Raw genomic sequence first — 57,671 nt, forward strand, 5'->3', positions numbered from 1 at the left:
CCCACCGCGACCGTCGCCGGCAAGAAGGGCGCCGGCTACGTCGCCGTGGTGTACGGGTCGGCGAGCGGCCTGCGCACCGCGACCCGGCAGGTCCTCCACCAGAACACCGCCGGTGTCCCCGGCAGCGTGGAGACGGACGACGAGTTCGGCAGCGCGCTCACCACCGCCGACCTCGACCAGGACGGCTACGCCGATCTCGTCGTCGGCGTCGGCCGCGAGGACACCGCCGACGGCGGCGAGGACTCCGGGCTGGTGGAGGTGGTGTGGGGCGGCCCCCAGGGGCTGTCCGGCGGTGCCGCGCTCGCCTCGGGGGGAAACGCGTACGACGGCCTCGGAGCCGCCGGCCACCTGACCACCGGGGACGTCGACGGCGACGGCGCCCCGGACGTCGTGACCGTCGAGAACCTGCACGACCTGCGGATCCTCAAGGGCCCCTTCGGCCGGGACGGTGCCGGTACGGGCGGCGAACAGACCGTCAGGGACGTGTACGACAGCCGGGTCCTCGACCTCGCCGCCGGTGACGTCAACGGCGACGGTCTCACCGACGTCGTCGCCACCGAGAACGACGGCGACGAGTACGACGCCCGCCGGGTCGTGTACTGGCTGGGCGACCGCACCGCGCTCAACCCCTTCACCCTCGTCTACGACATCGACGGCGCGGGCCTCCAGGGCGGTGAGAACCTCGACGTCGGGGACGTGAACGCCGACGGGTACGACGACATCGTGGTCGGCCGGGCCGTGGACGGCTACGACAGCGACCTCGACAACCCGTACGTCAAGGGCGGCCGGGTCACCTGGATCCCCGGCACCCCCGAGGGCCCCGACGGGGTGAAGGCCGTCTTCCTCAACCAGGACCGCCCCGGTGTGCCGGGCACGGCCGAGGACGACGACGCCTTCGGCACCGACGTCCACATCGGCGACGTCGACGGCGACGGCTACCAGGACGTCGTCACCGGAGTCCCCGGCGAGGACCTCGGCAGCGTGTCCGCGGCCGGCGCCGTCGTCGTCCTGCGCGGCACCGCGCACGGGCTCACCGGCACCGGCGGCCTGACGGTCACCCAGAACACCGCGAACGTGCCCGGCACCGCCGAGAAGAACGACAAATTCGGCGGCGCCACCCACCTCGGCGACACCAACGGCGACGGGCTCGCCGACCTCGTCGTCGGCGCGCCGGGGGAGAACTCCGGCGCCGGGTCGGTGTGGTACTTCCGCTCCACCCCGACGGCCGTAGCGGGGAGCGCCGGGACCTTCGGCGCGGGCACCCTCGGCACGGTGGCGACCGGGGCGGGGCTGGGCACCGCCTTCACCGGCTGACCCGTACGGGCGCCGGCGGCCGTCGCCCGCCGCTCACCCGGCGGACCCGTCGTGGCCACGGGATGTTCCCGTGCCGCGGCGGGTTTCCCGTTGTCCCCCTGCTTGTCATGCGCGCGAACCTCGGTGTTCAGCGGGCGGACCGTCCGGACCGCGAGCTTCCCAGTGTCCGAGTGTCGTACGACGCAGGGGAGTTCGCCCGATGTCCGGAGCAGTCCAGCCCGACCGCCGCCGCGTCCTGACCGCCGGTGCCGCCGTACTCGGCGCCGCCGCATCCGCCCAGCTGTGGCTGCCGGCCACCGCGCACACGGCCGAAGTGAAGCTGCCCGACGGAGTGTTCAGCCTGGGGGTGGCCTCCGGCGACCCGCTGCCCGACGGGGTCGTCCTGTGGACCCGGCTCGCCCCGGACCCGCTGAACGGCGGCGGCATGCCCGGCCGCACCGTGGCCGTGGAGTGGCAGGTCGCCCGGGACGCCCGCTTCAAGAAGGTCGTCCGCCGGGGCGTCGCCCCGGCCCGGCCCGCGTACGGGCACAGCGTCCACGTGGACGTACGCGGGCTGCGCCCGGACACCACGTACTGGTTCCGCTTCCGCGCCGGCGGCCAGCTCTCGCGCGTCGGCCGCACCCGCACCGCGCCCGCCCCGTACAGCTCCGGCGGCCGTCTGAAGGTCGCGCTCGCCTCCTGCCAGAACTGGCAGCACGGCTACTTCACCCCGTACGCCGACATGCTGGACCAGGACCCGGACGTCGTGGTGTTCGTCGGCGACTACATCTACGAGTCCACGCCCTCGGCGACCGGCGTACGCCGCCACGAGGGCACCGGTGAGCCGTACAGTCTCACCCAGTACCGCAACCGGTACGCCCAGTACCACTCCGACCCGGACCTCGCGGAGATGCACGCGAACGCGCCCTTCGTGGTCACCTTCGACGACCACGAGGTCGACAACGACTTCGCCGGCGAGATCCCGCAGGACCCCGACAAGCAGGCGCACGACCCGTTCGTCGCCCGGCTGACGGCCGCCTACCAGGCGTACTACGAGCACATGCCGGTCCGTGCCACCGCCGTCCCGAACGGCCCGCACATCCGGATGTACCGCCGGCTGGAGTTCGGCCGGCTGGCCCGGCTCAACGTGCTGGACACCCGCCAGTACCGCAGCGACCAGGCCACCAGCCAGGAAGGCGCCCAGGACCCGTCGCTGACCATGCTCGGGGCCGCGCAGAAGCGCTGGCTGGTCGACGGGCTGCGCGACTCGCCGGCCCGCTGGAACCTGATCGCCTCGCAGATCATGATGGCCGAGACCGACATCCGGGTCGGTGAGGGCAAGCTCTGGTACTACGACGCCTGGGACGGCTACCAGACCGAACGCAACGCGCTGCTCCAGGAGTTCCGGCGGGTCAGCAACCCCGTCGTCCTCACCGGTGACCGCCATCTGACGATGATCAGCGACCTCAAGGCGGACTTCGCCGATCCGGGGTCGGAGGCCGTGGGCGCCGAGTTCGTCGGTACGTCCATCTCCAGCAACGGTGACCAGGACCACGCCGCGTTCCGCGCGCAGTGGGACCCGCTGCGTGCGGACAACCCGCACTGGAAGCTGCTCGACGCCCACCGCGGGTACCACCTGTTCGACATCCGTCGCGACGGCATCGACGCGCGGGTGCGGGTGGTGGACACGGTGCTGCGGCCGCGGGCCACGTCCAGCACGCTGGCCGCGCTGCGGGTGGAGGCGGGGAGGCCGGGCGTGCGTCTGGTCTGAGCGGGGCGGGGGTGGGGCGCGGCCCGGCGTTTTCACGGGGTGCCCCGTGCCGGTGTGGGCCGGGGGTGGGGCGCGCGGCCCGGCGTTCGCGGGGTGCCGTCGCGCTCACCCGTGCCGCTGGGGGCACCTCCCAGGCCCTTAAGGCACTGGGGGAGGCACGACTGCCCGCGGCTGGGCGGGGGCGGGTGCTCAGGTGGGGCCCAGGTTGTTCTCACGGGATCCTCAGTGAGCCGTCCTACCGTGCCTCGGCATGGACACCGACTGTACGAGAGAAGAACTCCGCGTCCCCGCCCTCCCCGCCGGTACCCGGCTGCTGCACATCGGGCCGCACAAAACCGGCACCACCGCCGTCCAGGGCGCGCTGTTCGCCGCGAAGGAGGAGATGGCGCGGCACGGCGTCGACTTCCCGGCGCACAGCAGGCACCCGATCGAGGCCGTCCTCGCCGCCTGCGCCCGGCCCGCGATGATGGGGGACCCCGTCCCCACCGAGAGGCACTGGCGGCGGCTGCTGGACCAGGTGGTGGCCACCGGGGAGCGCACCTCCGTGATCAGCAGCGAGTTCTTCGCCGACGCCGAGGACGACGCGACGATCGCCCGGATCGTCGAGCAGCTCGGCGGAGACCGGGTGCACGTCCTGGTCACCCTGCGGCCCCTGACGCGGATCATGCCCTCGCAGTGGCAGCAGTACGTGCAGAACGGGCTGCGGCTGGGCTACGAGCCGTGGCTGGAGCACATGCTCCGCCGGGCCCCGTACGACAGGCCCACCCCCAGCTTCTGGCGCCGGCACCGGCACGACCGGCTGGTCGAGCGGTGGGCCGCGGCGACCGGTCCCGGCCGGGTGACCGTCGTCGTGGTCGACGACCGCGACCGGGACGCGCTGATGCGCACCTTCGAGGCGCTCCTCGGACTGCCCGGGGGACTGCTGCGGCCGGTCCCGGAGACCGCGAACCGTTCCCTCACCCTCGCCGAGACCGAAATGCTGCGGCACCTCAATAAGGAATTCCGCGGCAATGAGCTTCCGGAAGAGCTGTATTCGAGGCTGGTACGGCACGGCGCGATCGCACATATGAAGAACGCGTGCGGTCCCACCCCGCGTGACGTGAAGATCCGTACTCCGCAATGGGCCCTGGAGGCCGCCGCCGGGATCGGCGCCGAGACGGCCGCGCGGATCGGCTCCCTGGGCGTGCGGATCCTCGGCGACCCGGAGGCGCTGTCCCGCGTACCGGCGTCCGGGGAGCGGGCGGGCGAGCCGCGGCTCGCCCCCGAGGTGGCCGCGCAGGCCCTGTTCGGGATGCTCACCGCGGTCGCCGCGACGAACGGCACCGGCAAAGGGCGTACTGTTCACCGGACATCGTCGAAGGAACTGGTGAAGGTCCTCGGCCACCGCTGCCTGAAACGGCTGCGCCTGCGCTGAGCCGACCGGGTGGTGTCCCGCCTGTCACGCACAGCAATGACATAACTCCTGTGGAGTTACTCACAAGAATTCACCGCGGGCCCCTGGAACCCCCTGCGGGGCGCCAGGAGTCCTAGGTGAATGACAGGTGGCGCGCACATATGCGGCAGAGGTCGCTCACCTTGCACTGCGGTAACCCCAAGTGGGACCATTTCGAAGTTCCCTGTCGCCCCAAGGTAGGTCACCTGTGTCCCAGCACATAGCCAAGCCCCGTACCACCGCAGTGATCCTGGCCGGCGGTACCGGTCAGCGGGTGGGTCTCTCGATCCCCAAGCAGCTGCTGAAGATCGCCGGCAAGGCAGTCATCGAGCACACCCTGACCACCTTCGAGAAGGCCGACTCCATCGACGACATCATCGTGCTGATGGCGCCGGGGTACGTGCCCGACATCGAGAAGATCGTCGCCAAGGCCGGGTTCACGAAGGTCACCAAGGTCATCGAGGGCGGCTCGACCCGGAACGAGACCACGGAGCGGGCCATCGCCGCGCTCGGCGAGGGCCTGGCCGAGGGCGAGGACCGCAACGTCCTCTTCCACGACGCCGTGCGCCCCCTGCTGTCGCAGCGCGTCATCGACGACTGCGTGAGCGCGCTGGAGCGCTACCAGGCCGTCGACGTGGCCATCCCGTCCGCCGACACCATCATCGTCACGCGCACGCACGGCGAGGACGGCGAGTTCATCACGGAGATCCCGGACCGCTCCCGGCTGCGCCGCGGCCAGACCCCGCAGGCCTTCAAGCTGTCCACCATCCGCCGCGCCTACGAGGTCGCCGCGAACGACCCCAACTTCCAGGCCACGGACGACTGCTCGGTCGTGCTCAAGTACCTGCCGGACGTGCCGATCCACGTCGTGGCGGGCGACGAGTACAACATGAAGGTCACCCAGCCCGTCGACGTCTTCATCGCCGACAAGCTCTTCCAGCTCGCCTCCACCGCCGCGCCCGAGCAGGTCTCCGAGGAGGCCTACCGGAAGCTGCTCACCGGCAGGACCATGGTGGTCTTCGGCGGTTCGTACGGCATCGGCAAGGACATCGCCGAGCTCGCCGAGTCCTACGGCGCCACCGTCTACGCGCTGGGCCGCTCCACCACCGGCACCCACGTGGAGAACCCGGAGGAGGTCGACGACGCGCTGTCCAAGGCGTACGGCGAGACCGGCCGCATCGACTACGTCGTCAACACCGCGGGCGTGCTGCGCATCGGCAAGCTCGCCGAGACCGACAACGCCACCATCGAGGAGGCGCTGAAGGTCAACTACCTGGCCCCGGTGCAGATCGCCCGCTCCGCCTACAAGTACCTCGCCGAGACCAAGGGACAGCTGCTGCTGTACACCTCCAGCAGCTACACCCGCGGGCGCGCCGAGTACAGCCTGTACTCCTCGACCAAGGCCGCCATGGTGAACCTCACCCAGGCCCTGTCCGACGAGTGGGCCGGTGACGGCGTCCGGGTGAACTGCATCAACCCGGAGCGCACCGCCACGCCGATGCGCACCAAGGCTTTCGGACAGGAGCCGGCGGGCAGCCTGCTCTCCTCCGAGGCGGTCGCCCGGACCTCGCTCGACGTGCTGTTGTCCGAGCTCACCGGCCATGTCATCGACGTACGGCAGCAGGACCCGACGGCGGGCGCGGCGCGGGCCACCGGGTTCGAGCAGGCGCTGGCCGCGGTGCTGGACCGTCAGGACGGCGTGTAATAATTGCCGCCAAATAGCCTTCCGTAATTCAGGCCTCCGCGGCCTCCTGTTCACGTAGTCGGTCGACGGGAGTTCGCGGGGGCCTGAATCCGTACCTCCCGAATTGCGCACAGGCACAAAAACCGGCACTCCCCCCTCCAAGAGCAGGTTATCCGTGATATCCACCGCTATTCGCGTCGCCCGGGTGGGCAGCGCGGCCGAGCTGGCCGCGGCGGTCCTCATGTTGCTGGGCTTCCCCTGCCTCATGCTGGCCGCGCTCGTCCCGAGCATCCCCGCCTTCGCGGCAGCGGCCGCAGTGACGTACCTGGCGGACCACTATCTGCACCGCAAGGGCAGCTACCTGGTCAGCCGTCTCAGCAAGGTGCGGGCCGGCCTGTCGATCCGCTTCCTGATCCGACAGCTCCTGCTGATCCTGCTGCTGGCCCGCCTGTCCCTCGCGGACAACCTGATCTACTACGGGGCGATCGCCTGCTTCATCGCCTTCTACGGTCTTCAGGCCCCGCACGGCGCGCTCACCACGCTGATCCGCAACCGCCGCCGGATGCCGGTCGCCACCCGCAACGTCGACCTGGCCTCCCGCATCCGCATCCCGGACGCGCCGCCGCAGGTGCTGCTGAACCGCGCCGCGGAGAAGATGCTCCACCTCGACCTCGCGGCGGTCGTCGGCATACTGCTCGGCGCCTCCCTGGAGTCGGCCGCCGTCGGCTACACCGGTATCGGTGTCACGGTCGCCGCGGGCGTCCTGTACGTCCTCGCCCTGCTGCCCTACGTACGCGGCCGGAAGACCCCGCCGAGCCCGGAGAAGGTGCTGGACGCGGTCGACGACTGGCTGCGCGAGTACCGCCCGGAGACCGTGCTGTACTTCTCCGGCTCCAAGGACTCCGCCTACCAGGTCAACATGTGGCTGGAGACCATGGAGCAGCTGGACACCCGTCCGCTGGTCATCCTGCGCGAGCGGGTCATCCTGCAGAACCTGGCGCCCACCACGGTCCCCGTCGTCTGCGTGCCCGGAGGGGTGCACCTGATGAACATGGACCTGTCCACGGTGCGGGTCGCGCTGTACGCGGCGAACGTCGGCAAGAACATCCACATGCTGCGCGTGCCCACCATGAAGCACGTCTTCATCGGCCACGGCGACAGCGACAAGCTCGCCAGCGTCAACCCGTACAGCAAGGTCTACGACGAGGTGTGGACGGCCGGCCGCGCGGGCCGCGACCGCTACGCCATCGCCGACGTCGGTGTCCGCGACGACGACATCGTCGAGGTCGGCCGCCCGCAGCTGGCCCCGATCCAGACCTGGCAGGGCGTCCCCGACGACCGCATGCCGACGGTCCTGTACGCCCCCACCTGGGAGGGCTGGGACGACAACCCCGGCAACACCTCGATCCTGCTGGCCGGCGAGAACATCGTGAAGAAGCTGGTCAAGGCCGACCCGCCGGTGCGGGTCCTCTACAAGCCGCACCCCTTCACCGGCACCCGCAGCGCGAAGGCGAAGGCCGCCCACCAGCGGATCACCGCGCTGATCGAGAAGGCCGCCGCCGCGCGCGCCGCCGATCCGCGCTTCACCGTCGACACGGCCGCCCAGAGCGAGGCCAGGGCCGAGCTGGCCCGCATCGAGGCCCGGCTGGCGGAGCTGACCGGCGGCACCGACAAGGGCGACGAGGCCGAGGCCTCCCGCGACGGGGTGGCCGACGTGGCCCGGCACGAGGAGACCGCCCGGCTGCGCGCCGAGTGGAACACCGCGTACTGGCGCTCCGTCCCCGACTGGGAGCACCGCGTCATCACGGGCGCCGAGCCGCGCCTGTACGACTGCTTCAACGTCTCCGACGCGATGGTCTCCGACATCTCCAGCGTGGTCTCCGACTTCATCGCCAGCGGCAAGCCGTACGCCGTCACGGACTCCGCCGAACTGGGCGTGGAGGAGTTCAAGCGGCAGAACACGGCGGTGCGCGCCGCGGTGATCCTGTCCAACGGCGCGAAGGAACTCGACGGGCTGCTCGACGCGGTCCGCGACCCGTCCGCCGACCCGCTGGCCGGGGACCGGGGGGAGCTCAAGCGCTACCTGCTCGGCCCGGACGAGCCGAAGTCCATCGACCAGTTCAACACCGCGGTCCGGCAGCTCGCGCTGAAGGCCGAGGCGCGCAACCTCGGCCAGGAGTCCCGGATCACCACCGGCGGCCCCGACGTGGAGCTGGCGGACGCGGTGCCCGTGCCGCGGGTGTCGGCGGCCGGTGAGGCGGACGGCGTCGACGCCGTCTGACCCGCCCGGCGGGCTCGACAGGGCCCGGTCTTCGAGGAGTTGATCCTCGGGGACCGGGCCCTTTCATATACCCGACGGGGCGACGGCGACCCTGTGACGTGGACCACTAAAACAGGCGTCCGAGGCAACCCCCTGCCTCGAACACCCGTCTAACAAGTAGCGAATGAGGCGATACGGGGGGCCATCCACATGAACAGGGGGAAACGTGACCGTGGCGCAGCCTGATGTCACCGTGATCATCGGGGCGTACGAAGCGATGCCGTATCTGGTCGAGTGCCTCGCCTCCGTGGAGGCACAGACCATCGGCCCGGAGCGCATCGAGGTCATCGCGGTCGACGACGGCTCGACCGACGGCACGGGGGAGTACCTGGAGGAGTTCGCGGCCCGTACGCCCCTGCAGGTCACCGTGGTGAGGCAGAAGAACTCGGGCGGCCCCAGCGGCCCGCGCAACGTGGGCCTGGGCAGGGCCACCGGACGCTACGTCTTCTTCCTGGACGCCGACGACCGGCTGGGCCCCGAGGCTCTGGAACGGATGGTCTCCATGGCCGACCGGGCCGGCACCGATGTCGTCCTGGGCCGGATCGAGGGCGTCAACCGGGGCGCGCCGAAGTCCATGTGGGGGAAGACACTGGAGCGGACCGACGTCTACTCCTCCCACATCAAGTTCACGCTCAGCGCGCAGAAGCTGTTCCGCCGCGCGCTGCTCGACCGGCACGGCATGCGGTTCGACGAGTCCCTGTTCACCGGCGAGGACGCGCTGTTCACCATGGAGGCCTATCTGCGGGCCGACGGCGTCTCCGTGATCGCCGACTACACCTGCTACTACCTGGTGGGCCGCGACGACGGCAAGCACGTCACCAGGAGCGGCGGCTACACCCTGCGGTTCGACTCCGCCCGCGCCCTGATGAACCTGATCGCCGGCCTCGTCCCCGAGGGCTCCCGCCGCGACCTGCTCATGGTGCGGCCCTTCACCGTCACCCTGCTGCCCCAGTTCGGCCCCCGGTTCCTCAAGGACAGCGACGACGTCCGGCGGCGCAAACTGGAGCTGGCGCGGCCGCTGATGGACGTCCACTGGACCGAGGGCGTCGCCCGGCTGCTGAAGACCGAGGAGCGGCTGCGGCTGCACCTGGTGGCCGGGCAGCGGCTGGAACTCCTCCTGGACGTCCTCCGGTTCGTCCAGGAGAAGAAGCAGCCGCAGGCCCTGCTGGAGCGCCGGGGCCGCCGCGTCTACTTTGCCTACCCGCACTTCCGCGACCGCGCGGCCGGCATCCCCGACTCCGTGTACCTGGCCACCCCGCGCGAGGCCCGCGCGGTCCCCGGCCACCGCACGGGCGGCACGGGCTCCGCACTGCGCCGGGTCGCCCGCAGAGCCCGCCGCCTGCTGACCCCGGCGACGGCCTGAACCTTTTTCGCCCCCGCCGCCCCTTCCCGTCCCGACCCGGGGCTCCGCCCCAGACCCCGCTCCTCAAACTCCCCCGGAGGGGCTGGAAGTCAGCCTCTCCGGCGTTTGAGGAGCGGGGGTCCGGGGGCAGCGCCCCCCCCGGGATGGGACGGGTAAGGGCGGCGGGGGCGGAAAACCCCTACGGGATGAGCGTGCCGCGACGCTGGCCGGGAACCTCCGCGGTGAGGCGGCGAGCCGCACGCACCCTGTGCTCCCGCGCCGCCGCGCACAGAGCCTCCGCCGCCGCCGCGAACCGCTGCTGGGACGTCGGCACGGCCGGCCCCAGCAACCGCCGCTTCAACTCCGCACGGGCGCCCACGAATCCGTCCTTGCCCGGATCACGGACCGCCTCCAGCAGCGCCGGCACCCCCGCCGCGTCCGGCGTCAGCACCGTCGCCGCCGCCACCGTCGGGAACGCCGCCCGGAACGCCTCCTCGGGCAGCCCGCTGGTGTTCGCCACCGCGTACGGCTTCTCGCTCGCCAGGAAGTCGCTGATCACGCTCGACACATCGCTGATCAGCAGGTCGGCGACGTCGAAGCAGGAGTACAGCTCGGGACGGGCGTCCGTGACGACCTGGTGCTCCCACTCCGGCAGCGACGCCCAGTACGCCTCCTCCCAGGCCGCCTTCGCCCGCGCCACCGCCTCCGCCCGGCCCGGCTCCGGGGCCGACTGCACCAGCATCCGCTCGACCTGGTCGGCACCCGCCCGGAACGCGGCCGTGGTGAGCCGGTCCAGCTCGGCGGTGCGGCGCGCCAGTTCTCCCGACGGCGCCGGACGCGCCCCGGACCGCTCCCGGTTCGCCGCCCGGATCAGCTCCCGCATCCGCCGGTCGGCGGCGCCCGCCCGCGGATCCACCGAGCCGGTCAGCGGGTGCGGCTTGTACAGCAGCCGCACCCCCGGGTCGGCGAGCAGCGCCCGCACCAGGTTCTCACCGGCCGCGACCACCGACGTGTTGCCCGGGTTGCCGTCCCAGCCCTCCCAGGTCGGCGCGTACAGCACGGTGGTGTACGCCCCGGCGGGCGGACCCGCGTACGGGCGTACGGCGTCCAGCTGCGGGCGCCCGATCTCCACCACGTCCTTGTCCTCGACCCCCACGTCGGCCAGCGCGTACCGCTCGCGCGCCGCCGGACCGGCCACCCACACCTCGTCGTACGCCTTCGCGTACGGGTTGCAGGACGACAGCTTGTCGCTCTCGCCGTGGTTGACGAAGGTGTGCTTGATCGTGGGGATGCGCAGCACCTGGGAGGTCTTGCCGGAGTTCGACGGGTGGATGAGCACCTGGAGCGTGGACTGCTCCAGACGCATCAGCGTGGACACCTTCGGCAGGCACACGACGGGGATGTCGGTCGCCGCGATCCTCGGCACCATGAACCGCTCGCGCAGCACGATCACCGGCCGCCCGCCGAGCCCCGCCAGCGGCTCCAGCCACATGTTCGCCTGGTAGGCGGATGAGGGGCCGCCGGAGAAGTACAGGCCGACCGTGGGCCGGTACTCGGCCAGCCATGCGTCGAACCAGTCGAGCACCTCCTGCTCGCCCGCCGGACGCCGCCCCGGCAGCAGCCGCAGCAGCAGCGCGCACAGGCCCGCGGCCGTGAGCAGCAGGGCCAGCGCGACACCGGCCGCCGCGTACCGGGCGTCGTCGGTGACCGCCGTCGCCGTCAGCCCGGCCGTGGCCGGCAGGCCGAACACCAGCAGCCGGTGGCCGGGGCGGCGCAGCAGCACGTGCGGGGCGGGGGACAGCCGCAGCGCCGAGGCGTCGATGTTGCGGGTCAGCACCGGCAGCGTGCGGGTACGGCGGACCAGCACGGACACCGCCTGGACCGCGCAGTGCAGTGCGTAGAAGGCCAGCAGCCCGGCGACCAGCGGGGCGTACTGCGTCTCCCGGTGCTGCTCGCCGAGCCGCAGCAGGCCCACCACCAGCAGCAGATCGCGCAGCACATGGCGGACGGTGACGTCCGCGTGCGACTTGGCGAACAGCGACACCATGCCGGGCTGCCACCGGTACAGCACACCCTCGACCGCCAGCGACGCGGCGGTCGAGACGAGCAGCAGCGGCACATGGGGGCGCAGCGCGGCGACGGCCTGCGCGGCGACGGCGGCCGACAGGAGGGCGAGGACGAGCAACTGGGCGGCGGTCCGCCGCCGGGGGGACGAGGGTTCGGGCACTGCGGTCACTCCAGGGTCGACGCAGAAGCGGGCGCCCGGGTTAACGCGCGCCCACCTCCGGACGACACGCGGGTGTCCTCGTCGTGGAGAGTGACCAGGGGTGCTATGGCCCCCGGGATCCTACTTCCGGCCTCCCTGCAGCGCCCGGCGCAGGGGAGCGCCCACCACACGGCGGGCCCGGCGGTACACCGACGTGCTCGCCGGCCCCGCCGCGCCCCCGCGCGCACCGGACCTCGCCCGGTCCAGGTCCCGCCTCAACCGGGTGTTCTCCTGGGTCAGTTCGTCCACCCGGTTGTTCAGCCAGCCCATGCGGGAGGCGAGGGAAGCGAGGTCGGTGTCGATCCAGGGGCGCACGCCCGGCGGGAAGTCCAGCGAGCGCAGCCTCTTCTCGAAGGCCGCGCCGCCGTCGCCGTGCGAGAAGGTGTTCTCCAGGCCGTTGCGGTCCAGGAACGCCGTGAACCGCTCGAACCGCTCGTGGTGGTTGCCCGTGAGCGCACTGAGGTCCGTCTCCTCGTACAGCCGCGCCGGGTCGACGTCCTCGGGCAGCTTGTCGATCCGGCGGTGCGGGATCTCGAAGTAGCGGCACAGCTCCAGCGTCCGCGAGTCCGCGCACAGTACGGTCGCGGGCGTACCGGCCAGCAGCGCGGCGATGTTGCCGTGGATGCGGGAGCCGAAGGAGTAGTCGAAGTCCCGCAGGTCGTCGATCCAGGTGACCGGGTCGACGTAGACGCGGGCCTTGTCCTCCCGGTACATCGGGTGGTCGGGATGCGTCGGCATCGCGGTGACCTTCCCGTTCGGGTCGGACAGGTCCCGCCAGTGCAACTGCTTGGCGTCACTGAGGTTCTGGCCTATGAACCGCAGGTTCGGGTAGCGGGAGTGGGTGCGCGAGATGATCCGGCCCATGCCGTTCCTGCGCACGGCGCTGTGCGAGCCGTTGATCGCTATGCGCGAGTCGGCGGTCAGCGCCTGCGTCCGCTTCTGTACGGCGAGTTCCTTGCCGTACATGAACAGCGACGGGCAGCCGATCACCTCGACGTCGCGGAAGCCCATGTCCTTGAGGTACTTCTCGGTGAACTCGCCCCGCACGCCGATCGAGGCGCTGCGGTCGAGCACCGCGGAGACGAAGGCGCGCACGGACGGCTCCATCGGCTTCAGCCGGTCCGGGTTGTAGTTCAGCCCGGTCTGCGCGCCGACCCCGAGGACGACCACGGGGATCCTCAGCCGGCCGATCAGCCGCGTGAGCCGTTTCAGGCCCGGCTCGAAGGACGGGCGGAAGGCGTTGGCGAGCGGGACGACGAAGGCGTCGTACTCCTCGTTGATGCGTGCCGCCGCGGCCACCTCGGTCCGCATCTCGTTCGAGACCACCTCGGTGCGGGGCGTCTCGAGGATCTTGTGCGCGGCATCGCTGAAGATCAGGTTGCCGGAGTTGGTGGCGATGACGTCACGGTGGAGGGCCTCCTCCACGGACAGGACGTCGTAGGGACTCTTCCCCGATCTCAGGAGGATGCGTTTCTTGCCGCGAACGTTGTGTGACACGGCATTCAACATACGTTTGCGGAATATTTGATTTCTATGGGTGTCCGGCGCAACCTTTTCACTCGGCGCGGTGCGTGAGTGAACGGTCACGGTGCGCGTGTCCGGAGGCTGGAACGGCCGAGCGCCCGACGATCCGCTTCGCGTAGATTGCCTGACGGGTGATCGAACGACGTGAGGGACGGGCGGCAGGGTGACAGGGGCAAGGCAGGCCGTGGGCGAGGCGCGCAGGATCGTCGTCAAGGTCGGGTCGTCCTCGCTGACCACCGCGGCGGGCGGGCTGGACGCCGACCGCGTGGACGCGCTCGTCGACGTGCTGGCCAAGACCCGCAGCGGGGGAGAGCGGGAGATCGTCCTCGTCTCCTCCGGCGCCATCGCCGCCGGACTCGCCCCGCTGGGCCTGCGCCGCCGCCCCCGGGACCTGGCCCGGCAGCAGGCCGCCGCCAGCGTCGGCCAGGGGCTGCTGGTCGCCCGCTACACCGCCTCCTTCGCGCGCTACGGCGTCCGGGTCGGACAGGTGCTGCTGACCAGCGACGACATGAGCCGCCGCGCCCACCACCGCAACGCCTCCCGCACCCTCGACAAGCTGCTGGCGATGGGCGCGTTCCCGATCGTCAACGAGAACGACACCGTCGCCACCGACGAGATCCGCTTCGGCGACAACGACCGGCTCGCCGCCCTCGTCGCCCACCTGGTCCACGCCGACCTGCTGGTCCTGCTCTCCGACGTGGACGGCGTCTACGACGGCGACCCCAGCCGCCCCGGCACCTCCCGCATCGCCGAGGTCAGGGGCCCCGGGGACCTCGCCCACGTCGAGATCGGCAGCGCCGGCAAGGCGGGCGTCGGCACCGGCGGCATGGTCACCAAGATCGAGGCCGCCTCGATCGCCGCCGCCGCCGGCATCCCGGTGGTGCTGACCAGCGCGGTCCACGCCGCCGACGCCCTCACCGGCGGCGACACCGGCACCTACTTCCACCCCACCGGACGCCGCTCCGCCGACCGGCTGCTGTGGCTCCAGCACGCCTCCACCCCGCAGGGCTCCATCACCCTGGACGACGGCGCGGTCCGCGCGGTCGTTCAGGGCCGCAAGTCGCTGCTGCCGGCCGGGATCGCGGGCGTCGAGGGCGAGTTCAGCGCGGGCGACCCGGTGGAGCTGCGGGACACCGAGGGGCGGGCGGTGGCCCGGGGGCTGGTCAACTTCGACGCCAAGGAGATCCCCCTCCTGATCGGCCGCTCGACCCATGAACTCGCCCGGGACCTCGGACCGGAGTACGAACGTGAGGTCGTACACAGGGACGATCTGGTGGTCCTGCATCCGTAATGCGCCGAAACGTCCGCCCGCGGTGGTGGACGTTCCGCGAAAGTGCCCCGCGAGCCACGGCGGCCTGCTCAACTTTGTTGCGAGGACACATCCGCCCGACCACCGGGTGGGTCCGCGCGTGAAGGAGGCCGTCGTGAGACGAGTGCGCCCGGGGACGACAGCGTCTCGCGGTGCCGGCTCCCGTGCGGCCGACGGCGAGCGCGCCCTGAGCAGTGTCGCGGCCGGTGACCGGTTCCAGGGCGGCGGCGACCCCCGTGACCTGCCACGCCTGTGGCACGTCACCCTCAGCGTCTCCGGCCGGCCGGCCCCGGTCACGGAGGTCCGGCGGGCGCTGGAACAGCTCGCCCACGACCACCCCTTCCTGCTGACCAGCCGCTACGCCGACGACCACGCGGAGATTCGCTACTGGGAGGAGGCCCGCGACCTGCACGACGCGGCCGCCGTGGCGCTGCGCCTGTGGGGCGAACACCGCCGGACCGCCGGCCTGCCGCCCTGGGAGATCGTCGGCCTGGAGGTCATCGACCGGGCCACCTACCACCAGCGCGTCGCGGCGGGCCACGGACCCGCGCTGGCGACACCGGTCGGCGTGCATCCCTTCTAGAGGCACTCGGGGCGCCTCCCTCCCGGAAACCCGGGGCGCCTCCCTCCCGGAAACCCGGGGCGCCTCCCTCCCGGGAACCCGGGGCGCCTCCCTCCCGGGAACGAGGAGACGGAGGAGGGGCGCAATCCGGTGTCCACGGGACAAAAGCCACTGTCTCGGGGTATGGAACATGTGCCGCCGACGACGGCCGCCCGCACTACCCTTCCCCCATGACCACGCTCTCGCCGTACGACTCGATGTCCCCGGTCAGCCAGGCCGCCTACCGGGCCAAGGGGGCCGCCGCCACCCTCGCGCCGCTGCCGCGGGCCGCCAAGGACGACGCGCTGCTCGCCATCGCCGACGCGCTGGAGGTCCGTACGAGTGAAATCGTCGAGGCCAACACCCAGGACGTGGCCAGGGCCCGCGAGGCCGGCGTCAGCGAGGGCATGATCGACCGGCTCACCCTCACCCCCGAGCGGGTGCGCGCGATCGCCGCCGACGTACGGGACGTGGCCGCGCTGCCCGACCCGGTCGGCGAGGTCGTCCGCGGCTCCACCCTGCCCAACGGCATCGACCTGCGCCAGGTCCGGGTGCCGCTCGGCGTCGTCGGCATCATCTACGAGGGCCGGCCGAACGTCACGGTCGACGCCGCCGCCCTCTGCCTGAAGTCCGGCAACGCGGTCCTGCTGCGCGGCTCGTCCTCCGCGTACCGGTCGAACACCGCGCTGGTGCGCGTCCTGCGCGACGCCGTGCACGGCGCCGGGCTGCCCGCCGACGCCGTCCAGCTCGTCCCCGGCGAGAGCCGGGACAGCGTGCGCGAGCTGATGCGCGCCCGCGGCCTGGTCGACGTGCTCATCCCGCGCGGCGGCGCCTCCCTGATCAACACGGTCGTCCAGGAGTCGGTCGTCCCCGTCATCGAGACCGGCACCGGCAACTGCCACGTCTACGTCGACGCCGCGGCCGACCTCGACATGGCCGTCGAGATCCTGGTCAACTCCAAGGCCCAGCGGGTCGGCGTCTGCAACGCCGCCGAGACCCTCCTGGTCCACCAGGACATCGCCCCCGAGTTCCTGCCGCGCGCCCTGGACGCCCTCGCCGACGCCGGGGTGACCGTGCACGCCGACGAACGCGTGATGGCGTACGCCAAGGACTCCCGCGCCACCGTCGTGGAGGCCACCACGGAGGACTGGGAGACCGAGTACCTCTCCCACGACATCGCCGCCGCCGTCGTCGACTCCCTCGACCGGGCCGTCGAGCACATCCGGCTGTGGACCTCCGGCCACACCGAGGCCATCGTCACCACCTCGCAGCAGGCCGCCCGCCGCTTCACCCAGTTGGTGGACTCCACCACGGTCGCGGTGAACGCCTCCACCCGGTTCACCGACGGCGGCCAGTTCGGCTTCGGCGCGGAGATCGGCATCTCGACGCAGAAGCTGCACGCCCGGGGGCCGATGGGCCTGCCCGAGCTGACCAGCACGAAGTACATCGTCACCGGCGACGGTCACGTACGGCGCTGACCCGCGCACGGGGGAAGGACGCGGCGGCGGAACCGTCTCGGCGGACGGACGAATTTCCATACCGTCTGCCCAAAATGACCCCCCAGGTCTACTCTGGGTCTGTGCCGGAGGACGTGGGGGGCACGCCGTTCCCTGACGGCTGGGAGCCCGACGACGACCACGACCGCGGGGTGTCGGACGAAGAGTTCGCCTCCGTGGTCTTCGACGAGGCCTTCGTACGGGCGGCCGAGGTCCACGAGCCGACCGCCGTCGAACGCCTCCTGGCCGCCGCGCAGGCCAGAGCCGAGGCCTCCGAGGCGGAGGCCCGCCGGGCCCGCACGCGCGGCGAGCGGTACGACGACGGGTACGGCGGCTACCGGGTCGGTTCCGGTTACGACGACCCGGACGACGACGAGGACGCCCTGGAGGACGACTACGGCTCCCCGGGCCCGTACGGCAGGCAGGTGCGCTGGCACCGTCCCGTCGCCTGGATGCTCGCCCTGGTGATGGGCGTCGGCATGGTCGCGCTCGCCTTCTCGGCCGTCTACCGGGGCGGCTCCGGGGGCCGCCAGGAACCGGCCCCGCCACCCGCCACCACCGGCGTGGAGCAGGGCGGCGCGACGGCGCACTCCGCGGAGCCCTCCGCGTCGGCCGACTACTCCCAGCCGGCCGTTCCGGTGATCCCGCGCGGCGGCTCCTGAGACCGGCCGCCGACCTGGTGAGAACCTGTCAGAACTTGTGCCCTGGCCGGGCGTTTACCGGGACCTCCCCGGACCTACCCTGAAGGTATGGGAGGGCCTTCGGACCCACCCGAGGGGACGCCCGAGGGAGCCCCCGGAGGTGGCGAGGACGAGTACAGGTCCGTCGTCTTCGACGAGTCCTTCGTCCGCGCTGCCCGGCTCCAGGAGTACTCCGCCGAGCAGCGCATCACCGACCACGCGCCCGCCGTGCGCCGCCGCCCGCCGCGCAGGCGCGGCGGCCTGACCCGGCAGGCGCTGGTCCTGGTCCTGCTGATCGCCGTGGCCTTCGGCACCGCCGTCTACATGGGTCTGCGCCACCCCTACCGCAACCCCGCCGCCGACGAACCCGCCGAGCCGCTGCGGATGACCGTCATCCCGCTCGCCCCGCGGGGCGAGGTCCCCGGCACCGCCGACGTCGAACGGCTGTACGCGCACAGTCCGGCGGCGCGGTTCCGGCCCGGCGCCGAGGGGGTGCCGCTCCCGGCGTCCCGGCGCACCGCGCACTTCTCCGACGGCCAGGTGGTGACCGCGCTGCTCACCGCCAAGGACTACCTCGTGCGGTCCGCCCTCGACCCCGGCGTGCTCACCGGCGGCGAGACCCGGCCCGTGCGGGCACTGCTCGACCCCGGGCAGCTGGACCAGTTCGACCGGAGCCTCGACCGGCCCGCCGCCGACGGACGGCACGCGCCCACCGGATGGCTGGTCCGCTTCGACCCCGCACGCGTGCGGCTGGCCGACCGCGAGATCCGGGTCCAGGGCACCATGCAGGCCACCGAGAACGACTCCTCCACCCTCGAGGTCACCACGGACCACACGTTCGTCTACGCGCTGCGCCCGGCCGACGCGGGCCCGGACGCCGAGGCGTCCCTGTTCACCGTCCGGCGCGAGCTGCGCTTCCGCTTCGACCGCGACGATCTGCGCCTGCGCCAGGCGGAACTCGTCGTCGCGCAGGTCCAGGCCGGCCCGCTCTCCTGCGCCGAGGACTCCGCCGCCCGGCTGCGCCCGCTGCTGGCGGGCCAGAAGGCGAAGGAGACCACTCCCACCGTCACCGACCCCTACGCCACGGGCAGCGCCCCGGCCCTGTGCGGCGCCCTGGCGCCGGGCGCCCAGCCGACACCGTGAACGCCGGGCGGCGCGGCGGCCAAGTGCCCGGGAGTTCCCTCGCCCCCGCCGCCCTTACCCGTCCCATCCCGAGGGCTCCGCCCCCGGACCCCCGCTCCTCAAACGCCGGAGGGGCTAAGTTTCAGCCCCTCTGGGGGAGTTTGAGGAGCGGGGTCTGGGGCGGAGCCCCAGTTTCGGGACGGGAAGGGGCGGCGGGGGCGATCCACGTTGTCAGCGGCGGGCCTACGCCCCGTCGCGCGGCGGCCCGTCGTCCTCCGTGCCCGACTTCCCGGGTCCCGGCTTCGGCTCCGACGACGTGAACCCGCTGAAGCCCCGGCGGACCCGGCCGCCCAGATCTCCGGCACCGCCCGCGATGTCGCTGACCAGCTTCATCAGCGGGTCCTTGGAGGTGCGCACCTCGTCCGCGTAGCTGCTCGCCGACTCCCGCCAGGAGTCCCGTACCGAGGCGTCCTTGTCCTCCTCGCGGCGCGGGTAGTGGCCGTCCATGATCCGCTGGTAGTCGCGGGAGGCCGCCCACTTCTTCAGCTCGGCCGCCCGCACCGTGGTGAACGGGTGCGAACGCGGCAGCACATTGAGGATCTTCAGCACCGAGTCGCGCAGGTCGCCGCCCGCCTCGTACTCCTCGGCCTGCTCCAGGAACGCGTCCACGTTCATCTCGTGCAGATGGTTGCCGCCCGCGATCTTCATCAGGCCGCGCATCGAGGCCCGCGGATCCTGTCCGACCAGCAGTCCCGCGCGGTCCGCGGACAGCTCCGACTTGCGGAACCACTCCCGCAGCGCCGTCACGATCGCCATGATCGCGACATTGCCGAGCGGGATCCACGCGACCCGGACCGCCAGCGACGTCAGGAACAGCAGGATCGTCCGGTACACCGAGTGCCCGGACAGGGCGTGCCCGACCTCGTGCCCGACGACCGCCCGCATCTCCTCCTCGTCGAGCAGCTCCACCAGGCCCGTGGTCACCACGATGATCGGCTCGTCCAGGCCGATGCACATCGCGTTCGGATTCGGGTCCTGCTTGACGTACATCGGGGGGACCTTCTCCAGGTCCAGGATGTAGCAGGCGTCCCGCAGCATGTCGTTGAGGTGCGCGAACTGCCGGTCCGAGACCCGCACCGAGTCGGACAGGAACAGCAGCCGCAGACTGCGCTCGGGCAGCAGGCCGCTCAGCGCCTTGAAGACCGTGTCGAAACCGGTCAGCCTGCGCAGCGCCACCAGCGCGGAACGGTCCGCCGGATGCTCGTACGCCCGCGTGGAGATCCCGGGGAAGCGCCTGCGCTGCCTGCTCGGCACGCTCTCGTGCCCGTTGTGCTGATGGCCGTCGGACATGTGTCCCCCATGTGCGTCTGAGTGATCCTTCGCGGCCTCTTGTACGGCCCTTCGCGTCCCCCGGGGCGAAGCCCGGCTCCGGAGGTGCGGGGATCTTGCTCCGGGTGCTTCTGATCGTGGTGGTGGTGGGCTGTGCGCTCACCGCGTGGTTCCTGGTGCGCGGCTACAGCCGGAAGGACGACTGAGCGGCGCGGAAGGTTCCTCGCGCCCTCCACGGGCCCGCAACGGCGGAGTCGGCGTGATCGACGGGAAGGCCCCCGCATACGATGAGGCGACGTCTTTATCCCGCCCACACGCGATAGGTCCTGCCGAAGATGAGCATCCACAGCACCGCTGCCCAGTTCGCCACCCTTGCCGCCGAGGGCGGAGAGCACGGCGGCAACCACGAGAGCCTCAGCCCCTACCTCACCGGCGGCGGCGCCCTGTTCGTGCTGCTGCTCCTGCTGTGGGTCACCACCCGCTTCAACCGCGACCGCTGATCCTCTTGCCGGCCGCCCTGGCGGACGGGGTGTTCAGGTCGGGCCGGTAGGGTCTGCACGCATGGGAGAGCAGGACATGCCTACCGGCCCCGGCAACGGCCCGGCGCGGCAGGGCAGGCGCCGTCTCGGCGTGATGGGCGGCACCTTCGACCCGATCCACCACGGACACCTGGTGGCGGCCAGTGAGGTCGCCGCGCAGTTCCGTCTCGACGAGGTGGTGTTCGTCCCCACCGGCCAGCCGTGGCAGAAGAGCCACCGCGCGGTGTCCGCCGCCGAGGACCGCTATCTGATGACGGTCATCGCGACCGCCGAGAACCCGCAGTTCTCGGTGAGCCGCATCGACATCGACCGCGGCGGCCCCACCTACACCACGGACACCCTGCGCGACCTGCGCGCGCTCAACCCGGACAGCGACCTGTTCTTCATCACCGGCGCCGATGCCCTCGCCCAGATCCTCACCTGGCGCGACAGCGAGGAACTGTTCTCCCTGGCGCACTTCATCGGCGTGACCCGGCCCGGCCACCACCTGACCGACGCGGGCCTGCCCGAGGGCGGTGTCTCGCTCGTCGAGGTCCCCGCCCTCGCCATCTCCTCCACGGACTGCCGTGCGAGGGTCGCCAAGGGGGAACCCGTCTGGTACCTGGTGCCGGACGGAGTCGTGCGCTACATCGACAAGCGCGAGCTGTACCGCGGCGAGTGAGCCGAGAGGGGCACCGGTGAACGACCGATACGACGCGGGATACGGGGCCGACGGGGGCGGCGCCCCGTACGAGCTCGTCGGCTACGACGAGTACGGCCGGCCTGTCTACCGCCAGGCCACGGACCAGCAGAACCAGCAGTACGACGGTTACCCGCAGCAGGGCTACGGCTACGACCCGTACCACACGGGCGGACACCAGCAGCCCTCGTACGACCCTTACGGGACCGGGACCGGGACCGGGACCGGGGCCGGGACCGGTGCCCCGCAGCAGCCGCAGGCGCCGTCCTACGACTCCTACGACCCCTACGGCGCCCAGCCGGGCGGCCAGGGCGGCCGGAGCGCCCCGTACGACCCCTACGGCCAGACTGCGCAGTCCACGCAGTCCGCGCACACCGGGCAGCAGCCCCGCGTCACCGAGCAGACCGCGCACATCCCGCAGCAGCCCGGCCCGGCCGACGAGGAGCAGGGCCCCGACGAGCCCGCACCGGAGTACCGCACCGAGCAGTTCGCCTTCGTCGAGGAGCCCGACGGGGACTCCGAGGACGTCATCGACTGGATGAAGTTCACGGAGAACCGCACCGAGCGCCGGGAGGAGGCCAAGCGCCGCGCCCGCAGCCGGATCATCGCCCTCGTCGTGGTGTTCGCCCTGGTCGCGGCCGGCGGCGTCGGCTACCTCTGGTACGCCGGGAAGCTGCCGGGCCTGTCCGACTCCGGTCCCGGCACGGGCACCACGACGGCCGCGGGCGCGCAGAAGCGGGACGTCATCGTCGTCCACCTGCACGACACCACCAACGGCGGCACCGCCACCGCCCTGCTCGTCGACAACACCACCACCGAGCAGGGCACCACCGTCCTGCTGCCCAACTCCCTCACCCTGACCGCCGACGACGGCGCCACCACCACGCTCGCCAAGTCGGTCGAGGACGACGGCTCCGAGGGCACCAGGACCGCCCTCGACACCGTCCTCGGCACCGACATCGAGGGCACCTGGCGGCTGGACACCCCCTTCCTGCTCACCCTCGTCGACCTCGTCGGCAACATCGAGGTCGACACCGACACCGACGTGCCCGACCCGGACGCCGAGAAGAAGGGCGAGGCGCCCCTGGTCAAGAAGGGCAAGGACCAGACCCTCAGCGGCAAGATGGCCGTCGCCTACGCCACCCACCGTGGCTCCGGCGAGTCCCAGAACGCCCAGCTGGAGCGGTTCGGGCAGGTCCTGCACGGCGTCCTGCGCAAGATGACCTCCGACCCGGACGCCGCCACGGTCACCGTCCAGACCCTCGGGCAGATCATCGAGCCGCCGCTCACCGACAAGGACCTCGGCTCCTTCCTCGCCCGGCTCTCCGACCGCGCCAAGGGCGGCGACCACAAGACCGCCGTGCTGCCCGTGCAGGACGACGGCACGCTCACCGCCCAGGCGAGCGACAGCGTCGTCAAGGACGTCCTCGGCGGCACCGCCAAGAGCCCCGACAAGAACGCCGCCGTCAGCGTCTCCGTGCGCAACGCCACCGGGACGAAGGACAACACCGAGAAGGCCCGCGTGGTGCTCCTCAACGGCGGCTTCACCTTCCGGGACGCGGGCACCGCCGGCGCCGCCGAGACCACCTCGAAGGTCGTCTACGCCGACGCCGCCGAGAAGGAGAACGCCACCGAGGTCGCCAAGACCCTGGGACTGCCCGCCGGCTCCGTCACCAAGGGCGAGGTCTCCGCCAACGCCCGCGTCTCGGTCGTCCTCGGCCAGGACTACGACCCCGGCTCGTAGCGCGCTCCGGGCGCACCCTCCGTAATTACGGAGGGTGCGCCCGGCGGTCCGTGAGACCCTTGACAGCAAGTGTCCACCGACCGAAAGCCTCGCAGTGACCGCAACCGACCGTTCCCTCGAGCTCGTCACCACCGCCGCACAGGCGGCCGCCGACAAGCTCGCGCACGACATCGTCGCCTACGACGTCAGTGACGTGCTGTCCATCACCGACGCCTTCCTGCTGGCCTCCGCGCCCAACGACCGCCAGGTCAAGTCCATCGTCGACGAGATCGAGGAGCGGCTCAGCAAGGAGCTCGGCGCCAAGCCGGTCCGCCGCGAGGGCGACCGCGAGGCCCGCTGGGTGCTCCTCGACTACGTCGACATCGTCATCCACGTCCAGCACAGCGAGGAGCGCGTCTTCTACGCCCTGGAGCGGCTGTGGAAGGACTGCCCCGAGCTGGAGCTGCCCGAGGACGCCAAGGCCACCCGCGGCAAGGCCGCCGAGCACGCCAGGCTCCAGGAGGCCGAGGAGGCCGCGCAGCCCGGCGGTGAGTGGTGAGCGCCACCGGTGAGGTGGGCGGGTCCGCCCGCCGGGGCCGCCGCATCATCCTGTGGCGGCACGGCCAGACGTCCTGGAACGTGGCGCGCCGATTCCAGGGCTCCACGGACGTGGACCTCACCGAGACCGGCGTCGCCCAGGCCCGCCGGTCCGCCCGCCTCCTCGCGGGGCTCAAGCCCGACGCGATCGTCGCCTCCGACCTGAAGCGGGCCGCGGCCACCGCCGCCGAGCTCGCCGCGCTCACCGGCCTGGAGGTCACCCTCGACGAGGCCCTGCGGGAGACCTACGCCGGCGTCTGGCAGGGCCTGACGCACGACGAGATCATCGCCAGGTACGGCGACGAGTACACCGCGTGGAAGCGCGGTGAGCCGGTCCGCCGGGGCGGGGGCGAACTGGAGACCGAGGTCGCCGACCGCGCCGCCCCCGTGGTGCTGCGGCACGTCGAGAAGCTCCCGCAGGACGGCACGCTCGTCGTGGTCAGCCACGGCGGCACCATCCGCACCACCATCGGCCGGCTGCTCGGACTCGACCCGCACAACTGGGAGAGCCTGGGCGGTCTCACCAACTGCTGCTGGTCCGTCCTCGGCGAGGGCGCCCGCGGCTGGCGGCTGCTCGAGCACAACGCCGGCACCCTGCCGGAACCGGTGCTCGGCGACGACGACTGAGAGTGCTTCGATCCGGCCCCGGGACGTCCCGGGACCCGGATTTCACTTTCCGGCAGGTCACAGGCTAGAGTTCTTCTTGTTCGCCCCGCCGAGCGGGAGGAACACCAGGAAGCCGCGTCACGCGGCGGCCAGGGGCTATAGCTCAGTTGGTAGAGCGCCTGCATGGCATGCAGGAGGTCAGGAGTTCAATTCTCCTTAGCTCCACATGACGAAGATCCCGTCCCTCTCGAGGGGACGGGATCTTTTGTTGTCCGCCGTTGAGCAGGACGGCTCTCGGGGGCGTATACCCCTGTGAGGCGCCGAGCCGTGTCCTGACCGGTACCCCGGCGTCGCTGACCGTGTCGGCCCGGTCGTGGCAGAATCAAACGGCCGGAAGGGGGCGCGGCCCGACGGGAGGGAGTTGTGATGCCTGCGAGCATCCTCGAGGAGGTCGACCACCTCCTCGGAGCGGTGTCGACGCGACGGACCTCTACCCGCCTCAGCTGCCCTTCCTGCGGCTCCGCGCACGTCGCCCAGGTGCTCGGCGACAACGGCGGGATCTCCTACGTGTGCACGGCCTGCGGCCACAGCTGGAGCTGACCGATGGGTGCACACAGGCGGAAGTGCGACTGGTGCGGCAGCGGGACGCCGATCGTCCGGGACATGGAGCCGCTCAACCCCGACTACCAGTACTGGTGCGAGGAATGCGCGCGGGCGCTGATCATAAAAGGCGACCCCATCGAGACGTACCGCGAACTCGAGGGGGAGCCGATCTACGGCCGGCTGCTGGAGGAGCACTGCACGCTCAAGCGCTTCTATTCGTTCGTGACCGCGTGACCCCCGGCAGGGGAAATTCGGGACATAGGCGAGCGAAGCGAAACCGATTTGGTGTTGGCCCGGGTCGACCGTGTAAAGTTGGCGTCGCCGCCGGGGAAACCGGGCGGATCGATGCAAGGGGCTATAGCTCAGTTGGTAGAGCGCCTGCATGGCATGCAGGAGGTCAGGAGTTCAATTCTCCTTAGCTCCACAGAAGTCGAGGGCGGATCATCCGAACGGATGGTCCGCCCTCGCTGGTTGTCCGGGACCTCGCTGTCCGTTCCGGTCCTCGCCGGTTGTTCCGGTCCTTGCTGTGCCTGTCCCGGTCGTCCCGGACCGCCGTGGCGGCCCGGGACCCGTATCGGACCCGTCTCAGCGGCCCAGGGCGCGCCGGCCGCGCCCCTGCGAGAGCACCGGCAGATTGCGGGACGGCGCCTTCGCCTGGGGCGACTCGTCCTCGATGCGCAGGGCCAGCGCCGGGCAGCGGCGCACCGCCCGCAGCGCCTTCGCCTCCGCGAAACGCGGCACCTGCGCCTGAGCCACCGTCGGGAAGCCGTCCGCGCCGAGCTGGAACACCTCCGGGAGGATGTCCGCGCACAGGCCGTGGCCCCGGCACAGCGTCCAGTCGACGTAGATCTTCTGGCGGCTGGGCCCGTTCTCCTCGCCTCCGCCGCCCGGGATGCCCGTAGGGGCCCTGCCCCCCTCGAAGAGCGGCAGGACGCCCGCCACGGGCCGTCCGCAGCCGTTGCCGAGGACATGCGCGGCGAGGTCGTCGGTGAACGCCTTGAGGGTCGACTCCAGGAACATCGCGGAGCCGTCCGGGTGCGAACACGCCCCGCGCCGCTTCACGTTCTTGGCGACCTGCTTGACCGCCTCCAGGGCGGCCGGACCGCCGCCGTTGAGAATGTCCTCCAAGCCGCGCGCGGCGGCCGGCAGCCCCAGATAGCAGGGACCGCACTGGCCGGCGCTCTCCTCCGCCAGCCACTTCGCCACCATCAGCGACTCGCCCAGCGGGCAGGTGTCCTGACTGATCGGCAGGATCGCCCCGGCGCCGAGCGCACCGCCCACGGCGTCCAGGGAGTTGCGGGAGACGATCGCCTCGTTGACGGTCGCCGCGTCGATCCACTTGCCGTGGTAGCCGCCCGTCAGCACCCCCTGCGGCACCGGGGGAGCCCCGGCGAGCTGGAGGATGTAGCGCAGCGGCACACCCGTCGGCGCCTCGATCACCATCGGGCGGGCCACCGCCCCCGACACCGTGAGCATCACGGTGCCCGGCTCGTCGTACAGGCCGGTGTTGCCGTAGCGCTCCGGGCCGATGCGGGCGGCGATGGCGAGCTGGGCGAAGGTCTCGGCGTTGGACAGCAGCGTGGGCGCGCCGCCGACGCCGTTCTTCGAGGCGCTGGTCTTGCGGCCCGGCGGGATCGCCGGACCGCCGTCGATCGAGCGGATCAGGGAGGCCGCCGCGCCCGTGACCATGCGGACCGGGTTGCGCTGCACACGGGCGCGCAGCGCGGAGCGGCGGCTGTTGTTCAGGCCGCGTTCGGCGAGCGCGGCCTCCATGGAGCGCTGGGTGGACTCCCGGGTGACCCCCACCACGAGCGTGCGGGCACCCATGGCCTCGGCGCACAGCAGCGCGCCGTCCAGGATGAGATGAGGGGCACGGTTGATCAGCACCGTGTCCTTGCGGCAGGCCGGCTCGTCCTCGCTGCCGTTGACGACGACGACCGGCCGCACACCGCGCTTGATCGCCGTCTCGGCGACCGAGCGCAGCTTCTTGTGGAAGGGGAACCCCGCGCCGCCGCGGCCCCTGAGGTTGATGCGTTCGGCGAGCTGCGCGAGCTGCTCACCGCCCAGCGGCTCGAGCGGCCCGTGCACCTTGAGGTGCATGGGCAGATCGAGCCGGTCCACAAGGTCGAAGCCCGACGTGAGCTGGGGAAGTCCGACCACGCGGACTTCGGGTACGTCGGGCAGGGCCTCGTTCACCGGCGACCTCCGAGGATGCCCCCGGCTCCGGCCGGGAGAGGAATCGGGCTTCTGCGGGGCAGGGCGGAAAACGGGGTTTCACCCCGAGGACGGCGGACGGACCACGTGGCCGGGTGGCCCGGCCGCCGTGCGTCGTGAGAGCCAGGCACGCGCGACTCTTCCGTTGCTGTTGTTGGGGGAGGGTTCAATTGAAGCCTCCGGACGGCGTGTTCGGTGTGTTCCAGGGTTCGCCCGATCCCGGCGCGTCGAAGTCGTAGGACGACGACACGCCGGGGTTCGGTGCGGGGACGGGACCGCTGTTGTACGTGTCACTCGGGTTGTACGTGCTGGAGAGGCCGTTCGTCTCACCGGTGTCGTACACATCACGTGAACCGAACCCGGAAGCGGCCGGATTGTCATAGGCCGGGATGGTGTATCCGGTGTCCTGGAGCGGGTCGTACGCCGACGGCGGGGCCTCGCCGACCGGCGGCGGGGACGGGATCGGCCAGTTGCCCGAGGTGCTGGAGGGGCCGTCCACGCGCGGGATGGCCTCCGTGGGCTGCATGTCCAGCGGCAGTTCCATGCGGGAGGTCGCGTCGGTGAGGGGGGTCTGTCCAGCCGGCGGCCGGCCGGGGGCCGACACCGCGCGGTAGGCGGCCGCGAAGCCGTTCGCCGGTTCCGGCGCGGGCGCGGGCCCGGCGGTCTCGTACAGCGGGCGCCCGCCGCGCGGTCTCTCGCCCCGCCGGTCGCCGTCCCCGCGCGGACGTCCGTCGCCCCGCGCGGAGTCGCGCTCGCCGCCGTATCCCGGCAGGGCGGACCCGGCCGCCCGGGACCTGCTCTCCTCCAGCCGCTCCTCACGGCCGCGCTGCTGGTCGGCGGCGCCGAGCAGCGCGGTGAGACGGTCGGAGATCCTGCGCTTCACGCGGGGCGGGGAGGCGCGCACGGCGAGGGCCGCCATGACGCCGACCACGGACAGCCCGTAGAGGATCGTGAAGATCGGCTTCGCCGCTCGACCCGCGTAGAGCCCGTGCACCAGCGCGGCGCACCAGGCCGGGTAGGCCAGCATGTGCATCGCCCGCCAGCGGGCCGCGACCGGCGCCGGGGAGGCGAAGCGGTTGCGCAGCACACCGGTGATGCCGACGAAGATCATCAGCATCCCGGCGAGGGTGCCGAGCCCGATGAGGACCCCCCTGCCGGCGACGGCCTCGTCGTCGGTGAGGAGCAGTCCGAAGGGGATCACCGCGGCGATCCAGGTGGTGTGCTCCTGCAGCAGCTTGACGACGATGTGCACCAGCAGGAAGACGATCGAGGCGACCGCGGTCGTCCGGTGCACCGCCTGCGCCAGGATCCGCTGCCGGGGGCCGAGCAGGATGCGGTCCTGGGCGACGAGTCCCCAGATCACCGAGCAGCTCAGGGAGACCAGGGACAGCACGCCCGCACCGAAGCTGAGGAACTCGACGAGCCAGTCGTCCGCCGTGCTGTCGTCCGGCCTCACGACCTGCCTCCCGGCGTCCCGGCGCGGAGCGGGCACGACGGAGCCGCAGCCGACCGGCCCCGAGCGGGGGGCGGGCTGCAGTCTGGACGAGGGTTCATGGGGCGACTCCGAAGGTTCGGTAAAGCGGTCCCGCTGCCGAACTCTAAGGGGCGTCATACCGATGAGTACGAGGTTTGAGTTATTGCGCTGTTATCAAATGACGATGAGGCCGCTGTGATGCCCCTTAGCGGTCGTTACGCGAAGTAATCTTTGACCTCGGGTCAACGTGTCGCGGAAGCGCGTCGCGGCCGGATCGGCGGCTGCGGTACCCTGGCGCCATGCGTGCCGTACGCCTTCTGCTTAGCGGGCCGCGCTGATCAGTCCCGACCGCCGGTGACCGGCAGGCCGGAATCGGCGCGGCGTCCCCTCCTGTGCGAGGGGATTTTTCATTTCCGGGAAGTCCGCAGCAGCAGGCAGAGACGATCGATGGAGCATTGAGGATCATGAGCGAGACGAACCCCGCAGCCGCGGAGGCCGCGCCGCACCGCTACACGGCCGCCCTGGCCGCCGAGATCGAGGCACGCTGGCAGGACTTCTGGGACGCCGACGGCACCTACGCCGCTCCCAACCCGAGCGGCGACCTGTCGGGCGATCCGGAGACGGCCGCCAGGCCCAAGAAGTTCATCATGGACATGTTCCCGTACCCCTCGGGTGCGGGACTGCACGTCGGACACCCGCTGGGCTACATCGCCACCGACGTCTTCGCCCGCTTCCAGCGCATGACCGGGCACAACGTCCTGCACACCCTGGGCTTCGACGCCTTCGGCCTGCCCGCCGAGCAGTACGCGGTGCAGACCGGCACGCACCCGCGCGTGTCGACCGAGGCCAACATGGAGAACATGAAGTCCCAGCTGCGCCGGCTGGGCCTGGGCCACGACAAGCGCCGCTCGTTCGCCACGATCGACCCCGAGTACTACAAGTGGACCCAGTGGATCTTCCTGCAGATCTTCAACTCCTGGTACGACGACGAGGCGAAGCGGGCCCGCCCGATCTCCGAGCTGGCCGAGCAGTTCGCGTCCGGTGAGCGCGCCGTCCCCGGCGGCCGCTCCTGGAGCGAGCTGACCGAGGCCGAGCGCGCCGACGTCCTGGGCGAGTACCGCCTGGCCTACGCCTCCGACGCGCCGGTCAACTGGTGCCCCGGCCTGGGCACCGTCCTGGCCAACGAGGAGGTCACCGCCGAGGGCCGCTCCGAGCGCGGCAACTTCCCCGTCTTCAAGGCCAAGCTGCGCCAGTGGAACATGCGCATCACCGCCTACGCCGACCGTCTGCTGGACGACCTGGACGCCCTGGACTGGCCCGAGGCCATCAAGCTGCAGCAGCGCAACTGGATCGGCCGCTCCGAGGGCGCCCGCGTCGGCTTCCCGATCGACGGCGAGAGCATCACCGTCTTCACCACCCGCCCCGACACCCTGTTCGGTGCGACCTACATGGTGCTGGCGCCCGAGCACCCCCTGGTCGAGAAGTTCACGCCCCAGGAGTGGCCCGAGGGCACCCACGCGGTGTGGACCGGCGGGCACGCCACGCCCGCCGAGGCCGTCGCCGCCTACCGCGCGCAGGCCGCCGCCAAGTCCGACGTCGAGCGGCAGGCCGAGGCCAAGGACAAGACCGGCGTCTTCATCGGCGCGTACGCCACCAACCCGGTCAACGGCGAGCAGGTCCCCGTCTTCATCGCCGACTACGTCCTGATGGGCTACGGCACCGGCGCGATCATGGCCGTCCCGGCCGGCGACCAGCGCGACTTCGAGTTCGCCCGCGCCTTCGAGCTGCCGATCCGCTGCATCGTCGAGCCGACCGACGGCCGCGGCACGGACACCTCCACATGGGAGGACGCCTTCTCCTCGTACGACGCGAAGATCATCAACTCGTCGAACGACGAGGTCTCCCTGGACGGCCTGGGCGTCGCCGAGGCCAAGGCGCGCGTCATCGAGTGGCTGGAGCGGTCGGGCCACGGCGAGGGCACCGTCAACTTCCGCCTGCGCGACTGGCTGTTCAGCCGGCAGCGCTACTGGGGCGAGCCCTTCCCGATCGTCTACGACGAGGACGGCGTCGCCCACGCCCTGCCCGAGTCGATGCTGCCGCTGGAGCTGCCCGAGGTCGAGGACTACAGCCCCCGCACCTTCGACCCGGACGACGCCGACACCCGGCCCGAGACGCCGCTGTCGCGCAACGAGGACTGGGTCAACGTCACCCTGGACCTGGGCGACGGGCCGAAGAAGTACCGCCGCGAGACCAACACCATGCCCAACTGGGCCGGTTCCTGCTGGTACGAGCTGCGCTACCTGGACCCGCACAACAGCGAGCGGCTGGTCGACCCGGCCGTCGAGCAGTACTGGATGGGCCCGCGCGAGGGCATGCCGCACGGCGGCGTCGACCTGTACGTCGGCGGCGCCGAACACGCCGTACTGCACCTGCTGTACGCCCGCTTCTGGTCCAAGGTGCTGTACGACCTGGGACACGTGTCGTCCGCGGAGCCGTTCCACAAGCTGTTCAACCAGGGCATGATCCAGGCCTACGTCTACCGCGACAGCCGGGGCATCGCCGTACCGGCCGCCGAGGTCGAGGAGCGCGACGGCGGCTACTGGTACCAGGGCGAGCGCGTCACCCGCCTGCTGGGCAAGATGGGCAAGTCCCTGAAGAACGCCGTCACCCCGGACGAGATCTGCGCCGAGTACGGCGCCGACACGCTGCGCCTGTACGAGATGGCCATGGGCCCGCTGGACGTCTCCCGGCCGTGGGACACCCGCGCGGTGGTCGGCCAGTTCCGGCTGCTGCAGCGGCTGTGGCGCAACATCGTCGACGAGGCGAGCGGTGAGGTCACCGTCGTCGACACCGACGACGTCGACGAGGACACCCTGCGCGCCCTGCACAAGGCGATCGACGGCGTGCGCGGCGACCTGGAGGGCATGCGCTTCAACACCGCCATCGCCAAGGTCACCGAGCTGAACAACCACCTGACCAAGCGGGGAGAGGCGCTGCCGCGCACCGTCGCGGAGTCCCTGGTGCTGCTGGTCGCCCCGCTGGCCCCGCACATCGCCGAGGAGCTGTGGCGCAAGCTGGGGCACACGGACTCCGTGGTGCACCGGGACTTCCCGGTCGCCGACCCGGCGTACGTGGTCGACGAGACCGTCACCTGCGTCGTACAGATCAAGGGCAAGGTCAAGGCACGCCTGGAGGTGTCCCCGGACATCGCCGAGGACGAGCTGGAGAAGGTCGCGCTGGCCGACGAGCGGGTCGTCGCGGCGCTGGACGGCGCCGGGATCCGCAAGGTGATCGTCCGGGCGCCGAAGCTGGTGAACATCGTCCCGGCGTGAGGTGAGCGCTTCGGGGGCCCGTCCGGTGCGATCCGCCGGACGGGCCCCGGGCTTCAGGGCGTCCGGTGGTCCGGTGGTCCGGTGATCCGGGTAGTCCCTTACGGGCAGGTTCGGGGTTGTTCAGGAACTCCGGACCTGCCCGCTGCGTTTACCGTTGAAGAGCGGCGCGAAGTGCGCCGGGACAGGCCGGAAGGCCCGGAGGAGGAGCTTCGTGGAGACGGTGTTCGCAGTGGTCGCCCTGCTCTTCGTGCTCTTCGTCGCGCTCGGCGCCTACGCCACGGTGAAGGTCGTCGGCGCCGCCAAGCGCAGCGCGGACCGCCACCTCACCCAGGCCCGCCGCACGGTCGAGGACCACACCCTGCGGGCCAAGGCCTTCGCCCAGCCCGGCCCGGCCGGCCAGATCGCCCAGCTCCGGCTGGGGCTGCGCACCTCCATGCGGGCCACCCAGGACGCCCTGGAGGCCGCCGTCACCGAGGACGAGTCCCTCAAGGAGTCCCTCGGTCTCTTCCAGCGGCTCAGCGCGCACGGCCATGAACTGGACGGCGAGCTCAGGCGCCTGGAGTCCGAACCGGACCGCACCACCCTCGCCGCCCGGCTGCCCGAGCTGCGCGAGCGCACCGAGCGCATCACGAGCGCCGCGGACTCCCTGCGCTGGGCGGCCCGCGACCGCGCCCGCCGTTTCGCCTCCGACGACCTGGACTCGCTGAGCGAGCAGATCGACATGGAGGCCGGGGCCCTGCGCCACTGGACCACCACGGAGCGGCACCCGGCACCCCCGCCCTGGCCCGAGACCCCCGCCGCCGACGCCCCGGAGCCCGCCCCGGCGAAGGAACCGGAGCAGCGGACCGACCGGCCCGCCATCACCCCGCCGGCACCGCGCCCCACCTACTCCTGGCAGAAGAAGCCCCGCCCCGAGAGCACCACGTGAGTACCACGTGAGCACCCCCTGATCCGGCCACCGTCGGCCCCGCCCCGCGAGGCCGGGCTGCCGCACGGGCACTACGGCAGGTAACCTCCAGCTCATGTCCCGCCATGTCGCGATCGTCACCGATTCAACGGCCTACCTGCCGGCCCGGACGATGGAGCGGCACCGCATCACGGCGGTACCCCTGACCGTGGTCCTCGGCGACCGCGCGCTCGAAGAGGGCACCGAGATCTCCACCCGCTCCCTCGCCCAGGCTTTGCAGAAGCGGCGCCCCGTCACGACCTCACGGCCCGGCCCCGAGGTGTTCGCCGAGACCTACCGCAGGGCCGCCGAGTCCGGTGCCACCGGCATCGTCTCCCTCCACCTCTCCGCCGAGCTCTCCGGCACCTACGACGCGGCGGTCGTCGCCGCCCGCGAGGCGCCCGTGCCGGTACGGGTGGTGGACACCGGCATGATCGCGATGGCGCTCGGGTTCTGCGCGCTGGCGGCGGCGGAGACCGCGGAGGCGGGCGGCACGGTGGACGAGGCGGTCACGGCCGCGGAGAAGCGGGCGGCGGACACGTCCGCCTACTTCTACGTCGACACGCTCGACTATCTGCGCCGGGGCGGCCGGATCGGCGCCGCGCAGGCCCTGCTGGGCTCGGCCCTCGCGGTCAAGCCGCTGCTGCAGCTCGCGGGCGGCCGGATCGAACCGCTGGAGAAGGTCCGTACGGCGTCGAAGGCGATCGCCCGCCTGGAGGAGATCGCGGCCGAGCGGGCGGGCGGGGCGGAGGTCGACGTCGCCGTCCACCACCTCGCCGCGCAGGAGCGCGCGTCGGCCCTCGCCGACCGGCTGCGGACCCGGCTGCCGGGCCTGGCCGACCTGCACGTCAGCGAGGTGGGCGCGGTGATCGGGGCGCACACGGGGCCCGGACTGCTGGGGGTCGTGGTCTCGGCCCGGTGAGGCCGGTGTGCTCGTACGGGTGACGGAGTTGTCCACAACCGGGCGGTAGTCCCCGGAAAACAGGCAAGATCATCACGAATGGGCCGAGGTGCCGGATCCTCGTGGCATGGCACTTCGATCACGCTCACGCACAGGGACAGCGACCAGCGGCCCGGGCCGCCCACCCGCCTCCGACGGCCGTGCCCGCCACCGCAGGCCGGCCGAGCCCCGCGGCCGGCCCCCGCGCCGGGACCGCCGGGCGACGGCGGAGGAAATCCGCCGCCGGGCGGAATCACTGTTCGACGGCGACGACCACACCGCGCACGGCAGGCGCCCCCCGGCCTGGGCCCTGACCGGCACCCGCCGCATCACACGGGCCGGTTCCTCGGCGGCCGGGAACCGGCCGGGGGCGGTGGACCGCGCGGGCGGTGCGGACTGCGCGGGCGGTGCGGACCGTGGGACGGCCGCGGACCGCGTGCCGGACCAGGGCCGCTCGGCGGCGGTGGAGCACCAGGGCGCCGGGGAGCACGCGGCGATGGCTGGGAACCGGGCGGTGGACACGGGCCGGCCGGGGTCCGGGGACCGGTGGGCGGATGTCTGCCGGCCGGTGGTTCCTGAGCGGTCGGCGGAGCCGGGGCGGCCGGCGGCTGTGGACCTGCGGGCCGCGCCGGGGCGGTCGACGGCCGCCGGGGACTTTCTCGCGGCGGGGCCCGGTGGTGGCGCGGTCGCGCTGGACGACGAGGGCGGTACCACGAACCCGGAGGAAGCCGGTGGAGCGTCCGCACGGGGACGACGGGAGCGGGCCGGGCTCGCGCTGCGGGAGCGCCTGCCGTTATGGGTGCAGACGCGGTGCGGCATGGAGCGGCGGAGCGTGGCCGCGCTGTCGGTACTGCTCGTGATCGCCGTGGGGTTCGCCGTACAGCACTTCTGGACCGGACGGACCCAGCCGGTACGGGCGCCGGAGGTGGTGCGGGCGGCGACGGTTCCGCACGGGGAGCACGGCAAGGACACAGTGAAGGGGGAGGCCGCGCCGGACGGTGCGGTGAGGCCCGGCGGCCCGGGACCGGCGGGGACCGAGATCGTGGTCGACGTCAGCGGCAAGGTGCGGGACCCGGGAATCCACCGCCTGCCCGCCGGTTCACGCGTCGAGGACGCGCTGCGGGCGGCCGGCGGAGTACGGCCCGGCACCAGGACCGACACCCTGAACCGCGCCCGTTTCCTCGTCGACGGCGAGCAGGTGGTCGTAGGGGGCCCGGCACCGGCCGCGGCAGCCCCCGGCGGCGGTACGGGTACGGCGGCGGGAGCCGGCCCCACCGCACCGGTGTCCCTCAGCACCGCCACCCTCGACCAGCTCGACGCCCTCCCCGGAGTAGGCCCCGTGCTGGCCCAGCACATCGTCGACCACCGCACCCGCAACGGCGGTTTCCGCTCGGTGGACGAACTCCGCGAGGTGAACGGCATCGGCGACCGCCGTTTCGCGGAGCTGCGGAACCTCGTACGGCCATGAGGACCGAACCGGCGGACACGACGGCACCACCGCCCCCGCGGCCCACCGCCCGGCAGCACGTCCACGCCGCCTCCGGCAAGCGGCTCGGCGCCGCGCACCCGAGGCAGGAGGGACCGACGGACCTGCGGCTGGTCCCGCCCGCCCTGGCCGCCTGGGCCACGGCCGCCGTGCTGCTGCACGCCCCGCCCGGCCGGGTGGCGGGCACGGTGATCGCCGCCCTGCTGACGGCCGGCGCCCTCCTCCTGGCGCGCAGCCGCCTGACCGGACGCGGACGGGCCACCGCCCATGCCACCGCCGCCGCACTGCTCTGCGTCGCCGCGGCCGCCGGATCGGCGGGACTGCACGGCGCGGACCTGCGACGAGGCCCCGTGCCCGCACTGGCGCGGGAGTACGCCCCGGTGACCGCCGAGGTCGAGATCACCACCGACCCCCGGCTCACCCGGCCCAGGGTCAGCGGCAACCGCATGGCCCCCACCTCCGTACTGATCGAGGCCGACGTACGACGGGTGGAGCGGGCCGGCGGCACGGCGGAGACGACCCGCACGCCCGTCCTGCTGATCGTCGACCCGGGCCCCTCCGGACGCACCGCACCGGACGCCGCGAACCGCTCCCCTTGGCTCACCCTCCTGCCCTCCACCCGCCTCCGCGTCGAGGCACGGCTCGCCCCGGCGAGGGCGGGCGGCGACCGGTTCGCCGCCGTACTGCGAGTGAAGGGCCGCGACGGCCCCGAGACCGTGGGCCGGCCGTCGGGCCCGCAGCGACTGGCGGGACGGCTGCGGGCCGGACTGCGGGAGGCGACCGCCGGACTGCCGGCGGACGCCCGGGCGCTGCTGCCCGGCCTGGTCGTGGGCGACACCGCGAGGATCACCCCCGAACTGAACGAGGCGTTCCGGGAGACCGACCTCACCCACACACTCGCCGTATCCGGCGCCAACTTCACCATCCTCCTCGCCCTGCTCCTCGGCCCGCCCGGCCTGGCCCAGCGGGCCGAGCGACGCGGACTCGCACCCCGCCTCGGCATCCCCCTGCGGACCACCGCACTCCTCGGCGCGACGCTCTCCCTCGCCTTCGTCATCGTGTGCCGGCCCGACCCCAGCGTGCTGCGGGCCGCCGCCTGCGGCTCCGTCGCCCTGCTCGCGCTCGCCACCGGCCGCCGCAGATCACTGATCCCGGCGCTGGCGACGGCGGTCCTGCTCCTGGTGCTCTACGACCCCTGGCTGGCCCGCAGCCCCGGCTTCCTGCTCTCCGTGCTGGCCACCGGCGCGCTGCTCACCCTCGCGCCACGCTGGAGCGCGGGACTGCGGAGGCGCGGTGTGCCGCCCCGCCTCGCGGAGGCGCTGGCCGCCGCGGGCGCCGCACAGGCCGTGTGCGCGCCGGTGGTCGCCGTGCTGGCGGCGCGGGTCAGCCTGGTGGCGATCCCCTGCAACCTGCTCGCGGAGGCCGCGCTCGCACCGGCCACGGTGCTGGGCTTCCTGGCCCTGGCCACCGCACCGCTGGTGATGCCGGCGGCGAAGGCACTGGCCTGGTGCGCGAGCTGGCCCGCGGAGTGGATCGCACAGGTCGCCAGAACGGGCGCCGCGCTGCCCGGCGCGGGAGTGGACTGGCCCGGCAGCTGGACCGGCGCGGCGGCACTCGGCGCGGTCACCCTGGCCGCGCTGCTCGTGGGCCGCCGCCTGCTCGGCCACCCCTGGTGGTGTGCCGCCTGCGCACTCCTGCTGGTACTGGTGGTGCTGCAGCCACGGCCCCTCACCCGGGCGATCACGGGCTGGCCCCCGCCGGGCTGGCGGATGGTGATGTGCGACGTCGGCCAGGGCGACGCGCTGGTACTGGCGGCGGGCGAGAACACCGGCGTGGTCGTGGACGCCGGCCCCGACCCGGCCCTCGTCGACCACTGCCTGCGCTCCCTCGGCATCACCAGCGTCCCCCTGGTGGTCCTGACCCACTTCCACGCCGACCACGTGGCGGGCCTGCCCGGCGTCCTGCGCGGACGCGCGGTGGGCGCCGTCGAGACGACGTCCTTCGAAGAACCCACCGACCAGGCCGCGTTCGTCCGGAGACTCGCCGCCGCCCGGCACATCCCGGTGACGCACGCCGCGGCCGGCGAGGCACGGCGCACGGGAGATCTGTCCTGGGAGGTGGTGTGGCCCCCACCGAGCGCCCACTCCGCGCCGGAAGGCCCGAACGACGCCAGCGTCGCCATGCTGGTCCGCACGGCCGGCCTGCGCCTGCTCCTCCTCGGGGACCTGGAACCCCCGTCCCAGCGCGCCCTGGCGAGATCACCGGCGGCCGGGAGCCTGACCGACGTGGACGTCCTCAAAGTCGCCCATCACGGCTCGGCATACCGAGATCCGGACCTCATACGCCGCGCAGCCCCACGGCTGGCGCTGATCAGCACGGGGGAGGACAACACGTACGGGCACCCCGCCCCGAACACGCTCGCCGCCCTGCGGGCCGGGGGAGCGACGGTGCTGCGCACGGACCGGGACGGCGCACTGGCGGTGGCCGCCGGCGAGAACGGGGGTGAGGAAATGCGGGTGGCTCGACACTGAGGGCATGGCTGAGGGGGATGTGAGCACCGCGGGAGTCGACGCCTATCTGCGCCGCCTGGGCGTTGAACAGCCCGCCTGGCCCACCGTGGACGCGCTGCGCGAGCTGTAACCCCCGCATCCGGTTCGCGTGACTGCCTATCGGACGCTGGTGTCCTCCACGGCGTCAAGTACCGCGTGCCACGGGTACTCCTCCGGTCGGCCCTGACCCGGCTGGTTCGGTACGAACCCGTCCTCGCCGTACAGGACGCGCACACCCATGTCGCGCAACTCGGTCACGCTCCGCTCGAACTGCCGATGCCGCGCGTAGGCCGCATTGACGCAGGGCATCGCCACGAGCGGGATGCCCTTGCCGATACCCTCGGCCACCACCCCGACGACGAAGTCGCGGGTGATGCCCAGCGCCCAGGCGTTCATCGTGTTGAAGGTGGCCGGCGCGACAGCGATGACGTCTGCCTTCGGCCATACGTCGGGCTCGCCCGGCAGCTTGTAATCGGACCGGACCGGGTGGCCGGTGAGCTGTTCGAGCTCGGCCTGCTGGGGGGCGAGCCAGCGTGCGGCGGTCGGGGTCAGTCCCAGGCACACGTCGAAGCCTCGGGCTTGGGCGTCCCGGACCACCTGAGCAATGTCGAACACGGGCGGGGCGGCCGAACCGAACAGGTACAGCACGCGTTCAGCTGTGGTCATGCGGCCATCCGATCACACAACCGCCCCCTCTTATGGAGGAGTCGGGAGCGGAAAGGCACACCCGGGCCGTCGGCCGGGGGTACTGTCCCAAACCAAGTGGGTGCTTGGAACGGGGACCAGTATGACAACACTGGACGACGACCACACGGGCGCGCGCATCAAGGAGCAGCGCAGACTGGCCAGGCTGACGCAGCGACAGATGGCCGACCTCCTGCCGTACTCGTACAGCTACCTCAATCAGGTGGAGTGCGGCGCCCGACCGGCGACAACGGCCTTCGTGGCCGCGTGTGCAAAGGCCCTGACCATCGACGTGACCGTGCTGACCGGGCAGCCGTATGTGACCGAATTGCAGCGGGACCGGCTTGCTGAACTCGTAAGACCCATCCGGGAGTCCTTGGACCTGTACGACCTCGGCCCCGACCCGGATATCAGCGTGCGGCCGACGGATCGGCTCATCGCCGCTGCCGACCACCTGTGTGCCGAGGTGCGTGCCACGCACCTGCGCAACGCGGCCCGTGAGCTGCCGGATGTGATTGCCGAGCTGACGCACACCGCGTGGTCGATGCCGACGACCGAGGTATGGCAGGCCCTTGCGTCGGCGTACCGCACCGCGCACGACATCAGTGTGAAGCTCGGCTACTACGACCTGTCGACGGTCGCGCTGGACCGGATGGACTGGGCGGCGCAGCGGGCTTCCGACCCGTGCCTGGCCGCCGTCCGCCAGTACATGCGGGCCCTGGTGTACTTCCGGGAGGGCGAGTACCGGATCGGGCAGCGCCTGGTCACCGCTGGGCGCAGCGTGGTCGACCAGGCTGGGTCCACCCGGGAGGCGCTGGCCGTCGCGGGCCAGCTCCATCTCGGGGAGTCCGTCATCGCGGCGCGCGCGGAGGACCCTTCGGGGGTGACCGTACACATCGGCGAGGCCCGGAAGATCGCCGACCGGATCGGTGACGCCTCCGACGTGCACTGGCTGTCCTTCGGGCCGACGAACGTGGCGCTGCACAAGATGTCCGCCGCTGTCGAAATGCGCCAGTACGACGACGCCCTCAAGCAGGCCCGGAAGATGAAGGTGCCGCACCAGCTGGCGGTCTCCCGCCGTGCGCACTTCCTGATCGAAAAGGCACGCACCGAGATGGAGACGGGGCACACCGAGTCTGCGCTGAAGACGCTGGTGGAAGCGCGCCGTGCGGCGCCGGAGCAGACTCGGTACCACCCGGCCGCCCGGGAGACGATCACTGGACTGGTGCACTTGGCTCGCCGTACGCCGGACACGCTCAACCACATGGCGGCCTGGATCGGCCTGTAGCACGCTCACAACGCTCACAGAACTGTGAGCGTTCCGCCCTTCTCACAGGGTCACGCTGTACTCACACCGGGTCAGAGTGACGCAGAGCGCAGCCCCAGCGGTCGTCTGGCTCGGTGTGCCCCGGCAGCCGCGCGAACGACTCCGGGGCCGGCCAACGCTCAAACCGTGAGAAGGAGCGTCAACACCATGAACGCTACAGCCCCACTGAAGCCTGGCGTCAAGCCGAAGCCCGGCGTCAAGATGACGATCCGGGTCTACACCGTGAACGCGCAGGGGTCCGTCATCGAGGACCGGGGCACCGTGGTCGCCGTCGGGTTCGGGGAGGACCCGGCCGCGCTCGCCCCCGGCTCCTTCGGATTCCCGCCCTGCCGGTGCCCCCGCCACCGCACCCGCCGGGCGGTGACACGGTGAACACCACCCGCCCGAACACCCGGACCACACCGGTCGACATCGCCACGATGCGCGAGACCGTGAACCGGCTGCTGGATCCCGACGCCGTCCCCGAAGCGCTGCCGCCCACCGGCGACGAGCTCCAGGCACTGACCGCCCTCGTGCGCGGCCACCTTGCGCTGCTGGTCCCCGAGGTGGAGGCAGCGGCCCGCACGCTGGAGGAGAACAGCGTCCACCGCTACACCGTCCTCGGGTGCGTGTGGGAGGCCCGCAGCCGACTGGAGACACAGCCGTCCCCTCGCTTCGGCGGCGCCCCCGGTTACGCCCGGCGCCTGGCCCGCGCCCTCAACGCCCTGTGCGACCACTACGAGGCGCTGAACGAAGCCGCGCGGTGACCGTGGACGTCCGCGAGATCCTCGTGGGCGCCCTGCTGACCATGGACACGGAAGAGATGGCCGCGACACTCCGCCGTGCGGCCCTGACCGAGGAGCCCTTGCCGGCCCCTCGCCTGCGCTACGGTCTGCGTCCGTGACCGCCGCATTTGTCCACTGGCACGCCTTTGCGTACACCGGTAAGGGCTACACCGACAGCGAGGTCGGCAAGGGCCTCGCCCCGCCTTCCTTCCCACCGGTCGAGCTCGCCCAGTGGCTGGACCGACGGCCCGGCCTGCGCGTCTTCACCGAACAGCAGATCGACGAGGCCGTGGCCTGGCTGGACGAGGAGCTGAACGAGCATGTTCCGGTGGACGCCGCCTCGTTCCCCATCACCACACGCCTGGAGTACTCGCGGGCCCGGCTGCGCGAACGGGTCAACAGGGACGTGTGGTACGGCTACTGGTCCGCACGCGGACAGTTCGTGACCCGTGTGCTGGTCGCCTGCACCGACACCGGGAAGAGCAAGGGCTGCGCGTAGCCCTCACAGACCGGTCCCGCCTGTCCGTTGCCCCCGTGGCGGACGGGCGGGGCCTTCTCCCGCCCGGCACCGGGCACGGTCACCGTCCTGCGGGCCGGGGGGCGCGACACTGAGGACATGAACGAGGGAATGAGCACCGCGGAAGTCGACGCCTACCTGCGCCGCCTGGGCGTCGGGCAGCCCGCCTGGCCCACCGTGGACGCGCTGCGTGAGCTGCATCTGCGGCATCTGGAGACCGTGCCGTTCGAGAACCTGTCCATTCACCTCGGCGAGGAGATCGTGCTGGAGGAGAAGCGGCTGCTGGAGAAGGTGGTGGAGGCGCGGCGGGGCGGGTTCTGTTACGAACTCAACGGGGTGTTCGGGGCGTTGCTCGCCGCCCTCGGTTACGACGTCCAGATGCTCGCGGCGCGGGTGTACGGCGACGGGGGCCGGCTCGGCATCCCGTACGACCATCTCGCGCTGCGGGTGCGGACGGTGGACGGCGGGGACTGGCTGGCCGACGTCGGCTTCGGCGCCCACTTCCACCTCCCGCTGGCCTTCGGGGAGCGTGGGGAGCAGGAGGATCCCGGGGGTGCGTTCCGGATCGCCGAGGCGGGTGCCGATGCGGCCGGGGTGCGCGGTGGGTCAGACCGGGTGGAGGTGGCGGACCTGGACGTGAGCCGGAACGGGCGGCCGGTGTACCGGCTGGAGGTCCGGCCGCGGGTGCTCGCCGACTTCATGGCCGGGGCGTGGTGGCACAGCACTTCACCGGCCTCCCACTTCACGCGGTCGCCGGTGTGCTCGCGGATCACCGGGGACGGGGGCCGGATCACGCTCAGCGGCCGGCGGCTCACGGTCACCGCGCCGGACGGGACGCGGCGGGAGCACGAGGCCGGGACGGACGAGGAGGCGCTCGCGCTCTACCGGGACCGGTTCGGGATCGTGCTGGACACGGTGCCGACGGCGCGCGGCACCGGGACGGGCGGCTGATCCCGGTACCGGGGCGGGTGGCTGACCCAGGTACCAGGACGGGCGGCTGACCCGGCACCGGGACGGGCGGCTGACCCGGTGCCGGACAATGACCCGTGTGAGTGATGTGCGACATGTGCTGGTGCTGCCCGACCGTGATGCGGCGGAGGAGGTGGCCGAGGCCCTCGGGGAACGGTTCGGCGTGGACGAGGAGCCCCGGCTGGTGCGGGACGCGCTCGCCGGTGAGGACGACGCGGAGGACGCACAGTGGCTCGTCGTCCTGCGGGACGAGCCGGCCCGGCTGGACCCCGGGGAGCTGAACGAGTTCGTGGCCGAGTGGGACGGCTGGCGGGAGGAGCCGTAACCCGGCGGCCGCACCCGGCGACCGCACCCGGCGACCGCACCCGGCGGCCGCACCCGGCGGCCGCCGGCCGGACGGGGATGTCAGTGGCGCGTGGGATGCTTGTCGCGATGGCCAGGAAGACCGCATCCGACGACCTCCTCGCCCCGGTGACGCTCGCCGTGGGCCAGGAGGACCTGCTGCTCGACCGTGCCGTGCGGGAGGTGGTGGCCGCCGCGAGGGCCGCCGACGCCGACACGGACGTACGCGACCTGACACCGGACCAGCTCCAGCCCGGCACCCTCGCCGAGCTGACCAGCCCGTCGCTCTTCGCGGAGCGCAAGGTCGTCGTCGTACGCAACGCGCAGGACCTGCCCGCCGACACCGTCAAGGACGTGAAGGCGTACCTCGGCTCGCCGGCCGAGGAGATCACGCTCGTCCTGCTGCACGCGGGCGGCGCCAAGGGCAAGGGGCTGCTCGACGCGGCGCGCAAGGCGGGGGCGCGGGAGGTGGCGTGCCCGAAGATGACCAAGCCGGCGGACCGGATGGCCTTCGTACGGAGCGAGTTCCGCACCGCCGGCCGGTCGGCCACCCCGGAGGCGTGCCAGGCGCTGGTCGACGCCATCGGCAGTGATCTGCGGGAGCTGGCCTCGGCGGTGACCCAGCTCGTCGCGGACGTCGAGGGCACGATCGACGAGGCGGTCGTCGGGCGGTACTACACCGGGCGGGCCGAGGCGTCGAGCTTCGCGGTCGCCGACCGCGCGGTCGAGGGACGTGCGGCGGAGGCCCTGGAGGCCCTGCGCTGGTCGCTGTCGACCGGAGTGGCCCCGGTGCTGATCACCAGCGCGCTGGCCCAGGGCGTACGGGCGATCGGCAAGCTCCAGTCGTCGCCGAACGCGCGCCCCGCCGATCTCGGCATGCCGCCCTGGAAGATCAACCAGGTGCGGCAGCAGATGCGCGGCTGGTCCCCGGACGGCGTGGCCGTCGCGCTGCGCGCGGTCGCCGAGGCGGACGCGGGCGTGAAGGGCGGCGGGGACGATCCGGAGTACGCCCTGGAGAAGGCGGTCGTCACCATCGCCCGCGCGGCCCGCTCGCGGGGACGGGCGTAACGGCACGGAAGAGGCCGAAGGCCCCGCCCACCACCCGGGGAAGGGTGTGAGGGCGGGGCCTTCGGATGAAGCGTGTGAGCCCGTACCCGCGTGGCGAACGCAGGCCGCGTACGAGCTCGGGATGCCGGCCGGGGGCGGATGAGAGAGGGCCCGCCCGGGGTCCGGTCGGCGGTCAGATCAGAGGGTGGTTCAGCCCTTGACGGCCGCGACCTTCTGAGCCAGCGCCGACTTCTTGTTGGCGGCCTGGTTCTTGTGGATGACGCCCTTGGAGACGGCCTTGTCGAGCTGACGCGCGGCGGCGCGCTGGTACTCGGTGGCCTTCTCGACGTCACCCGCGGCGGCGGCCTCGCGGGCCTTGCGGATCGCGGTCTTCAGAGAGGACTTGACGGCCTTGTTGCGCAGCCGGGCCTTCTCGTTGGTCTTGTTCCGCTTGATCTGGGACTTGATGTTCGCCACGAATGAGCCTCTACAGGTTCTGGCACGAGCCCGCACGGGACGCGTACCGGTGATTTTCCGAAGGTGTGCCTCGTGCTGAGAGGGCATGAGACACAGCCCCCCACACTACCAGCGGCCCGTTCAGTGGCCCAAACCCGTCTCCGGTCGCCGCGCGTGGGACGATGGAAGCTACGTATCGATCCGACCCGAGACCGCAGACGCACAAGCACACGTATGCGGACGCCTCAAGAATCAGGACCCTGCGTGCCCGCGATCCCCAGCCATGTGCCCGAGCCGAGCCGTACCGACCCCGCGCTGATCCGCAATTTCTGCATCATCGCGCACATCGACCACGGCAAGTCCACGCTCGCCGACCGGATGCTCCAGCTGACCGGAGTGGTCGAGCAGCGGCAGATGCGCGCTCAGTACCTCGACCGCATGGACATCGAGCGTGAGCGCGGCATCACGATCAAGTCCCAGGCGGTGCGTCTGCCGTGGGCTCCCACCCACGACCAGGGCAACACGCACATCCTCAACATGATCGACACCCCCGGGCACGTCGACTTCACCTACGAGGTCTCGCGGTCGCTCGCCGCCTGCGAGGGGACCATCCTCCTCGTCGACGCCGCCCAGGGCATCGAGGCCCAGACCCTCGCCAACCTCTACCTGGCGATGGAGAACGACCTCACGATCATCCCCGTACTGAACAAGATCGACCTGCCGGCCGCGCAGCCGGAGAAGTTCGCCGAGGAGCTGGCGAACCTGGTCGGCTGCGACCCCGACGACGTGCTCAAGGTCTCCGCGAAGACCGGTCTGGGCGTCGAGGCGCTGCTGGACAAGGTGGTCGCCGAGATCCCGGCCCCGGTCGGCGTCGCGGACGCCCCCGCCCGCGCGATGATCTTCGACTCGGTCTACGACTCCTACCGCGGTGTCGTGACGTACGTCCGTGTCATCGACGGCCAGCTCAACAAGCGCGAGCGGATCCGGATGATGTCCACCGGCGCCACCCACGAGCTGCTGGAGATCGGCACCAACTCCCCGGAGATGCTGCCCGCCGACGGCCTCGGCGTCGGTGAGGTGGGCTACCTCATCACCGGTGTGAAGGACGTCCGCCAGTCGAAGGTCGGTGACACCGTCACCAGCCAGCACAAGGGCGCCGAGGAGGCGCTCGGCGGCTACAAGGACCCCAAGCCGATGGTGTTCTCCGGCCTCTACCCGCTGGACGGCTCCGACTACCCGGAGCTGCGCGAGGCCCTCGACAAGCTCCAGCTCAACGACGCCGCCCTGGTCTACGAGCCGGAGACCTCCGCCGCCCTCGGCTTCGGCTTCCGCGTCGGCTTCCTCGGCCTGCTGCACCTCGACGTGATCCGTGAGCGGCTGGAGCGCGAGTTCGGCCTCGACCTCATCGCCACTGCGCCGAACGTGGTCTACCGGGTGGTCATGGAGGACGGCAGCGAGCACATCGTCACCAATCCGAGCGAGTTTCCCGAGGGGAAGATCGGCGAGGTGTACGAGCCGGTGGTGCGCGCCACCATCCTGGCGCCCAGCGAGTTCATCGGCTCGATCATGGAGCTGTGCCAGACCCGGCGCGGTGTCCTGCTCGGCATGGACTACCTCTCCGAGGACCGGGTGGAGATCCGCTACACCCTCCCGCTCGCGGAGATCGTCTTCGACTTCTTCGACCAGCTGAAGTCCAAGACCCGCGGCTACGCCTCCCTGGACTACGAGCCCACCGGCGAGCAGACCTCCAGCCTGGTCAAGGTCGACATCCTGCTGCACGGCGACAAGGTGGACGCGTTCTCCGCGATCACCCACAAGGACCAGGCGTACGCGTACGGCGTGCGGCTCGTCGCCAAGCTCAAGGAGCTGATCCCGCGGCAGGCCTTCGAGGTGCCGGTGCAGGCCGCCATCGGCTCGCGGGTCATCGCCCGCGAGACCATCCGCGCCATCCGCAAGGACGTCCTCGCCAAGTGCTACGGCGGTGACATCTCCCGCAAGCGGAAGCTGCTGGAGAAGCAGAAGGAAGGCAAGAAGCGGATGAAGATGGTGGGTTCCGTGGAGGTTCCCCAGGAGGCCTTCATCGCCGTCCTCTCCAGCGACGACAGCGCGGGATCGGGCAAGGGCAAGAAGTAACCGGAGGTTACCGCGGGTCACTCCGCGAACCGGGCGTAACGGGGCCCGTCGTACTCGCGTACGACGGGCCCCGCGCGTTCACGGGGTAGCTGTCCCTGTGTGAAGTGACAGGCCGTGACCCCTTACGCCGTGGCCGGTCGCCCTTTACTCTGTCCGTGCTCGATAGTTACTCGCGAGTTAAACAACGGCGCGAGGAAACCCCAGCCGCACTGAGCCAGCCGCACCGTCGCGGGCCCCGGAGGATGTCGTGAGCGACCCACAGACACTGATCGAGAACCGTCCGCCGAGCGTGGCGACCCTCTTCCTGGAGCGCGTGGCGGCCACACCGGACGCCGAGGCCTACCGCTATCCGGTCCCGGCGGCCTCCGGCGAGGGCCCGGACGACTGGAAGTCCCTCACCTGGGCGGGCGCCGCCGAGCGGGTCCACGCCATCGCGGCTGGCCTGATCGAGCTGGGCGTCGAGTCCGAGCAGCGGGTCGCGCTCGCCTCCTCCACCCGGGTCGAGTGGATCCTCGCCGACCTCGGCATCCTCTGCGCCGGCGCCGCCACCACCACGATCTACCCGCAGACCAACGCCGACGAATCCGCCTACATCCTCTCCGACTCCCAGAGTCGGGTGCTGATCGCGGAGAACGCCGAGCAGGCGGCCAAGGCGGTCGGGAAGCGCGCCGAGCTGCCCGAGCTCACCTACGTCGTGGTCGTCGACCCGGCCGGCGCCGACACCGACGACTTCGTGATCACCCTCGCCGACCTGGAGAAGCTCGGCGCCGCCCGGCTCCAGCGGGAACCGGAGCTGGTCAAGGAGCGGGTCGCCGCGATCACCAAGGACCAGCTCGCCACCCTCATCTACACCTCCGGCACCACCGGCCGCCCCAAGGGCGTACGCCTGCCGCACGACTGCTGGTCGTACATGGCCAAGGCCATCCCCGCCACCGGCCTGGTCGGCGCCGACGACGTGCAGTACCTGTGGCTGCCGCTCGCCCACGTCTTCGGCAAGGTGCTCATCTCCGGCCAGATCGAGGCCGGCCACGTCACCGCCGTCGACGGCCGCGTCGACAAGATCATCGAGAACCTCCCGGTGGTCCGGCCGACCTACATGGCGGCCGTGCCCCGCATCTTCGAGAAGGTCTACAACGGCGTGGCCGCCAAGGCGAAGGCCGGCGGTGGCGCCAAGTACAAGATCTTCCAGTGGGCCGCCGAGGTCGCCCGCGAGTACGCCAAGGTCACCCAGGACAACTTCCGCCGCACCGGCACCGCGAGCGCCCCCTTCGGCCTCACGGCGAAGCACGGCGTCGCCGACAAGCTCGTCTACGCCAAGATCCGCGAGGCCTTCGGCGGCAACCTGCGCGCCTGCGTCTCCGGCTCCGCCGCCCTCGCCCCCGAGATCGGCTACTTCTTCTCCGGCGCCGGCGTCCACATCCTGGAGGGCTACGGCCTCACCGAGTCCTCCGCCGCCTCCTTCGTCAACCCCGGCGAGGCCTACCGCACCGGCACCGTCGGCAAGCCGCTGCCCGGCACCGAGGTCCGCATCGCCGACGACGGCGAGATCCTGCTGCGCGGCCCCGGCATCATGCAGGGCTACCACAACCTGCCCGACAAGACCGCCGAGGTCCTGGAGGAGGACGGCTGGTTCCACACCGGCGACATCGGCGAGCTCTCGCCCGACGGCTACCTCCGCATCACCGACCGCAAGAAGGACCTGATCAAGACCTCCGGCGGCAAGTACATCGCGCCGGCCGAGGTCGAGGGCCAGTTCAAGGCGGTCTGCCCCTACGTCTCCAACATCCTCGTCCACGGCGCCGACCGGAACTACTGCACCGCCCTCATCGCCCTCGACGAGGCCGCCCTCGCGCCCTGGGCGGCCGAGAACGGCCTGGAGGGCAAGACGTACGCGGAGATCGTCGCCGCGCCCGCCACGGTCGAGATGGTCGACGGCTACGTCAGGCAGCTCAACGAGGGCCTCCAGCGCTGGCAGACCATCAAGAAGTTCCGCCTCCTCCCGCGCGATCTCGACATCGAGCACGGCGAGGTCACCCCGAGCCTGAAGCTGAAGCGCCCGGTGGTGGAGCGCACGTACAAGCACCTCATCGAGGAGATGTACGAGGGCACGCGCGAGGCGTGACCGTCACGGTGTGACTGCGGAGGGGCGGGGTTCCGGGCCGGTACGGCCGGGACCCCGCCCCTCTTGTCGCGTTTCCGTGATGACCGGAACGCAGCGGCTTCCTGTCCGTTCCTGACCGCACACTTGACGCTGTGCTCACCCTTGGCGGTCCACTTCGGTGACTCGGCGCTTATGGGCGGGTCCGGTCTGTCACCCTGTCGGCAACGATCGAGTTCTCTTCGTACGAACTGCCCGGGGAGCTGCCCATGGGGGCCATTCCGACCCAACGGGAGACCGCCTCGTGCGCCTCCGGCGCGCGGGAGTGCGCGTGGGTGGACGCGACCCTGGCCGGGAGCCCCCTCGCACCGGGCGCCGCACGCGCCCTGCTGCGCAAGGCGCTCACCGAGTGGGCGGAGCTCGCCCTGCCCGGCGCCGAACACCTCACCGGCCGCGTCGGCGACGACGCCACGCTGATCGCCAGCGAACTCGTCACCAACGCCGTCGTGCACGCCGGTACCGAGGTGCGGGTGGCGTGCAGGCTGGAGGAGGGGACCGGCGCGCTCGTCGTCGAGGTCGCCGACCAGCACCCCTCCCGCGCGCCGCGCGGCAGCGAACCGGAGGGGTCGCCGTACGACACCCCCGAGTACGGGCGCGGCCTGCGCCTCGTCGCTGCGCTCTCCGAGGCCTGGGGGATCACCTACCGTCCGGGCACGAAGACGGTGTGGGCGCGCCTGGCCGCAGGGGAGTGCACGGCGGACGACCGGATCGAGGCGTACGCCGGGGAGCGCACGCTGGCGCGCGACCTGCGCGTGGCGGAGATCCTCGCGCCGGAGCCGCCCCGGACGGAGCAGAGCGCCCCCGGCCCCCTGGACGCACTCGATCCACCGGCCCCCCGACGCCCACCCGGTCCCGCCCGGGACACCTGGCGCGGCGGCTCGTACGGCGACGACTGGCTCGCCCGCCGGCCCGGCCGGGACGGGACCTGGCTGGGGCGCGGCGCCCTGTCCTTCCTCGCCGAGGCCTCCGACCTACTCGCCGGGCAACTGGACGAGGACCTGGTCACCTCGCTCACCGGCCAGCTGATCGTGCCGCGGCTGGCCGACTGGTGCGCGGTGTGGCTGGAGGACGAGACCACCGGCCGCGGCGGCGGCTGGGGCGAGGGGAGCCGGACCGACGGCTCCCGCCTCGCCCGCGTCTGGCACGCCAGCGAGAACCGCATCGAGGACCTGAGCCGGGCCCTGGAGCGGAACCCGCCCCACCCCGGCGACCCGTTGCACCCGGGACCCGAGCCTTATCCGTGGCCGGGCGGGGCGCTCGACGGGCCGGCCGACGCGGTCCACGGGCTGGGCGGGGCGGTCCACGGGCCGGGCGACGCGTTCGACGGGTGGCGTACGGGGTCCGGCGGGCCGGGCGGGTCACCCGGTGGCGGGCCGAAGCCGAAGGGGCCGGACCGGAGGGCCGGCGGGTCCGCGGACGCGGTCGACGAGCCGGCCGACGCGCCCGACGCCTCCGCCGACGGGCCCGACGCCTCCGCCGACGGCGCCCACGGCACCGCCCTCGCCTACCGGCTCGTCGCCGGCGGGCGCCCGCTCGGCACGCTGGTGATCGGGCGGGGTGGCATCGACCGCTTCCCCGACGAGATCACCGGCCTGGTCGAGGACCTCGGCCGGCGCGTAGCCCTCGCCATCGGCGCCGCCCGGCAGTACTCCCGCCAGGCCACCATCAGCGCCGTACTGCAGCGCGGACTGCTGCCCGGCGCCGTCGCCGAGATCCCCGGCGTGCGCAGCGCCCTCGTCTACGAACCCTGCGACAAGGGCGGCCCCAGCGGCGACTTCTACGACCTCTTCCCGGCCGGCCGGGGCCGCTGGTGCTTCGCCGTCGGCGACGTCCAGGGCAAAGGGCCGGAGGCCGCCGTCGTCATCGGCCTCGTCCGCCCCTGGCTGCGGCTGCTCGCACGCGAGGGCTACCGCGTCGCCGACGTCCTCGACCGCCTCAACCAGCTCCTCCTCGACGACGCCACCGAGGCCGCCGACGCCGCCGCCCGCGCCCTGGTGGCCGCCGGCGCCCGCCCGACCGCCCCCGGCGACGGCCCCCAGACCCGCTTCCTCTCCCTCCTCTACGGCGAACTCGTCCCCTTCGACGGCGGCGTCCGCTGCACCCTCGCCTCCGCCGGACACCCCCTGCCCCTGCTGCTCGCCCCCGACGGCTCGGTCCGTGCCGTCGCCCAGCCGCAGACCCTGCTCGGGGTCGTCGAGGACGCCACCTACACCAGTGAGACCTTCGAGATGTACTCCGGCGACACCCTGCTCTGCGTCACCGACGGAGTCACCGAGCGCCGCTCCGGCTCCCGCCAGTTCGACGACGGCGACGGGCTGGCGCTGGCCCTCTCCGGATGCGCGGGGATGCACGCGGAGCTGATAGCGGAACGCATCACCCAGCTCGTGCACGAGTTCGGGGCCCGCCCGCCCGCCGACGACCTCGCGCTCCTCGTCCTCCAAGCGGAGTGACACGGCCGGTGCGGGACAATGGAGCACATGCCTTCCGCACTCCCCGACGGCGAGCCCGTCCCCGCCGACGGCGCGCTGCCCGCGTCCGCGCTCGCCGGGGCCGCCGACCGCCCCCTCGGCTTCTACCTGCACGTCCCCTACTGCGCGACCCGCTGCGGCTACTGCGACTTCAACACGTACACCGCGACCGAGCTGCGCGGCAGCGGCGGCGTTCTGGCCTCCCGCGACAACTACGCCGGGACCCTCGTCGACGAGGTCCGCCTGGCGCGGAAGGTGCTGGGCGACGACCCGCGCGAGGTCCGCACGGTCTTCGTCGGGGGCGGTACGCCGACCCTGCTGGCCGCCGACGACCTCGTACGGATGCTGGGGGCGATCCGCGAGGAGTTCGGGCTGGCGGCGGACGCCGAGGTGACCACGGAGGCCAACCCGGAGTCGGTCGACCCGGCCTACCTGGCGGCCCTCCGCGCGGGTGGCTTCAACCGGATCTCCTTCGGCATGCAGAGCGCCCGGCAGCACGTCCTGAAGGTCCTCGACCGCACCCACACCCCCGGCCGCCCCGAGGCCTGCGTCGCCGAGGCCCGCGCGGCCGGCTTCGAGCACGTCAACCTCGACCTGATCTACGGCACCCCGGGGGAGTCCGACGACGACTGGCGGGCGTCCCTGGACGCGGCGATCGGCGCCGGTCCCGACCACGTCTCGGCGTACGCGCTGATCGTGGAGGAGGGCACCCAGCTCGCTCGCCGTATCCGCCGCGGCGAGGTCCCGATGACGGACGACGACGTCCATGCCGACCGCTACCTGATCGCCGAGGAGACGCTGTCGGCGGCGGGCTTCGACTGGTACGAGGTGTCCAACTGGGCCACCTCCGAGGCGGGCCGCTGCCTGCACAACGAGCTGTACTGGCGCGGCGCCGACTGGTGGGGCGCGGGGCCCGGCGCGCACTCGCACGTGGGCGGGGTGCGCTGGTGGAACGTCAAGCATCCGGGAGCGTACGCGGCGGCGCTCGCGGAGGGGCGGTCGCCGGGGGCGGGGCGCGAGGTCCTGTCGGACGAGGACCGGCGGGTCGAGCGGATCCTGCTGGAGCTTCGGCTCGAGGAAGGGGTTCCTCTCTCGCTCCTCCGTGCGGAGGGGCTTGCGGCGGCTCGCCGGGCCCTGGCGGACGGGCTGCTGGCCCCCGGCCCGTACGAGGAGGGCCGTGCGGCCCTCACCCTGCGGGGGCGGCTGCTCGCCGACGCGGTGGTGCGGGATCTGGTCGACTGACCTTTTTCTCGCCCCCGCCGCCCCTTCCCGTCCCGAACCGGGGGCGCTGCCCCCGGACCCCCGCTCCTCAAACTCCCCCAGAGGGGCTGAAAGTCAGCCCGTCCGGCGTTTGAGGACGAGGCCCGTTCAGGGCCGAAGGGGGGTCTGGGGGCGCAGCCCCCAGGGACGGGACGGGAAGGGGCGGCGGGGGCGAAGAACCATGCCGCTCAGGACGGTGCCGTGACGAAATCGATCAGTTCCTCCACGCGGCCCAGGAGCTGCGGCTCCAGGTCCCTGTACGACCGCACCGAGCCGAGGATCCGCTGCCACGCCTCGCCCGTGTTCGCCACGCGCCAGCCCAGCGCCGCGCACACCCCCGTCTTCCAGTCCTGACCCCGCGGCACCCGCGGCCACGCCTCGATGCCGACCGACGCCGGCTTCACCGCCTCCCAGACGTCGACGTACGGGTGGCCCACCACCAGCGCGTGCTCGCTCGTCACCGCCTCCGCGATCCGCCACTCCTTCGAGCCCGGCACCAGGTGGTCCACCAGGACGCCCAGCCGCGCGTCCGGGCCGGGGGAGAAGTCCTCGACGATCGACGGCAGGTCGTCGACGCCCTCCAGGTACTCGACGACCACACCCTCGATGCGGAGATCGTCGCCCCACACCTTCTCCACCAGCTCCGCGTCGTGCCGCCCCTCGACGTAGATGCGCCCCGCGCGGGCCACCCGCGCCCGCGCGCCGGGCACGGCGACGGACCCGGACGCCGTACGGGCGGGCCGCCGAGGGCCGGCGGCCGGCCGCACCAGCGTCACCACGCGCCCCTCCAGCAGAAAACCGCGCGGCTCCAGCGGGAACACCCGGTGCTTGCCGAAGCGGTCCTCCAGCGTCACCGTGCCCGCCTCGCAGCGGATCACCGCGCCGCAGAAGCCGGTGCCGGGTTCCTCCACCACCAGGCCCGGCTCGGCCGCGACCTCGGGGACCGGCTGCGGTTTCTTCCACGGAGGGGTGAGATCGGCGGAGTACTGGCGCATTCTGACGACGATACGAGGATCCCGCCCGCCGTGATCAGTCCGACACGCCGAAACGGGCCGCCAGGGCGTCACGCTGACGGCGTACGAACGCCGCGTCCACCACCGCTCCGTGACCGGGGACGTACCGCGCGTCCTCACCGCCCAGCTCCAGGAGCCGGTCCAGCGCGGCCGGCCAGTGCGACGGTACGGCGTCGGGGCCGGCCTGCGGTTCGCCCGACTCCTCGACCAGGTCGCCGCAGAACACCACCTCCGGATCGCCGGGGACGAGGACCGCGAGGTCGTGGGCGGTGTGCCCGGGGCCCACGTTCGCCAGCAGGACCTGCCGGCCGCCGGCCGGGCCGAGGTCGAGCGTCCACTCACCGGACACCGCGTGCCGCGGCGGGACCAGGGCCTCCACGGCCTCCTCCGCCACCCGCGCGTCCAGCCCCCACCGCACCGCGTCCGCGCGCAGTTCGGCACGCCCGCGCGCCGTCAGGACCGTCTCCATGCCCACCGCGCCGAACACCTCCGCGCCCGCGAACGCCGCCGCCCCGAGAACGTGGTCGAAGTGGGGGTGGGTGAGCGCGAGATGCGTCACACGGCGACCGGTGAGCGCCTGCGCCTGTGCCCGCAACCACGCGCCCTCGCCCAGCCCGGAACCCGCGTCGACGAGCAGCAGGCCCTCCGCGCCCACGACGAGCCCCGCCGTGCAGTCCCACCCCGGCAGCCGGTACCGTCCCACCCCGGGCGCCACTTGCTCCCATCCCGACTCTTCCCAAGTCACGGTCATGACGGGACGCTATCGGGGACGACGCCGTCCGGCGCGACGGCGCGGGGACCGCCCTTGCCCGGTGCGTACCCCCCGGCCGTACACTGGGCGGGGAGGTCTGGCACTCGCGTGCGAAGAGTGCCAGGCGGACAGGGAAGGTAGCGCGCGGAAGGCTTCTGGAGGTGTGCGCGATGCTCAGTGAACGCAGGCTCCAGGTGCTGCGCGCCATCGTCCAGGACTACGTGGGTACCGAGGAGCCCGTCGGCTCCAAGGCCCTCACCGAGCGGCACAACCTCGGCGTCTCCCCGGCCACCGTGCGCAACGACATGGCGGCCCTGGAGGACGAGGGCTTCATCGCCCAGCCGCACACCAGCGCCGGGCGCATCCCCACCGACAAGGGCTACCGGCTGTTCGTCGACAAGCTGGCCGGCGTCAAGCCCATGAGCCCGCCCGAGCGGCGGGCCATCCAGAACTTCCTCGAGGGCGCCGTCGACCTCGACGACGTGGTGGCCAGGACCGTGCGGCTGCTCGCGCAGCTCACCCGGCAGGTCGCCGTCGTGCAGTACCCGTCGCTGACCCGCTCCACGGTGCGGCACGTGGAACTGCTGTCCCTCGCCCCCGCGCGGCTGATGCTGGTGCTGATCACGGACACCGGGCGGGTCGAGCAGCGGATGGTCGACTGCCCGGCGCCGTTCGGCGAGTCGTCGCTGGCGGATCTGCGGGCGCGGCTCAACAGCCGGGTCGCCGGCCGCCGGTTCAGCGATGTGCCGAGCCTGGTCGAGGACCTCCCCGAGGCCTTCGAGGCGGACGACCGCGGTACGGTCTCGACGGTGCTCTCCACTCTCCTGGAGACGCTCGTCGAGGAGAACGAGGAGCGGCTGATGATCGGCGGCACCGCCAATCTCACCCGCTTCGGACATGACTTCCCTCTGGTGATCCGGCCCGTCCTGGAGGCGCTGGAGGAGCAGGTCGTGCTCCTCAAGCTGCTCGGTGAGGCGAAGGATCCGGGCGTGACCGTCCGTATCGGTCATGAGAACGCCCACGAGGGACTCAACTCCACGTCCGTCGTGTCGGTGGGCTACGGTTCGGGCGGCGAGGCTCTTGCCAAGCTCGGCGTGGTCGGACCGACCCGCATGGACTACCCGGGAACGATGGGAGCGGTACGCGCAGTGGCACGGTACGTCGGACAGATCCTGGCGGAGTCGTAGTGGCCACGGACTACTACGCCGTACTCGGCGTACGCCGCGACGCGTCGCAGGAGGAGATCAAGAAGGCCTTCCGGCGGCTCGCCCGCGAGCTGCATCCGGACGTCAATCCTGATCCCAAGACGCAGGAGCGGTTCAAGGAGATCAACGCCGCCTACGAGGTGCTGTCGGACCCGCAGAAGAAGCAGGTCTACGACCTCGGCGGCGACCCCCTCTCGCAGACCGGCGGCGGTGGCGCGGGCGGCTTCGGGGCCGGTGGCTTCGGCAACTTCTCCGACATCATGGACGCGTTCTTCGGCACGGCGTCGCAGCGCGGGCCGCGCTCGCGCACCCGCCGGGGCCAGGACGCGATGATCCGCATCGACGTCGAGCTCGACGAGGCCGCGTTCGGCACGACCAAGGACATCCAGGTCGACACGGCCGTCGTCTGCACGACGTGCAGCGGCGAGGGCGCGGCTCCGGGCACCACCGCGCAGACCTGTGACATGTGCCGGGGCCGCGGTGAGGTCTCGCAGGTCACGCGGTCCTTCCTGGGTCAGGTCATGACGTCCCGTCCCTGCCCGCAGTGCCAGGGCTTCGGCACGGTCGTCCCGACCCCGTGCCCGGAGTGCGCGGGCGACGGCCGCATCCGTTCCCGGCGCACCCTCACGGTCAAGATCCCGGCCGGTGTCGACAACGGCACCCGGATCCAGCTGGCCGGCGAGGGCGAGGTCGGGCCCGGCGGCGGTCCCGCCGGTGACCTGTACGTGGAGATCCACGAGCTGCCGCACGCGCAGTTCCAGCGGCGCGGCGACGACCTGCACTGCACGGTCACCATCCCGATGACGGCGGCGGCCCTCGGTACCAAGGTGCCGCTGGAGACGCTGGACGGCATGGAGGAGGTCGACATCCGGCCCGGCACCCAGTCCGGCCAGTCGATCCCGCTCCACGGCCGGGGCGTCACCCACCTGCGCGGCGGCGGCCGGGGCGACCTGATCATCCACGTCGAGGTCCAGACCCCGACCAAGCTCGACCCGGAACAGGAACGCCTGCTCCGCGAACTGGCCAAGCTCCGCGGCGAGGAACGGCCCACGGGGCAGTTCCAGCCGGGGCAGCAGGGGCTGTTCTCGCGGTTGAAGGATGCCTTCAACGGGCGCTGACCGGTTGGTGCCGGGCACGGGTGGTGGTCTGCTGCCGGGGGTGTCAGCCGGGGCAGCAGGGGCTGTTCTCGCGGTTGAAGGATGCCTTCAACGGGCGCTGAGGCACGTGTTCGGCAGGCGCTGACGCTGTCTCCACCGGCCTGTCGAAAAGTGGCTTATGCCAAGGGGAAGGGCAGATTCGGTGTGGGGCGGGGGACGTGACAACATGCCGTCATGTCCTCCGTACTGACCGATATCTGCCCGCACCCGATCGTGCAGGCACCCATGGCGGGCGGTGTCGCCGTGCCGCAGCTCGCCGCGGCCGTGTCCGAGGCGGGCGGGCTCGGTTTCCTGGCCGCCGGGTACAAGACCGCGGACGGGATGTACCAGGAGATCAAGCAGCTACGGGGACTGACCTCCCGGCCCTTCGGCGTCAACCTCTTCCTGCCGCAGCCGGAGACGGCCGACCCGGCCGCCGTCGGCGTCTACGCCCACCAGCTGGCCGGTGAGGCCGCCTGGTACGAGACCCGGCTCGGCGATCCCGACAGCGGCCGGGACGACGGCTACGACGCCAAACTCGCCGTGCTGCTGGACAACCCGGTGCCGGTGGTGTCGTTCCACTTCGGCGTGCCGGCCCGCGAGGTCCTGGACTCCCTGCGCCGCGTCGGTACGTTCACGCTGGTCACTGCCACGACCGCGGAGGAGGCCCAGGCCGTGGAACGGGCCGGCGCGGACGCGGTGATCGCGCAGGGCGTGGAGGCCGGCGGCCACCAGGGCACCCACCGGGACGTCCCGGAGACGGACGGCTCCGGCGTCGGACTGCTCTCCCTCGTCGCCCAGGTCCGGGATTCGGTCGGCATCCCGGTCGTCGCCGCCGGCGGCATCATGCGCGGCGGCCAGATCGCCGCCGTCCTCGCGGCCGGCGCCGCCGCGGCCCAGCTCGGCACGGCCTTCGTCGCCACCCACGAGTCCGGCGCGCACGCCCTGCACAAGCGGGCCCTCACCGACCCCCTGTACGCGCGCACCGAGCTGACCCGCGCCTTCTCCGGCCGCCCGGCCCGCGCCCTGGTCAACCGTTTCCTGCGCGAGCACGGCCCGTACGCGCCCGCCGCCTACCCGGACGTCCACCACCTCACCGCGCCCCTGCGCAAGGCCGCCGCCACGGCCGGCGACGCGCAGGGCCTGGCGCTGTGGGCGGGGCAGGGCCACCGGATGGCCCGCGAGCTGCCCGCCGGGCGGCTGGTGGAGGTGCTGGCCGCCGAACTGGCCGCCGCCCGGACGGCGTTGTCGGCGGGAGGTGCCCGATGACCGCGCCGGTGTTCGTCGTCGACCACTTCGACACGGACGGCTCCGGCCGCTACGTGCTCGACGGACCCGAGGGACGGCACGCCGTCTCCGTGAAGCGGCTGCGGGCCGGCGAGGACGTCGTCCTCACCGACGGCGCGGGCCGCTGGGCGGAGGGCGAGGTGGATGCCGCCGAGGGCAAGGACCGGCTGATCGTGCGGCTCGGTCACGTGGTGGAGGAACCCGAGGAGTTCCCCCGGCTCACCGTCGTCCAGGCCCTGCCCAAGGGAGACCGGGGCGAGGTGGCCGTGGAGACGATGACCGAGGTCGGCGTGGACG

At 72.2% G+C, this 57,671-nt stretch carries 48 protein-coding genes, 2 tRNA genes and 1 pseudogene (2 of these 51 only partly in view); 42 read left to right on the forward strand and 9 right to left on the reverse strand.

All coding sequences use genetic code 11. The features are described 5' to 3' along the window. The 6 genes from IH50_RS0106305 to IH50_RS0106330 all read left to right on the forward strand — a co-directional run. Positions 1-1,314, forward strand: the 3' portion of a protein-coding gene (locus IH50_RS0106305; RefSeq protein ID WP_051767202.1) for an FG-GAP-like repeat-containing protein. Its footprint begins 201 nt before the window's first position; only the last 1,314 of its 1,515 coding nucleotides appear in the window; the start codon falls outside the window, past its left edge; the stop codon is at positions 1,312-1,314. Between the two features lie 199 nt (positions 1,315-1,513). Continuing rightward, complete coding sequence (locus tag IH50_RS0106310) at positions 1,514-3,064, forward strand: alkaline phosphatase D family protein (RefSeq protein WP_030858161.1); 1,551 nt, start codon at positions 1,514-1,516, stop codon at positions 3,062-3,064. A 250-nt stretch (positions 3,065-3,314) separates the two neighbouring features. Next, positions 3,315-4,478 (forward strand): hypothetical protein, encoded by a 1,164-nt coding sequence (locus IH50_RS0106315; protein WP_030858163.1) that lies wholly within the window; start codon positions 3,315-3,317, stop codon positions 4,476-4,478. A 226-nt stretch (positions 4,479-4,704) separates the two neighbouring features. Further along, entirely contained in the window at positions 4,705-6,201 is a 1,497-nt protein-coding gene (locus tag IH50_RS0106320) for a bifunctional cytidylyltransferase/SDR family oxidoreductase (RefSeq protein ID WP_030858165.1), read from the forward strand. 184 nt (positions 6,202-6,385) lie between these two features. Next, positions 6,386-8,461 carry a hypothetical protein gene (locus IH50_RS0106325; protein ID WP_030858167.1) on the forward strand — a complete coding sequence of 692 codons (2,076 nt, stop codon included), beginning with the start codon at positions 6,386-6,388 and terminating at the stop codon, positions 8,459-8,461. Positions 8,462-8,666: 205 nt separating this feature from the next. Then, positions 8,667-9,863 (forward strand): glycosyltransferase family 2 protein, encoded by a 1,197-nt coding sequence (locus IH50_RS0106330; protein ID WP_030858169.1) that lies wholly within the window; start codon positions 8,667-8,669, stop codon positions 9,861-9,863. A 178-nt stretch (positions 9,864-10,041) separates the two neighbouring features. Here IH50_RS0106330 and IH50_RS0106335 read toward each other — a convergent pair whose 3' ends face one another. Both IH50_RS0106335 and IH50_RS0106340 read right to left on the reverse strand, forming a co-directional pair. Further along, a complete protein-coding gene (locus IH50_RS0106335; RefSeq protein ID WP_030858171.1) occupies positions 10,042-12,069 on the reverse strand; it encodes a hypothetical protein in 2,028 nt (675 codons plus the stop codon). Positions 12,070-12,189: 120 nt separating this feature from the next. Continuing rightward, complete coding sequence (locus IH50_RS0106340) at positions 12,190-13,617, reverse strand: polysaccharide pyruvyl transferase family protein (protein WP_051767203.1); 1,428 nt, start codon at positions 13,615-13,617, stop codon at positions 12,190-12,192. A 199-nt stretch (positions 13,618-13,816) separates the two neighbouring features. Between IH50_RS0106340 and proB the strand changes: the two genes are divergently transcribed. The 5 genes from proB (at position 13,817) to IH50_RS0106365 (ending at position 18,861) form a co-directional block, all read left to right on the forward strand. Further along, positions 13,817-14,923, forward strand: a complete 1,107-nt coding sequence (proB, locus tag IH50_RS0106345) for a glutamate 5-kinase (RefSeq protein WP_030858175.1) — start codon at positions 13,817-13,819, stop codon at positions 14,921-14,923. A gap of 133 nt (positions 14,924-15,056) precedes the next feature. Further along, positions 15,057-15,524, forward strand: a complete 468-nt coding sequence (locus IH50_RS0106350; RefSeq protein WP_078913881.1) for a hypothetical protein — start codon at positions 15,057-15,059, stop codon at positions 15,522-15,524. A 209-nt stretch (positions 15,525-15,733) separates the two neighbouring features. Then, positions 15,734-17,020 carry a glutamate-5-semialdehyde dehydrogenase gene (locus IH50_RS0106355; RefSeq protein WP_030858179.1) on the forward strand — a complete coding sequence of 429 codons (1,287 nt, stop codon included), beginning with the start codon at positions 15,734-15,736 and terminating at the stop codon, positions 17,018-17,020. A gap of 74 nt (positions 17,021-17,094) precedes the next feature. Then, positions 17,095-17,700: a hypothetical protein gene (locus IH50_RS0106360; protein WP_030858181.1), complete on the forward strand. Its 606-nt coding sequence runs from the start codon at positions 17,095-17,097 to the stop codon at positions 17,698-17,700. An 87-nt stretch (positions 17,701-17,787) separates the two neighbouring features. Beyond that, positions 17,788-18,861: a hypothetical protein gene (locus IH50_RS0106365; protein WP_030858183.1), complete on the forward strand. Its 1,074-nt coding sequence runs from the start codon at positions 17,788-17,790 to the stop codon at positions 18,859-18,861. 222 nt (positions 18,862-19,083) lie between these two features. Here IH50_RS0106365 and IH50_RS0106370 read toward each other — a convergent pair whose 3' ends face one another. Beyond that, positions 19,084-20,190 (reverse strand): M48 family metallopeptidase, encoded by a 1,107-nt coding sequence (locus tag IH50_RS0106370; protein WP_030858185.1) that lies wholly within the window; start codon positions 20,188-20,190, stop codon positions 19,084-19,086. Positions 20,191-20,504: 314 nt separating this feature from the next. Between IH50_RS0106370 and IH50_RS41950 the strand changes: the two genes are divergently transcribed. From IH50_RS41950 to IH50_RS0106420, 9 genes are all read left to right on the forward strand, one after another. After that, positions 20,505-20,669: a hypothetical protein gene (locus IH50_RS41950; protein WP_030858187.1), complete on the forward strand. Its 165-nt coding sequence runs from the start codon at positions 20,505-20,507 to the stop codon at positions 20,667-20,669. Positions 20,670-20,730: 61 nt separating this feature from the next. Beyond that, positions 20,731-21,369 (forward strand): nicotinate-nucleotide adenylyltransferase, encoded by a 639-nt coding sequence (gene nadD / locus IH50_RS0106385; protein WP_030858189.1) that lies wholly within the window; start codon positions 20,731-20,733, stop codon positions 21,367-21,369. Positions 21,370-21,385: 16 nt separating this feature from the next. Beyond that, on the forward strand, positions 21,386-23,131 hold the full coding sequence (locus IH50_RS0106390; RefSeq protein ID WP_030858191.1) for a LytR C-terminal domain-containing protein: 1,746 nt from the start codon (positions 21,386-21,388) through the stop codon (positions 23,129-23,131). Positions 23,132-23,225: 94 nt separating this feature from the next. Next, positions 23,226-23,669, forward strand: coding sequence for a ribosome silencing factor (gene rsfS / locus IH50_RS0106395; RefSeq protein WP_030858193.1), 444 nt, complete (start codon positions 23,226-23,228; stop codon positions 23,667-23,669). After that, entirely contained in the window at positions 23,666-24,334 is a 669-nt protein-coding gene (locus IH50_RS0106400; protein ID WP_030858195.1) for a histidine phosphatase family protein, read from the forward strand. The genes rsfS and IH50_RS0106400 overlap by 4 nt, the downstream gene beginning before the upstream one ends. 131 nt (positions 24,335-24,465) lie before the next feature. Then, positions 24,466-24,538: transfer RNA gene (locus IH50_RS0106405), tRNA-Ala, on the forward strand. A 201-nt stretch (positions 24,539-24,739) separates the two neighbouring features. Beyond that, the gene (locus IH50_RS40775) at positions 24,740-24,913 is read left to right on the forward strand and encodes a hypothetical protein (RefSeq protein WP_006136075.1); all 174 of its coding nucleotides are present in this window, start codon (positions 24,740-24,742) and stop codon (positions 24,911-24,913) included. A gap of 3 nt (positions 24,914-24,916) precedes the next feature. Next, the gene (locus tag IH50_RS0106415) at positions 24,917-25,150 is read left to right on the forward strand and encodes a hypothetical protein (protein WP_019523121.1); all 234 of its coding nucleotides are present in this window, start codon (positions 24,917-24,919) and stop codon (positions 25,148-25,150) included. Between the two features lie 117 nt (positions 25,151-25,267). Next, positions 25,268-25,340: transfer RNA gene (locus tag IH50_RS0106420), tRNA-Ala, on the forward strand. Between the two features lie 161 nt (positions 25,341-25,501). Here the strand turns inward: IH50_RS0106420 and IH50_RS0106425 are convergent. Then, complete coding sequence (locus tag IH50_RS0106425; RefSeq protein WP_030858198.1) at positions 25,502-27,112, reverse strand: NADH-quinone oxidoreductase subunit NuoF family protein; 1,611 nt, start codon at positions 27,110-27,112, stop codon at positions 25,502-25,504. 184 nt (positions 27,113-27,296) lie between these two features. Beyond that, positions 27,297-28,586 (reverse strand): ferric reductase-like transmembrane domain-containing protein, encoded by a 1,290-nt coding sequence (locus tag IH50_RS0106430; protein WP_030858200.1) that lies wholly within the window; start codon positions 28,584-28,586, stop codon positions 27,297-27,299. 482 nt (positions 28,587-29,068) lie between these two features. Between IH50_RS0106430 and leuS the strand changes: the two genes are divergently transcribed. The 6 genes and pseudogenes from leuS to IH50_RS40785 form a co-directional block, all read left to right on the forward strand. Continuing rightward, positions 29,069-31,936: a leucine--tRNA ligase gene (gene leuS / locus IH50_RS0106435; protein ID WP_030858202.1), complete on the forward strand. Its 2,868-nt coding sequence runs from the start codon at positions 29,069-29,071 to the stop codon at positions 31,934-31,936. Between the two features lie 211 nt (positions 31,937-32,147). Further along, the gene (locus tag IH50_RS0106440) at positions 32,148-32,864 is read left to right on the forward strand and encodes a hypothetical protein (RefSeq protein WP_030858204.1); all 717 of its coding nucleotides are present in this window, start codon (positions 32,148-32,150) and stop codon (positions 32,862-32,864) included. Between the two features lie 94 nt (positions 32,865-32,958). Beyond that, positions 32,959-33,804, forward strand: a complete 846-nt coding sequence (locus tag IH50_RS0106445; RefSeq protein WP_030858205.1) for a DegV family protein — start codon at positions 32,959-32,961, stop codon at positions 33,802-33,804. A gap of 514 nt (positions 33,805-34,318) precedes the next feature. Continuing rightward, positions 34,319-35,290, forward strand: coding sequence for a helix-hairpin-helix domain-containing protein (locus tag IH50_RS42440; RefSeq protein ID WP_420709022.1), 972 nt, complete (start codon positions 34,319-34,321; stop codon positions 35,288-35,290). After that, positions 35,287-37,839 carry a ComEC/Rec2 family competence protein gene (locus IH50_RS0106455; protein WP_051767204.1) on the forward strand — a complete coding sequence of 851 codons (2,553 nt, stop codon included), beginning with the start codon at positions 35,287-35,289 and terminating at the stop codon, positions 37,837-37,839. Before IH50_RS42440 ends, IH50_RS0106455 begins: the two co-directional genes overlap by 4 nt. 4 nt (positions 37,840-37,843) lie before the next feature. Then, positions 37,844-37,945: pseudogene (locus IH50_RS40785) on the forward strand (arylamine N-acetyltransferase); the annotation flags it as partial. Positions 37,946-37,974: 29 nt separating this feature from the next. On the opposite strand, the gene IH50_RS0106465 reads toward IH50_RS40785, so the two are convergent. Beyond that, positions 37,975-38,523 (reverse strand): flavoprotein, encoded by a 549-nt coding sequence (locus IH50_RS0106465; protein ID WP_030858210.1) that lies wholly within the window; start codon positions 38,521-38,523, stop codon positions 37,975-37,977. Positions 38,524-38,644: 121 nt separating this feature from the next. On the opposite strand from IH50_RS0106465, the gene IH50_RS0106470 reads away from it, so the two are divergent. From IH50_RS0106470 to holA, 8 genes are all read left to right on the forward strand, one after another. Beyond that, on the forward strand, positions 38,645-39,829 hold the full coding sequence (locus IH50_RS0106470) for a helix-turn-helix domain-containing protein (RefSeq protein ID WP_030858212.1): 1,185 nt from the start codon (positions 38,645-38,647) through the stop codon (positions 39,827-39,829). 186 nt (positions 39,830-40,015) lie between these two features. Next, complete coding sequence (locus IH50_RS39110; RefSeq protein ID WP_030858214.1) at positions 40,016-40,240, forward strand: hypothetical protein; 225 nt, start codon at positions 40,016-40,018, stop codon at positions 40,238-40,240. Beyond that, positions 40,237-40,614 carry a DUF6415 family natural product biosynthesis protein gene (locus IH50_RS0106480; RefSeq protein WP_030858216.1) on the forward strand — a complete coding sequence of 126 codons (378 nt, stop codon included), beginning with the start codon at positions 40,237-40,239 and terminating at the stop codon, positions 40,612-40,614. Before IH50_RS39110 ends, IH50_RS0106480 begins: the two co-directional genes overlap by 4 nt. Next, on the forward strand, positions 40,611-40,751 hold the full coding sequence (locus IH50_RS41575; protein ID WP_158801173.1) for a hypothetical protein: 141 nt from the start codon (positions 40,611-40,613) through the stop codon (positions 40,749-40,751). Before IH50_RS0106480 ends, IH50_RS41575 begins: the two co-directional genes overlap by 4 nt. After that, the gene (locus tag IH50_RS0106490) at positions 40,748-41,131 is read left to right on the forward strand and encodes a hypothetical protein (protein WP_030858226.1); all 384 of its coding nucleotides are present in this window, start codon (positions 40,748-40,750) and stop codon (positions 41,129-41,131) included. Before IH50_RS41575 ends, IH50_RS0106490 begins: the two co-directional genes overlap by 4 nt. 129 nt (positions 41,132-41,260) lie before the next feature. After that, positions 41,261-42,100 (forward strand): arylamine N-acetyltransferase family protein, encoded by an 840-nt coding sequence (locus IH50_RS0106495; RefSeq protein ID WP_030858228.1) that lies wholly within the window; start codon positions 41,261-41,263, stop codon positions 42,098-42,100. Between the two features lie 88 nt (positions 42,101-42,188). Continuing rightward, positions 42,189-42,443, forward strand: coding sequence for a hypothetical protein (locus IH50_RS0106500; protein ID WP_199822053.1), 255 nt, complete (start codon positions 42,189-42,191; stop codon positions 42,441-42,443). A 107-nt stretch (positions 42,444-42,550) separates the two neighbouring features. Continuing rightward, entirely contained in the window at positions 42,551-43,528 is a 978-nt protein-coding gene (gene holA / locus IH50_RS0106505; protein ID WP_030858232.1) for a DNA polymerase III subunit delta, read from the forward strand. A gap of 189 nt (positions 43,529-43,717) precedes the next feature. Here holA and rpsT read toward each other — a convergent pair whose 3' ends face one another. Next, a complete protein-coding gene (gene rpsT / locus IH50_RS0106510) occupies positions 43,718-43,984 on the reverse strand; it encodes a 30S ribosomal protein S20 (protein WP_030858234.1) in 267 nt (88 codons plus the stop codon). Between the two features lie 243 nt (positions 43,985-44,227). Here rpsT and lepA point away from each other — a divergent pair, with 243 nt between their 5' ends. The 4 genes from lepA (at position 44,228) to hemW (ending at position 51,964) form a co-directional block, all read left to right on the forward strand. After that, entirely contained in the window at positions 44,228-46,096 is a 1,869-nt protein-coding gene (gene lepA, locus IH50_RS0106515; RefSeq protein WP_030858236.1) for a translation elongation factor 4, read from the forward strand. Positions 46,097-46,343: 247 nt separating this feature from the next. Then, positions 46,344-48,218, forward strand: coding sequence for an AMP-dependent synthetase/ligase (locus tag IH50_RS0106520; protein ID WP_030858238.1), 1,875 nt, complete (start codon positions 46,344-46,346; stop codon positions 48,216-48,218). Positions 48,219-48,463: 245 nt separating this feature from the next. Next, positions 48,464-50,704, forward strand: a complete 2,241-nt coding sequence (locus tag IH50_RS0106525; RefSeq protein ID WP_030858241.1) for an ATP-binding SpoIIE family protein phosphatase — start codon at positions 48,464-48,466, stop codon at positions 50,702-50,704. A 27-nt stretch (positions 50,705-50,731) separates the two neighbouring features. Next, on the forward strand, positions 50,732-51,964 hold the full coding sequence (gene hemW / locus IH50_RS0106530) for a radical SAM family heme chaperone HemW (RefSeq protein WP_030858244.1): 1,233 nt from the start codon (positions 50,732-50,734) through the stop codon (positions 51,962-51,964). Positions 51,965-52,170: 206 nt separating this feature from the next. Here hemW and IH50_RS0106535 read toward each other — a convergent pair whose 3' ends face one another. Beyond that, a complete protein-coding gene (locus IH50_RS0106535; protein WP_030858246.1) occupies positions 52,171-52,977 on the reverse strand; it encodes a DUF3097 domain-containing protein in 807 nt (268 codons plus the stop codon). 34 nt (positions 52,978-53,011) lie between these two features. Further along, positions 53,012-53,746: an MBL fold metallo-hydrolase gene (locus IH50_RS0106540; protein ID WP_030858248.1), complete on the reverse strand. Its 735-nt coding sequence runs from the start codon at positions 53,744-53,746 to the stop codon at positions 53,012-53,014. Between the two features lie 170 nt (positions 53,747-53,916). Here IH50_RS0106540 and hrcA point away from each other — a divergent pair, with 170 nt between their 5' ends. From hrcA to IH50_RS0106560, 4 genes are all read left to right on the forward strand, one after another. Beyond that, positions 53,917-54,933: a heat-inducible transcriptional repressor HrcA gene (gene hrcA, locus IH50_RS0106545; RefSeq protein WP_030858250.1), complete on the forward strand. Its 1,017-nt coding sequence runs from the start codon at positions 53,917-53,919 to the stop codon at positions 54,931-54,933. Then, positions 54,933-56,069, forward strand: a complete 1,137-nt coding sequence (gene dnaJ, locus IH50_RS0106550; protein WP_030858252.1) for a molecular chaperone DnaJ — start codon at positions 54,933-54,935, stop codon at positions 56,067-56,069. The genes hrcA and dnaJ overlap by 1 nt, the downstream gene beginning before the upstream one ends. 213 nt (positions 56,070-56,282) lie before the next feature. Continuing rightward, positions 56,283-57,356 carry a nitronate monooxygenase gene (locus IH50_RS0106555; RefSeq protein WP_030858254.1) on the forward strand — a complete coding sequence of 358 codons (1,074 nt, stop codon included), beginning with the start codon at positions 56,283-56,285 and terminating at the stop codon, positions 57,354-57,356. After that, positions 57,353-57,671: the 5' portion of a 16S rRNA (uracil(1498)-N(3))-methyltransferase gene (locus tag IH50_RS0106560; protein ID WP_030858257.1), read on the forward strand. 422 nt of this gene lie beyond the right edge of the window; only the first 319 of its 741 coding nucleotides appear in the window; its start codon is at positions 57,353-57,355; its stop codon lies beyond the right edge, outside the window. Before IH50_RS0106555 ends, IH50_RS0106560 begins: the two co-directional genes overlap by 4 nt.

The sequence above is a fragment of the Streptomyces sp. NRRL S-37 genome, assembly GCF_000721605.1.
Taxonomy (GTDB): Bacteria; Actinomycetota; Actinomycetes; order Streptomycetales; family Streptomycetaceae; genus Streptomyces.

What these genes read in the sequence shown, in the direction of transcription:
- IH50_RS0106310 (WP_030858161.1), top strand. Translation starts at nt 1,514, where the DNA reads ATGTCCGGAGCAGTCCAGCCCGACCGCCGCCGCGTCCTGACCGCCGGT.
- IH50_RS0106315 (WP_030858163.1), top strand. Translation starts at nt 3,315, where the DNA reads ATGGACACCGACTGTACGAGAGAAGAACTCCGCGTCCCCGCCCTCCCC.
- IH50_RS0106340 (WP_051767203.1), bottom strand. Translation starts at nt 13,617, where the DNA reads ATGTTGAATGCCGTGTCACACAACGTTCGCGGCAAGAAACGCATCCTC.
- IH50_RS0106355 (WP_030858179.1), top strand. Translation starts at nt 15,734, where the DNA reads ATGACCACGCTCTCGCCGTACGACTCGATGTCCCCGGTCAGCCAGGCC.
- IH50_RS0106360 (WP_030858181.1), top strand. Translation starts at nt 17,095, where the DNA reads ATGACCCCCCAGGTCTACTCTGGGTCTGTGCCGGAGGACGTGGGGGGC.
- IH50_RS0106365 (WP_030858183.1), top strand. Translation starts at nt 17,788, where the DNA reads ATGGGAGGGCCTTCGGACCCACCCGAGGGGACGCCCGAGGGAGCCCCC.
- IH50_RS0106370 (WP_030858185.1), bottom strand. Translation starts at nt 20,190, where the DNA reads ATGTCCGACGGCCATCAGCACAACGGGCACGAGAGCGTGCCGAGCAGG.
- IH50_RS41950 (WP_030858187.1), top strand. Translation starts at nt 20,505, where the DNA reads ATGAGCATCCACAGCACCGCTGCCCAGTTCGCCACCCTTGCCGCCGAG.
- nadD (WP_030858189.1), top strand. Translation starts at nt 20,731, where the DNA reads ATGGGAGAGCAGGACATGCCTACCGGCCCCGGCAACGGCCCGGCGCGG.
- IH50_RS40775 (WP_006136075.1), top strand. Translation starts at nt 24,740, where the DNA reads ATGCCTGCGAGCATCCTCGAGGAGGTCGACCACCTCCTCGGAGCGGTG.
- IH50_RS0106415 (WP_019523121.1), top strand. Translation starts at nt 24,917, where the DNA reads ATGGGTGCACACAGGCGGAAGTGCGACTGGTGCGGCAGCGGGACGCCG.
- leuS (WP_030858202.1), top strand. Translation starts at nt 29,069, where the DNA reads ATGAGCGAGACGAACCCCGCAGCCGCGGAGGCCGCGCCGCACCGCTAC.
- IH50_RS0106445 (WP_030858205.1), top strand. Translation starts at nt 32,959, where the DNA reads ATGTCCCGCCATGTCGCGATCGTCACCGATTCAACGGCCTACCTGCCG.
- IH50_RS42440 (WP_420709022.1), top strand. Translation starts at nt 34,319, where the DNA reads ATGGCTGGGAACCGGGCGGTGGACACGGGCCGGCCGGGGTCCGGGGAC.
- IH50_RS0106455 (WP_051767204.1), top strand. Translation starts at nt 35,287, where the DNA reads ATGAGGACCGAACCGGCGGACACGACGGCACCACCGCCCCCGCGGCCC.
- IH50_RS0106465 (WP_030858210.1), bottom strand. Translation starts at nt 38,523, where the DNA reads ATGACCACAGCTGAACGCGTGCTGTACCTGTTCGGTTCGGCCGCCCCG.
- IH50_RS0106470 (WP_030858212.1), top strand. Translation starts at nt 38,645, where the DNA reads ATGACAACACTGGACGACGACCACACGGGCGCGCGCATCAAGGAGCAG.
- IH50_RS39110 (WP_030858214.1), top strand. Translation starts at nt 40,016, where the DNA reads ATGAACGCTACAGCCCCACTGAAGCCTGGCGTCAAGCCGAAGCCCGGC.
- IH50_RS0106495 (WP_030858228.1), top strand. Translation starts at nt 41,261, where the DNA reads ATGAGCACCGCGGAAGTCGACGCCTACCTGCGCCGCCTGGGCGTCGGG.
- IH50_RS0106500 (WP_199822053.1), top strand. Translation starts at nt 42,189, where the DNA reads ATGACCCGTGTGAGTGATGTGCGACATGTGCTGGTGCTGCCCGACCGT.
- holA (WP_030858232.1), top strand. Translation starts at nt 42,551, where the DNA reads ATGGCCAGGAAGACCGCATCCGACGACCTCCTCGCCCCGGTGACGCTC.
- IH50_RS0106525 (WP_030858241.1), top strand. Translation starts at nt 48,464, where the DNA reads ATGGGGGCCATTCCGACCCAACGGGAGACCGCCTCGTGCGCCTCCGGC.
- hemW (WP_030858244.1), top strand. Translation starts at nt 50,732, where the DNA reads ATGCCTTCCGCACTCCCCGACGGCGAGCCCGTCCCCGCCGACGGCGCG.
- IH50_RS0106535 (WP_030858246.1), bottom strand. Translation starts at nt 52,977, where the DNA reads ATGCGCCAGTACTCCGCCGATCTCACCCCTCCGTGGAAGAAACCGCAG.
- IH50_RS0106540 (WP_030858248.1), bottom strand. Translation starts at nt 53,746, where the DNA reads ATGACCGTGACTTGGGAAGAGTCGGGATGGGAGCAAGTGGCGCCCGGG.
- hrcA (WP_030858250.1), top strand. Translation starts at nt 53,917, where the DNA reads ATGCTCAGTGAACGCAGGCTCCAGGTGCTGCGCGCCATCGTCCAGGAC.
- IH50_RS0106555 (WP_030858254.1), top strand. Translation starts at nt 56,283, where the DNA reads ATGTCCTCCGTACTGACCGATATCTGCCCGCACCCGATCGTGCAGGCA.